Source organism: Nocardiopsis sp. NRRL B-16309, assembly GCF_001279585.1.
Classification (GTDB): Bacteria; Actinomycetota; Actinomycetes; order Streptosporangiales; family Streptosporangiaceae; genus Nocardiopsis.
In genome coordinates this window covers 114,103-171,773 of record NZ_LGEC01000126.1, presented here as the reverse complement: position 1 = coordinate 171,773, position 57,671 = coordinate 114,103, and the positions used below count along the sequence as shown (strand labels likewise).

Genomic DNA, 57,671 nt, shown 5'->3' with positions numbered 1-57,671 from the left:
AGTGGATGATGACGACGGAGATCGCTTCTCTGACGCGATCCGGCTCCTGTTGCTGATCGCGGCAGTGTCCGGACCTCTGAACGAACCAGAGAAACTGAACGCACCGCGAGACGCTGTTGCCGTACTGCGCGCAGAGGGACGCCTGCAGAAGCTGGACTTCTGGCTGCGCAACCCGGACTACCTGGCCCATGAGCTCCTCAACGACTATGAGCGTGAGGAGGAGCCCATCAACCTCGAGCTGGCATCCAGCATCTTGGATTCGGATGAGCCGGAGATCTGCTCCATCCCCATGCTGCGCTACTTGTTCGGGGCGTTTGAATACATCGACCAGGCAATGAGCATCCTGGCAGCTCCACGACTGGTACTGGTCGTACCCAGACGCACCGCGAATCGGGTGCTCCAGGACAATTACTACCTCACGGCCAAGGGGCGCGCGGTTGCAGACCAGGCCACGAAGCAATTCCCGGTCCTGGCTTGGTACACGGAGCGTGCGCACCTCGTCCAGGCGCTGGCCGAGGCCACCGGGCACACCGTCCTGGCTCTGCGTAAAAGGCAGTACCTGCAGCGTGACTATGCCCAGACACCACTAAACGAGCCCATCCCATCGATAGCCAACCACGCCCGCGCACGTCTAGCTCGGCTGCGGGCTGAAGCAGAGGAGGACGTCGCGTGAGCTCTGAGGCCTTGCCAATACCATCCGACGATGAGCTGTACGAAGAGATCGCCGCTCGAGTAGCGACTGCGGACGCTGAAAGAGTCCGCGGCGTTCTGTCGGCTCGTGGCATTCACCTTACTAGTCCTCTGCCCGCACGACGGCAACTGATCGTTCACCGGCTGTACTGCGAAGGTAACAAGACCGGCACGGACGATAATGACGGTGCTTTCACCGTGGATATGACAATGGGTCCGGGACCATGGGCTATCGCCAGCACTTTGAACAACGCCGGAAAGTCGAGCATTCTCTGGGCGTTGAGCTACGCTCTACGCGGGGACGGCTTCGATGACTTCCGTCGGCCGGAGACGGTGGGCTGGTTCACTTACGTACGCGCGGACATCGAAGTCGCCGGCGTGGCCGTTTCCATCCGCTTGACCTTCGAAAAGCCAGGCCGCCCCAGCTGTCGTCTCCTCAGCGGCGACACTGTCGAACACGTCATTGCCCTCGATAGCCGACAAGAAACTGGACCTGGCGTACGGATAGCGGCTGCGGCGGAGCCTGGCGGCGTCAAGAACCTTATCGACCGCTTCATGCTCGATCGTTTGGGGCTGAGGCCCTTGTCCCTCTGGGCGGCTGAGCCCGGTGCTCCGAAGGACGCCGACGGTAACCGCGACAGTGCAGAGCAGGTACACGGCTGGGCAAGCTACTTCTACGCCATAGCACTGAACTCAGGAAACTCCACTGTTCTGCTGGGGCCGACGGCATACAATCAGCTTCCTGTGAAGCTGATGCAACTATTTCTCGACGTCCCCTACGCGTCCGAACTGAATCAGATCAAGACAGTCCGCAAAAAAGAAAACCAGGAGAACAATCGCACACAGCGCCGAGCCCGAGAGGATGCCCAAGCCCGGGAACAACAGATCGAACCATTGCGCCAGGCTCTTGAGGCAGCGAAAGAAAGGGTCTCAACGTTGGAAACGGGTCAGCCCGACCTGGCGAACCTGCTCTCCGCTGTTGACGTCGTCTCGCACAAGCTAGCCCATGAGCAGGCGACCCTCCAGGAGGCCGAGGAAAATCACGCCCTTGCACGCAAATCACGTTTGAAAGACGAAAGGACACTTCGCCAGAATCAGCAAAGCAGCGCAGCTCGGTTACTACTAGGAGCACTTGATCCAGAATCTTGTCCACGCTGTGACCATGCCATCGATGATAACCGGCGTAGCGCGGAAGAGAAGGAGCATCGGTGCTCCGTATGCGCGAACCCCCTGCCAGAGGTACCGGACGATCCAGATGCACGAGTTGCACTGATCAGCCGTTTGGAAGAGCGGGTGCGAGCCTCCCGTGCAGCAGAAACCACAGCTCGCCAAGCTGCCGAGGCAGCCGCTAATAAACGTGACATCAGCAGCATCGCGTACGACCAGGCAAACACAGTACTTGCCACAGCACGTTCAAGCGCCTGGTATTCCATCTTCGAATCTGCCAAGGAGGAAGTCCATCAATTGCACGGGGCTTTGGCAGTCGCGATGGGCAATGCACTGGGACTACCAGGCGTGGTCAGTGACTATGTCACAGCGACAACAAACCAGCCTGAAATCGAAGAGGACACTGATGACAGTGATGCCGTCCTCGATGCAGCCGACGAGGTGTTGTCACAGGTGGTCTCCGACCACAGCAACGTCCTATTCTCCGAGTTGAACAGCGAGATCGTCAGCACCGCTCGCGCCTTGGGCGTGGCTAATTTGTCCAGTGTCGACCTTCGCCTGAATGGGAACTTGAACGCTCGCAAGACAGGCGCCAAACACCCTTTCAAATCGTTCAGCCCAACTGACCGTCTAAGGGTGCGTATCGCGGCCGTTGTCGGGATGATCAAGATCGGACGTAAACGCGGGATCATGTCTCATCCGGGTCTACTTCTAATCGACGCGCCCACAGCCGAGGAACTCTCCCGTGAAAACGCGCGCCAAGCAATCAAGACACTCTACGAGACGGCGGCAAATGACCTCGGTATCCAGATCATAATCACATCGATCGATGACGCTGTATGGGAGTTTTTCCCTGAGAATCGTACCGTGACCGGTCCAGACAAGCTCCAGCTCTTCTGAGCCTAAGCATGGGGCTTCGGCGATGGCAGGAGGCAAGGCATCATGCACGTGATTGACGAGCGCCTAGTGCAGTGGGCTGCGCATGCCTCCCGCCCCCAGTTGCGCGCTGGCCCGACAGTGGACGACTTGGGAGGCATCGACGCAGTAATCTCCGCCTCGGAACATCTCGCTCAAGGTCCCTTCCTGCATCACCTCATCCAGGTGACTGCACATCAACTCGACGCCTTGGGCGACGAATCGTGCCAGCCGCTGTACGAAGGTGTCCTAAGCGGCATCCGAGAGAATAGCAACCATGCTGCTTTTGCCAGCGCTACCGATGCCCTCACTCACCACCCCGCTTTGGCATCTGCGCTCGGCCATCCATTAACTCGATCTCTACTATCTAGACTTCGAGAAGCCCTGGATGCCGACGACGACCTTGCCGTGGCACTGATCGGGGTGGAAGCCGCAGACTGCTTGGTCCAGCTCACCTTAGCTGGTATTACCAGCGCTGCCCGCCTCTTAGGCACCATGGACGAAGCGACCGAGGACCTAGACGCACTTCCGGAGGCCATGGCCATCCGCCTACCCCGCCTTCTTGGTGTACTCGACGCCCATCACCCTGGTGCTGGCCTCCGTGGAGCCCTGGAACGCTGTCTGATGCTTGACCACACCTGTCGTGATGCGGCTTTTGAGCTTGCCCTAGGAGATCTGCGCCAAGCTCTGGAACAAAACCAGTACGCTCCCATGGTCGAACAGCTCCGCAAGACTCAGAATCGGCTTGCCGAACTGATCACTCTTGACCCCGATCGTTTGGATGCTCATCTCTATCACACCGCTATCGAAGCTGTACTCGGCCTCTCCGCACCTGATGCCCCAACGCGCGTCCGCACTGCTGCATCCGCCCTGCGCGAAGTTCTTCATCGATACCGGTCTTGGCGATATCGCACCCATACTCCGGCCTGGGCAAAGACACGCCAAAACGACGTAATCGCCTGGTCAGAACTCACGGTCGTGCTGGACGGCGCTGCCGCCTACCTTGACCAAGATGACCCCTGGTACGCCGGTGGCCAAAGTATTCTCACCGCTCTGCTCCGTGCGTACACTGCGCACAACACGGTCACCGTGCTCAAGAGTCCTACTGCGGCTGCTGCCGCAGAAACCTTAGTAGCGCCTATTATCGAGGACGCCTTCCTCCAGGTCGAGCATCGGCAGCGATTTCTTCAGCACGCTTTGACTCACGATGAGGAGATCCGTGATGATCCAGCGGCTCAGCAACTCCACGCCGCTCTCCTCCATCGTACTAAGACCAACGGTTGCCCAAGTGGCCAGCAGGCGGATGATCAGGGAAAAGTGCGACGCTGGCATCAGCTAGCACATCAACTCAAAGACGATTTCGCTGTTTTCGTTGACCAGACCCCTGATCATCTCCTCGACAGACTAGAACTTAGTTTGCGCACTCACGATGATGTCCTCAACAATATATCTGATCCCAAGTATGGGCGCCTTAGAGCACGCATCCTCAGGGAACTAGAAAAATCTCGAGACTGGATTCCTGGAATCGCTGACGAGTTCACCGCCCTCGTAGAAACTACGATAAGATTCTCATATTTGTGCTATGACATCGGCCGGAAAATGGGTGGATCCTACACCGAGTATCTCCGCAGTAGAGATAAAGACGGAAAAAAGCAAAAAGTAGACGAAGCCCTCTTCCACCAGCACTACCGTGAAGTGTTGCAGTTTTCCGCGCTTTTTGGAGTCGTCAATTCAGAAGTTATTGATAAGGCAGGAGGGAGAGTCGACATTCTCGCCTCATTTGGGGCCGTGCAATTCAACGTAGAATGCAAGATAGAGGAAGACAACGCTAGCGAAACTGCACTGCGTGAATACGTCTCCCAGGCCACAGAATACCAAAACACCAACGCTGGCTTCGCCATTCTTCTCGCGCTCGACAAAACCGTCGCTTCCGAAGGAGCCGTCAACTTATTCGACAGCATCTGGGTGGAATCTGTCCTGCGCCCAGGGGAAAAAGAGCCGTGCCTCGTTGTCATTTTTAGGATTCCAGGAGGGCGCGAGAATCCGAATACACTACACCCGCACCCAATTTGACAATAGAAAATCAAAAACACAAAGCAAAGAATCAAATGTTCTTAGCGATCAATGGGTGTGGGTTTCAACGCGAAGTCCGTGTATTGCTCCTGGTCCCACGACGGGCTGAGCAGGTTGGACCAGATCCGTGCCCGCGGTCCCTGATCGACTAGGTCGGGCATCGTCGCGCATCCGATCGCAAACCCCGCCCGAGGCACCATCAGATACTGCGAAGTCCGGACATAGGCCTCCAGATCGATCCGACGGTTGGCCAGGCGTCGTTCGTTGGCTCCGTCCAGAACCACCAGCACCCGGGGAAAACGCGGGTAGCGCTCCTGCCACGCCGGGCGTGCCGGCCCGTCCGCCGCGCTCCTGCGTTTGCGCAGGAGGTGGTGGTCGAAGTAGCGGGCGTAGGCCACCAGTTTGGCCGCCAGCCGGTGTGCGGGCATGGTGGCGCGGTCCACCTCCACCAGGAACTGGATCTGCCTGCGAACACCGCGGGGTTCGACAACGATGTAGTGCAGCAGGGCGTCGCTGATCACGTGGGTGTCGGCGAACCTGCCGTTGGCCTTGGTGTAGCGGTGGGCCACCTCCGGGATCCAGTACAGGGGTTCGAAGTCGTCGCCCAGGAGGCGGGCGTGTTCGAGGAAGGCCAGGCCCGTCTCGACCACCGCCAGCATGTGCTCGGCGAGTGGTCCCGCGGCGCGTTCGGGGCTCATCCGGTAGGGGCGCACCGGTACCTGGTCGGTGTCCTGCACCGCGTGTGCCCCTGCGGGGGTGAGGAACCAGCGGTACGGTCGGCGGCCCGGGGGCACCACCCGGTCGGCCAGACCTTGTGTTCGCAGTTGGTGCAGGACGTGGAGCATGTACCGGCGCGAGGTGGTGTCCGGGGTGAGCATGCTGGCCAGTTGGTGGCTGGTGGCCAGGCGGTGCTGGTAAAGCACCGCCTGGGCGTGTTGGGCCAGGGCGCTGGCCTCGATGGTGCGGATCGGCAAACCCTCATCCTCCTCGGTGTGGGGAAAGAAATCGCGCCATAAGAGGAAGCCCGTCGGAGGCAAGCATGTGACACATCACGACTGCGCGAGCCAGCCCTTGGGGAGAGCGGCGTGTTTGTCCGGGAGGGAGAGAACTCCCCCGTTTCGCATCACCACAAGGCCCGGAAGGGATACCCGCGACACCAAGAGCTCAGGAAGATCCTGACCAGCGCTTTCCAGGTCAATCCTGAGGCGTTTTCTTTCTCCATGCGACCCTTTTCCCCGGGGTGACCCTTCCAAGGCCCCAGCGCTCGCCTGAGGGCCTTGGCGGCCCACGGGGGCGGGCGCGCCAGCCATGCATCTGCCCTCCTGGCCCGGCCGGGCACCGGTTCAGGCACGCAGCATGTACGGGTGTTCTCAGCTCAAGGTGGATAGGCGAGCAGGTGAGCGGAGTTCAGGCAGGGGAGTGAGAGTCAGCGAGGCTGGAGGGGCCATCACGGTCGTGGGGGACCGGGCGGAAGGTAGGTCACCGTGGCCTGGAACGTTGGAAAGCACCGCAGGTAGACAGGGAGGGTACGATCCAGGCGGAGCAGAGGAAGACAGGAGGCATAAGATGGAAGATGCTTCTCTCTTGTCTAGGGAAGAGAGAAGATGTCGGAGTTTGCCGACGACGCTCCATCTCCTGCTGCGTCAGGCTTTTACGCGTCCGGCCGTCTCGGAAAGGCCGAACCCGTTCATGTAGTGATACATGTAGCGCCCGGTCAATCATGGGGTCAACCATTGTTCGAACCCTTAGGTCAACCCTGCTGACGGCGTTGACTTCTTGGCGTCTACTCCCCACGGCATTGCTGCCCGCAGGGCTACTCGGTCAGGGCGCAGCGAGGTGACCGTTCACGTCCTCCTGCGCCCGGGGGCCGACTGACGCAGGCTTCGGCAACCTCGGGAGAAGGCCCCGACGAGAGCGGTCCAGAGCCGCTCCGGTGACATGGTCCAGACGGACCAGTGCGCGCGAGAGGTGGCACGCCTTGAACAGGCTCTCGGGCCATGCCTGTACGGCCGCGAACGCCCGGCGTTCGAAGAACGCCCCGCGCCTGGCCGTCGAACCATACTGCTGCGCGGTCGTGTCCATGGGTGTACCGGACTGGCCGTGCTCGCGTACCACCATGGGCCGACCTCGTACCACTGCGTTCCACCGCCCGTCGGCAAGGACACCAGTTCTGGTCACAGCGGTTTGCCGACAGAATCCGCAAACCGCGTCGGCAAGCCCCGGCCACAGGTGGGACGGGTCGGCAAGCCCGCCTGCGTCACCGCTTCACGGAGTTGCCGACTTCCCGTATACAGCTCCGATGCCCTGCCCGCCTTTGTGGGACAGAGCGGCCCGCACTGGTCCGCTCAGAGCCAGGCGCCCATGGGGTCGATGACGAAGAACCAGCCCTTGGCTAACCCGACTGCTAGCCATGGCGTCCGTTGTTTCGTTCCGGGGGGGCGATGGAGGCTTTGGCAGTACCAGCACGAGACACGCACCACGGGACTCGGCCACGCTCTCACGGCGCTGGGGCTCCGAGGTCGGTCACTGGTGAGCTGATGTGGCATACGCGGACCGGATGGGTACGCGCGTAGACCGACAGGGCCAGGGATAGTTTCGGTTCCATGGCGTGGCCGGGGCGGTACGACCACAGGAAGTCGAGGAACGACCGGTCGGTACGAGCCCGTCCTTCCAAGAGCACAAGCGAGTCCGGACCGTGCTCGCGTTCGAGGTCACGTGCCGTGCACTCGTCCGGCTTCTCCACCAGGTCCACCATGAACCCGCGGTCGCAGACGATCACTCCGCGGCTCGGAGCCTCCGTTCGGTTGTACGGACGCACGATCACCGACGTACCTCCGTCCGTGTCACGCAGCCTCAACAACGGGTCGTCTTCGGGGTAGAGGTTGTCGGCGTAGGCGACATAGAGCTCGTGGGGATGGTCGAGCATGGCGTCAGCGTTGAGGACTGAGGTGATGTCGCTGTATGGACCTTGCTGCGCCGTGAACCTCAGGTCGAGGTCAGGCCAGCGTGGACCACGAGGAAGAGGCCGTTCAGCTGCTCGGGCGTACCCCTGGGGATCGACCAGAGCCCGGCTGGCCCAGGCATGTATGAAGTGCTCGTAGTAGGGATGGTGGACCATCGCGGCCCGCACACACCCCATTTGTGCGATCTCGTCCAGGACATGAACTATTCCTGGAATTCCCTGCACCGGGTAGAACTCCTTGGGGAGGTAGCGAGACCATTCTGCTCGCCGTGTTCCCAGACCACCGGCAGCGATCACCACCTCTGTTCGGCCTTGGTTCTCGATCAGCTCCATGGTTCCATTCCGTTCGCTAGAGTGCGGGTATGGATACGCGAGTGACGGGCCTCCTCGTGGAGGACGGAAAAGTACTGCTTCTGGACCAGGACACCGATGGCCCTCGCAGGTGGAGCCTGCCCGGCGGGCGAGTTGAGGAGGGCGAGCAGCTCGGCGACGCTCTGGTGCGCGAGATGCACGAGGAGACCGGCGTCGAGGTCGAGGTGGGACGTCTGTTGTACCTGTGTGACCACATCGTCCCGGAAAAGAATTTGCACGTCGTACACATCACCTTCGAAGTTCGCCGCCTGGGTGGATCTCTGGGTGAGATAACGGAAGGACTCGATTCCCGTCCGATCCGAGGCGTGGAATTCGTGAAAACGGGGGACCTTCCCCACCTCGGATTCAGTGAGCGTTTCGTCCAGTTGATCGAGGACGGGTTCCCCGGAGCCGGTTCCTACATGGGACCGAAGTCAGCGATCGGGCTGTGACAGGACGCTGATCACCCGCTGGTCGTGTTCGCTCAAGCAGCGGTCAGTCCGACCGAGACCTTCCATCCACCTGCGCAGGCGATCCGCGATCTCCTCCAGCGGGAGACCCGGACCGGTCGTCCGGTCTCGGACCAGGCGAACACCGACCCCGCGTGAGGCTCCGAGCAGGTGTCGGGAGCGAGATCGACTCACCTCCTCTCGGCTGCTCGGGGTGTTCCACGCCGCTCCGTGGAGATAGCGCGTCACCGGTGCCCACGACGGCTCGCTGCCCGGCCCGTTGGCACACCAGACCTGGAGATTGCCGACCCGGTGGTGCACCGCGTCCGCACCGGAGCCGGGCTCGGCGACCGGGGTCACGTCTCCCACCGAGTAGGCGGCGTTGCTCGCCTGTACGCCTTCGGTGAGGATGTCCATCTCCTCCCGGGTGGGCAGTCGTGCCCCTACGGAGAGGGCATAGGCAGCCGCACCGATCCAGGTGACCCAGTAGGCCGGGTGGTGCTCGAAGCCAGGACTGACACGCCAACCTTCCTTGGCTGAATGCAGCCGGCCACCGCGTTCGTGCGGCATCACGATCGCGAGAAGGTGTACACCGGCCGTCGTGTTATCCAACTCGGCGGCGGTAAGGCCGTTGAGCAGCCCGCACATCTCGGCGTTCGTCACCAGGACATTGCGCCAACGGAGCTCGTCCGGCGTGGCCGCGACATAGGCGGGACTGGGAGGAGATGTCAGCAGCGGGACGGGCGTTCGCGGACTCCTGGATCCGCGAGTCGGAGGATCGTCGCGTCGGTAACGGTCCGCCCCCGCCAGCCAACGGGTGGCACGGTCGGCGGCTGACGGCGTCAACAGGTCGCGCAACAAGGCCGCGTTGCGTTCGGTCTCCGCGTTGACGAGTTCGACCTCATCTGGACTCAGCCCCACGACAAGCTCGTGCTTGGTGCGGTTGGTGGCGAAGGTGCCGTCCACCACGGGTTGGTTGGCTTCGAACCCGGGGGACACCGTTCGTCTGGCTTCGGGCACAAGCCGCACGACCGGACTCATGGCGGCGTCTCGATCGAGCACAGCGGATTCGTAGGAAATGTGTCCGTGTTCGCGTTCGGACAGGGCCTCCGCGAGCAAGCCCGTGTTCAAGGCGATGAGGCGGGTCAGAGCGACAGGCGCGACAGGGCTGTCGTCGGGAACCAGTCTGGCCCACTGGTTGCGTGCAGGATCGTGAGTCATGGCGGCGATTCGTCGGTAGATATCGCCATACCTCCAGCGGCGCCACAGGTCTCCTCGACTGAACGAGCTGGCCACCCCCAACGGGGAGCGGGAAAGCACGAGCACTGGCGACTCGGGGAAGAGCCCCAGGAATCTGTCGGTCGTGAAGTAGAGGTTGGTCTCCTTGATCACGTGCGGCCCGCCCTGGTGCTTGCCTCGAACAAACGCCTTCAACCAGTGCACCGCGATCGGGGAGAGCAACGCGATCGTGTGATCGCTCGGAGCGGGGGACAGGGGAGAGTAGGGATGTTCCGGCCCCAACTGTTGCCGGAGGGGCTCGTTGTGTTGGATCGTCGCGTGTCGCAGCGCGTCCATAGTCCAGTTGGATCCCACACGTTCCGACGTACCGAGCAGGAGTATCGGCGAGCGGTCAGGTGCCACGGGAACGTCCTCCAGAGGGAAGAGGCGATCACCGCGTCGCGGTGATGGTGTTCTTGCAGTACTTGCAGGTGGCCGTAGCGGTACGGCCATGGCGGATCGGGGGTTGGTCCGGGATGTAGTCGTGCCCTTGCGGGCTGGTACACGGGGTTGCGCCGTCCATGACCGCGCTCCTGTCCAGGCGCTCTGTGGCGGGCGCGAAACTCGGGGGTGGTGACACGTTCCCGTGCGCTGAGACGAGTGCGTCAGTGGAGCCGCGCGTACGCGGCCGCGTGCCGTGCCCGCGAAGCCTGGGAATACTCCGGGGCCGACGGATCAGTCCATGGCCGCGCGGATGACGGCTTGGAGCTGTGCGACGACGTCGCCGTCAGCCACGGGTCTGGGAGATGCGATCAAGGCCAGTCCAACCGTGTCCGCGAGGTTGGAGAGGGTCTGCACTTCGGTTGACTCAGGATCGAGGGTGTCAAAAGCGAAGTCGCAGGGATCACTCACCACTGGTCTCCAAGTGTTCGAGGGGCGACTTCCATACGAGGGGAAGCGGGTGAGGGTCTGGTCGGTGTCCGCGCGCCACGCGGGTGGCGGGCCCCTGGGTGGCGCCCCACAGCGGTTCGCCCTCCAACGTGGAACCGAGGTACCGCACGTGGGTGCGGTGCTCATGAGCCCACGTGGTCAGCGTCTGCATGTCGGCGAGTTCATGGATGTCGCAGACCGTTGTGGGTGCCATCACGCCACCGCCTCCCGGGGGCGGATGAGCGAAACGGGCCCTGTGACGACGGAGGGCCAGGCGGAACCCGGATCGGCATAGCGGCGCACACGGCGCGACCGGTGACGCCGGACGGTGTAGGCGGCAATGTCGACGGTCAGCCACACGGTCGACAGGATCAGGTCCACGCGGCGGAACATTGCTCCGTTGGAGTGCGATCGGCGCGCCAAGGCAGTGCCGAACGACGCCACGTCCTCCACCCGCGCCGTGTGGCGGGATCCCTGATCCACTGCTAGGGCAAGTGTCTTCCCTGTAGCGTTGAGCATCGAAAGTGTCATGTCAGTTCACTCTCTGTGGCCATCCTTAGGTACAGCCATGATGCAACGGAACTTGCCATGACACAAGCGGAAAACTGGAAATTGCCATGATTCGAAGTGTCTAGACTGCGGGACATGCGACGCGACCACAGCCCCACCGTCCGGCTACGCCGACTCGCCACAGAGTTGCGCAGGGCACGGGAGGCAACCGGAAAGTCCCTGGCTGAAGCAGCGAAGGCCCTCGGCTGGGGCTCCCCGAAGCTGTCCAAGATCGAGAACGCAGAGCGGCGCCTGAATGCCACCGATCTCGACAGCCTTCTAGACCTGCACGGCGTGGCCGACCCCGAGAGCCGGTCCGAGCTTCACCAGCTTCTGAAGGACTCCAAGGAACGCGGCTGGTGGTCCCGCGCGCCGTACCGTGGCGTGTTCACGGACTCGCTTCCGGACTTCGAGGCCGAGGCATCGGTGATCAGGACCTATGAGTGCCAGGTGATCCCCGGCCTCCTTCAACATCCGGACTACGCCGAGAGCGTGTTCCGTGGTGGTCAAGTCCGTGATGGCGATGCCGTGCGCCGCAACGTTGACGCGAGAATCCAGCGGCAGAACATCCTCAACCGCTTCGACCCTCCCCGCTACTGGGCGATCATCGACGAGGCCGCCCTTCGGCGCCCGACCCGTGATCCCGAAGCGATGCGCGCCCAGCTTCGCCACCTGGTACACATGGCCGCTCGCCTCAACATCACCATCAACGTGCTCCCGTTCTCAGCCGGCCACCACGCCGGGATGAACGGTTCGTTCGTCCTGCTGGACTTCCCGCATCCCCTGGATCCCTCTCTGGCTTACGCGGAGACCTACGCCGCTAGCATGTTCCTAGAGCAACCGGACGAAATCGAGCGGTACGACGTCGCGTTCGGCCTGATCAGCAACGCTGCCCTCAGCGCCGCCGAGTCCGTTGACTTCCTTGAACAGCTCATAGCCGAGTCAGAGGACCGAGATGCAGAGCCCGCAGAACTGGCGCAAGAGTAGCTACAGCGGCGACCGAAACAACTGCGTCGAGGTCGCCGACGTGCCCAGCGGTGCCGCGGTACGCGACTCGCAGAACCCCGGCCTCGGACACCTGAGGTTCGGGCTCACCGAATGGGCGGCGTTCCTCAGCAGCGCCGAGATGCACCGCCGCTGACGCGCCATGAACACACATGCGGCCCCCGGTCGATGACCGGGGGCCGTCGCATGCCCAAGACCGACCCGAACGGATCGACGCAAACCGACCGCCTGGCGACGGGCCGGAGATGCTCTGTCCCATTTGGCCAGAGGGTCGCCACGGATCTTGCATCACACCCGGCGCAGCACTTCTGCCCTGATCACACCATGCACAACCCAACCGCGCGACTAGGGCAGCGATGGATTGCTACACCACGAAGGCAAAAGCTGCAAGCGCTCCGAGGAACAGGCCCAACCCTGTAAGAAGGGATACCCCCCACGGTTGCTCAGATTCCCGAGCGACTAAAACGCCGAAGACTGAAGCCAAGAGGGAAAGCAGGAAGAGAACGAGGTAATTAAGCATGACGAAGCCTTCTAAAATCGGTTAAGAGCGTGCCAACACGAAGACGCAGCCTTCAGTCGGGCGGTGTCGGTCTCAACCACGAAGGCCGGGTGTCGGGTCGGCGCGTCATGCTTGGGCCAGTTCCGTGTGGGCTCACGAAACCGACCACATGCCAGCATAGAACGCGGGGCCGTCTGTGTCCCCCGTTCTGCCCATTTCCCCGAAAAATTTTGAGTCCATCGCGTCCTCGACAGCCGGAGTCAACACGTGGCACAGACCGATCAGATCCTGGAAGGCACTCGCGATTCCGTTGCTTTGGCTGGCCTACGCCGTTAGCGCACGCCGGCACAGCGCCCACCAGAGACACCGACAGATGTCCTGCCATCACTTGTCCAGCCCGAAGAACTCCACAGCCTTCCGCTGGACCTGGGCGAGTCGCTTGGAAATCGGACTGTGGTTGGCGTAGCCGAGTTTCTCGGCGATCTCGTGCTGGCGGAATCCGCTACTGAGCAAGACGACGACCTCCCGCTGCTTCTCGTTCAGGAGTGCGAGGAAGTCGCTGGTGACGAGCTTGCCCAAGACATCGCTCTCAGGGCCCTGCACCGGGATGGTGTCGGTCAACTCCACGAAGCGGACCTGCACCTTGCTTCGTTTGCGGTAGAGCTTACGCTCGAAGTCTTCACGGGCGTACGACCACCGGTTGGAGAAGTCATCCTCGACCCGGTGGGAACGCACGGCGTCCAGGATGTCTCTCAAGTGGCCGGTTGCATCAGCTGCTTCTACCGTGGCGGCCACCATCTCTACAGCCTCCTCCCTCCCTGTCCACACGGAGCCGCCTTGGCGCGGATTTCCTGTAACGGCACCCGGAAGAAAACTCCCGTCCTCAAGAGGAACCGGACCGACCGTCTTACCCTCATCGACCTCTGGGAACTGCCCAAGAGTGTCCTGGATGACTTTCGTGACCGGCGGGATCCAGTAGTTGAGGTTGTGCGATAGCACCCGAATCGGATCATCGCCGGAGAACGCTTGCATCGGTGAGCCAGAGTTGATGTTCGGCCAGACCGACCATGCCCATGCTTTCGCCAGGCGCTGTTCGAAGTCCGCAGGCAGAAAGCGGTCAGCATCGCTGTGGTCTGCCAGGAACGGCCACTGGCCTCGGCGCAAGAGGGGCAAACCAAAGCGATCCAAGGTGGCCTTCGGCAACAGGTGAAGCAGCGGTGCATACTCGAAGTACCGAGACCGGGTATGCGGGACAAGGATCGTGTTGATGTCGCCAAGTTCGGCGATCTTGGCGATCGGCTCGGGGAGGTCGTCGCCGCTGAAGAACCTTCGGCGGAACTGGCCTGCTTCCCAGAGGACATTCCACTTGCTGACTTGGACGACCAATTCCGCGGAGGCATGAACCATCGGGATGGTGACATAGTCGGGAAGCTGGGGTTCCAAAGGGCGGACCACACCAGTGAACATCATCAGTCCCGCCGAGATGTTGTAGAGGGAGGGATGTGTCTCAGGCGTGGCCTCGTCCGCAGGCAGGAAGAAGTCCTCTCGCTGCCATGCCTCGATCTCGGCCTCCGTCGGCCCCTGTTCCTCGTTCTTCATAGCCCGGTCCGGTGCGTCGTGTGTCCGTGTCATACCTACATCACGACAGTTCGAAGCGCTTTCGTTCCGGGTCGGACGGCGAAGCTACAACTTTCTCGAACCAGCGAAGGCGCTCGGGGCCGACAACGATGTCACAAGCTGTGGCTGTGGAGGCTTACTCCCCTTGACGACGAAGCCAACGCGCGGGAGAGCAGTGACCGAGGAGAGCAAGGCCTTCACGATCCGAGAGCTGTACGACCTGCCGGCGGCGGTGGACCTGATGACGGCCGCCCGTGCCCTGCACATGGGTCGGACGATGGCCTACGAACTTGCGAGGCGCGGTGAGTTCCCCTGCCGGCTGCTCCGCTACGGCGGAACCTACCGGGTAGTCACCGCAGAGCTCCTGGAGCTGCTGGGCGTGCCGCTACCGGCCAGGGGAGCGTCGGCTAGAGTCGAGTCGACATAGCGATTCGATCTGTTGTCGACTTGGCGTCCGGCCGGTGCCGCTCAGTGCCGGGGGAGTGCGGGCTCTGACAGGGGATGCCGTGGGGTCCCACGGTCAGATGACGGTCAAAAGAGGAAGAGCCCTGCTCTCCGAGGTGGAGAACAAGGCTCTGAACTGCACAAACTGTGTGGGCGTACCAGGACTTGAACCTGGGGCCTCATCCTTATCAGGGATGCGCTCTAACCGACTGAGCTATACGCCCTCGTTCCGGGAGGAACTCTACCGCATCCTGAGAACCGGAGCGAACCGATTCACCTGGGCGGGAAGGGGCTCCCGCACTGGGCGACCCGCTTCGCCTCCGATCGTATCCGGTCACCGGGAGTACTCCGAACGGGTCCCGACTCAGCCCGCGCGGTAGGCGTCCGCGTCCGCCTCCCTGAGGTCCAGGCCGAGTCCCGGGCGGTCGGGGTCCGGGTACAGCACGCCGTCGACCGGCGGGTCCGCGCCCTCGAAGAAGAGCGTCTCGATCCGGACGTGGTCGTGGAACCACTCCACGTGCCGCAGGTTGGGCAGCGGCAGGACCGCGTGGCGGTGCAGGTAGGGCGCGCAGTGCGCCGACACCTCCAATCCGTGCGCGGCGGCCACGGTCGCCGCGCGCAGGAACTCCAGGAGGCCGCCGCACCGGGTGATGTCCACCTGGAGGCAGTCCACCGCCCCCGCCGCGCACATCCGCTGGAAGTAGGTGAGGTCGATCCCGTACTCTCCCGCCGCCACGTCCGCAGGGACCCCGCCCCGCACGCGCCGGAGACCGTCCAGGTCGTCGGACGAGACGGGCTCCTCCAGCCAGCGCACGTCCAGGTCGGCCAGCGCGCCCGCGAGCCTGATCGCCTGCTTGTCGGAGTAGGCGCCGTTCGCGTCGGCGAAGAGCTCCGCGTCCGGGCCGATCACCTCGCGCGCGATCGAGAGCCGTTCCAGGTCCCGGCGCTCCCGGGCGCCCCAGTCCTCGCCGATCTTGATCTTGACCCGGGGGAAGCCCTGCTCGTGGACCCAGTGGGAGAGCTGCGCGCGCATCACGTCGTCGGTGTAGCTGGTCAGCCCACCGCTGCCGTAGAGCGGCGCGCCCGTCCGGCTCGCGCCGAGCAGGCGGTACAGGGGCAGTCCGAGCACCCTGGCCTTGAGGTCCCACAGCGCGGTCTCCACGGCCGACACCGCGTAGCCGACCGCGCCCGGGCGGCCCGCGTTGCGCACCGAGCGGATCATCGCCTCCAGCGCGGCGGGCACGTCCAGGACCGGCCGTCCCCGGACCTGGTCGGCGAGCTGGTCCCGGACGACGGACGCGCACGCGGGCGGCCCGTAGGTCCAGCCGAGCCCTTCCAGCCCGCCTCCGCGCACACGGACGAGCACCATGGTGGTCGAGTCCCACGCGAGCGTGCCGTCCGCCGAGGGCCGGTCGGTGGGCACGGTGTAGACGGCCGCCTCCACGTCGGTGACCCGCGGATCCGTCGCGGCGCTCATGTCCGGCCCACCTGGCGGCCGACCCGCACGGCCTCCTCGGCCAGGGCCTCGGCGTCGTAGTCGGGCACCGTGCGCGGCGCGGCGAACCTCGTGGCCGCACGTTCCGGACGCTCCTCGGGCAGTTGTCCGCGCTGGGCCAGGTCCAGCGCCTCGGCCAGGTGCACGGCCTGGCGCCCGACCCCGGACTGCTCGATCTGGGTCCGACAGCTGAACCCGTCCGCCAGCAGCAGGGCGCGGGAGTCCGCCGCGCGGACCGCGGGGAGCAGGCCCTGTTCGGCCACGGACATCGACACGGCGTAGTGGCCGTCCTCGAAGCCGAAGTCGCCGGCCAGCCCGCAGCACCCCGCGTCGAGGACGTCCACCTCGGCGCCGGTGCGCTCCAGCAGCCGGGCGTCCTCGTCGAAGCCCAGGACGGCGTGCTGGTGGCAGTGCGGCTGGGCGACGGCGACCCGGTCCAGGCGCGGCGGCTCCCAGTCGGGCGCGTACTCGTGCAGGAACTCGGCGAGGGTGTGGACGTTGTCCCGCAGCCCGGTGGCGAGGTCGTCGTCGGGGAACAGCTCGACCGCGTCGGAGCGCAGCACCGCCGTGCACGAGGGTTCCAGTCCCACGATCGGCGTCCCGGCGCGGATGTCGTCCCGCAGCAGGCGCAGGGTCCGCCGCAGCACCCGGCGCGCCACCCCGAGCTGCCCGGTGGAGATCCAGGTCAGCCCACAGCACGGTGTGCGCGGAGGGACCCGGACGCGGAACCCCGCGGACTCCAGGACCCGGACCGCGGCGGCGCCGATCGCGGGATGGAAGTTCTCGGTGAACGTGTCGGGCCACAGTACGACCTCGCCGCGTTCGCCCCCGCGGCTCCCGCGCCGGCGCAGGGCGTCGCTGAAGCGCCGGGGGGCGATCGCCGGAACCGGGCGCTCCCGTGCCAGCCCGGCGAGGCGCTTGCCGATACCGGTCAGCAGCGGCCAGGCGCTGAGGACGTTGGCCGCCTCCGGTGCCAGCGATCCGGCCCTGGCCCACAGCGGCAGCCATCCCAGCGCGTAGTGCGAGGCCGGGCGCACCCGGCCCTCGTAGCGGTGGGCGAGGAACTCGGCCTTGTAGGTCGCCATGTCGACGTTCACCGGGCAGTCGGTCTTGCAGCCCTTGCACGCCAGGCACAGGTCCAGGGCGCCCTCCACCCGGTCGGAGCGCCACCCGTCCTCGACCAGGTCGCCGCGCAGCATCTCGGAGAGCAGCCGGGCGCGTCCACGGGTGGAGTGCTCCTCCTCCCCGGTGACGCGGTAGCTCGGGCACATGACCCCGCCGGACTCCGTGCGGCACTTGCCCACGCCCACGCAGCGCTGAACGGCCCGGTCGAAGGAGCGGTCGTCGTGCGGGTAGCCGAAGTAGGTGTCGGGTTCGAAGGGCCGGCGGGCCGGGCCCAGGCGCAGGTCCGCGTCGAGCGGGCTGGGCCGCCCGCCGCCGGGAGGCACGAGCCGGCCCGGGTTCATCCGGTCGTCGGGGTCGAAGATCCGCTTCATCTCGGCGAACGCGGGCATCAGCTCGGAGCCGAACATCCGGGGCCAGAACTCGGCGCGGGACTGACCGTCGCCGTGCTCGCCCGAGAGCGACCCCCCGTAGCCGACCACCAGGTCGGCGGCCCGTTCGGCGAAGCGGCGGTAGGCGTCCACGCCCTCGGGCGACTTCAGGTCGAAGGGGACCCGCGTGTGCAGGCACCCGTGGCCGAAGTGTCCGTAGAACGACGACCGGTACGCGTAGTCGAACTCCTCCATCAGCGCGTGCAGGTCCCGCAGGTAGTCGCCGAAGTGTTCCGGCGCCACCGCGGAGTCCTCCCAGCCCGGCCAGGTGTCGGCCTCGCCCGGGACGCGGGCCGTGGCTCCCAGCCCGGCCTCGCGCGCCTGCCACATGCGGGCCTGGTCACCGGGGTCGTCGACCACGAGCACGTCCCCGCGCCGCACGGCCTTCGACGTGTGCGTGAACTCCCTGGCGCGTTCGGCGGCCTCCTCGCGGTCGGCGCCGCCGAACTGGACCATCAGCCATCCGGCGCCCTCGGGCATCCGCCGCACCGCCTCGGGGTGCAGCTGTTTGCGGACCTCGTAGTCGATGAGCTTGTCGTCCAGCCCCTCCAGAGCGTACGGATCGTACTCCAGGACCTCGGGAACGGCGTCGGCCGCCGCGAAGACGTCCTCGAACCCGCACACCACGAGCGCCGAGGCCTGCGGGTGCTCGACCAGGCGCACCTCCGCGCGCAGCACCGTCGCCAGGGTGCCCTCCGAGCCCGTGAGCGCCGCGGCGACGTCGAACCCCTGTTCCGGCAGCAGGGAGTCCAGGTTGTAGCCCGAGACGCGCCGGGGGATGTCGGGGAAGCGCCGCCGGATCGCCAGGGCGTACTCGTCCCGCAGCGCGCGCAGTTCGCGGTGGATCTCGGCGCGGCGACCGCCCTCCGCCAGGATCCGCTCGTACTCCTCGTCCGAGGTGGGGCCCACCCACATCCGGCACCCGTCGTAGGTCAGCACCTCCAGCCGGAGGATGTTGTCCACGGTCTTGCCGTAGGCCTGCGCGCTGGCTCCGCAGGAGTTGTTGCCGATCATCCCGCCGAGCGTGCACTGGCCGTGGGTGGAGGGGCGCGGGCCGAAACCCAGGCCGCGTTCGGCCTCGCCCGCGCGGGCGTTGAGCGCGTCCAGGACCACGCCCGGCTCCACCAGCGCCGTGCGCGCCTCGGGATCGACGTCGAGGATGCCGTCGCAGTACTTGGACCAGTCGAGCACGACCGCGTGGTTGACGGTCTGCCCGGCCAGGCTCGTGCCCCCGCCCCTGGAGAGCACCGGGGCGCCGTGCTCGCGGCACACGGCCACCGCCTCGGCCCCGTCCTCCACGGTGGCCGGGGCGACCACGCAGATCGGGACCCGGCGGTAGTTGGAGGCGTCCGTCGAGTACGCGGCCAGTGTGCCCGCGTCGAACCGCACCTCGCCGTCCACCCGTGCCTCCAGGTCCCGGAACAGGGAGCCGGTGTCCGCCCCCGCGCCGTCCCGGGGGAGCCGATCCGGTTCCGTGGCCATGTGAGTTCCCCCTCCGACCGGTGTGCGCTGCCGGGCCCGGGCCATCCCGCCGCGGGCGCCCTATGCGCCCCACTAACCGCCAGCCCCGGGCACAAACGTTCCTGTGTTCGGGCACGACACGCGCGGTCACGGATTCGGCGGGAGGACGTGTGCGTCCACGCGGGCTGGGTAGTCGCGGCCACAGAGGGCTCCCGCGGCGCGGGCACGGCGCGCGGGAGAAGAGCGCGACGAGACGGGGGATCCCGACGGCCGGTCCTCGGCCCCCGGGAGAGGAAGCACCATGGCCGAGTTGGTCTCTGACCACGTACTGGCACGCCTGCGGGAGTGGGAGATCGAGCACGTCTTCTCCTACTCGGGAGACGGCATCAACGGGCTGCTCGGCGCGTGGGGGCGCGCCGAGAACCAGCCCAAGTTCATCCAGTCCCGGCACGAGGAGCTGGCGGCGTTCGAGGCCACCGGCTACGCCAAGTTCTCCGGTCGCGTCGGCGTCTGCGCGGCCACGTCCGGGCCGGGCGCCATCCACCTGCTCAACGGCCTCTACGACGCGAAGCTCGACCACGTCCCCGTGGTCGCGATCATCGGGCAGACCAACCGCAGCGCGATGGGCGGCGCCTACCAGCAGGAAGTCGACCTGATGTCGCTGTACAAGGACGTCGCCGGCGACTACCTGCACATGGTCACGGTCCCCGAGCAGCTGCCCAACGTGCTGGACCGGGCGATCCGCACGGCGATCACGCGGCGGACCGTCACCGCGGTCATCATCCCGTCCGACGTGCAGGAGCTGGAGTACTCGCCGCCGACGCACGACTTCAAGATGGTGCCCTCCAGCCTCGGCGTCTCGCGCGCCCAGGTCCTGCCCTCCGCGGAGGGGCTGGCCCAGGCCGCGGAGATCCTCAATGCCGGGGAGCGGGTCGCCATCCTGGCCGGGCAGGGGGCGCGCGGCGCCCACCGGGAACTCACCGAGATCGCCGACGTCCTCGGCGCCGGCGTGGCCAAGGCCCTCCTGGGCAAGGACGTGCTCTCCGACGAGCCGACCTTCGTCACCGGCGCCATCGGCCTGCTCGGGACCCGGCCGTCCTACGAGCTGATGCGCGACTGCGACACCCTGCTGGTGGTGGGCTCCAACCTGCCCTACAGCCAGTTCCTGCCGGAGTACGACCAGGCGCGGGCGGTGCAGATCGACATCGACCCGACGATGCTCGGCATGCGGTACCCGTTCGAGTGCAACCTCGTCGGAGACGCCACCGAGTCGCTGCGGATGCTGCTGCCGCTGCTCGAACGCAAGACGGACCGGTCCTGGCGCGAGAAGATCGAGGACAACGTCGAGCGGTGGTGGCAGGTCCTCGAACAGCGGGCGCACGTCGAGGCGGATCCGGTCAACCCCGAACTCGTCTGCCACGAGCTGTCGCCGCTGCTGCCCGACGACGTGATCGTCACGTCGGACTCGGGGTCGGCGGCGAACTGGTACGCCCGGCACCTGCGCTTCCGCCAGGGCATGCGCGGGTCGCTCTCCGGCACGCTCGCCACGATGTGCCCGGGCGCGCCCTACGCCACGGGTGCGAAGTTCGCGCACCCCGACCGCCCGGTGATCGCGCTGGTGGGCGACGGGGCGATGCAGATGAGCGGGCTCAACGAGCTGATCACGATGTCCCACTACGCGAAGGAGTGGGACGACCCGCGGGTGATCGTGGCCGTGTTCAACAACGGCGACCTCAACCAGGTCACCTGGGAGCTGCGGGCGATGGGCGGAACGCCGCAGTTCATCCCCTCGCAGCGGATCCCCGACCTGTCCTACGCCGGGTTCGCCGAGAACCTGGGCATGCAGGGCATCCGGATCGACGCCCCGGAGGGGGTGGGCGACGCCTGGCGCCGGGCCCTGGCGGCCGACCGGCCCACGCTGCTGGAGTTCGTCACCGACCCGGCCATCCCGCCCATTCCGCCGCACGCCACGCTCGACCAGATGGAGAGCACGGCCCAGGCGCTGGCCAAGGGCGACCCGGAGGCGTGGTCGGTGCTGACGCAGGGGATCAAGTCCAAGGCCCAGGACTTCCTCCCGGGCAAGCGCTGACCGCAAGGCACTGACCGGACCGACCGCGAACGGACCGACCGGAAGCAGTGGGAGCCGGCCCCGTGAGGGGGCCGGCTCCCGCCGTGTCCGTACGGAGTACCGCTACTCCGCCTCGGAGAGGGTCACGTCCACGCCGCCGACGAGGTCGGCGACCAGGTTGTAGAGCATCGCGGCCACGGTCGACAGGGCGGTGATGAGCACGATGTTGAGCGCCCCCACCACTCCGGTGTAGCCGAGCACGCGTCCGGGCGAGAACCAGGCGGCCGGGTTGAGCCCCAGCTCGTCCTCGGATCCGTCGCCCTCCAGGAGCGCGTTGATCATGTTGGTCAGCTCGTCGAACACGCCCAGCATCGACAGCGTCACGTAGATCACGGTGATCGCGACGAACAGGACGATGAAGGCCACCAGGGAGACGACGAAGCTGAACTTCATCACCGACCAGGGCTCCACTCTGGAGACCGTCAGGTGCGCCTTGCGGCTGGACAGGGTCGCTTTCACGGCATTGTTCCCCTGGGGGGCCGTGTCCTTCGGATCCGTCACTGGTGCCTCTCCCGCCTCCGTGCGATCCGCCACCGACTCATGTACAGCATCCTCCTCGGCCCCGCCCCGCTCCGGCTCCGGGGGCGCCACGGCGGCCGCGGACCCGTCCCCCTCGATCGCCTCGGCGATCCGGGGCTCCTTGGTGCCCCCGGACTCCTCGGCCCCTTCGGCGGCCCCGGAGCCCCGGGTGTCCTCGGAGTCCTCGGTGTCCTTGGTTCCCCGGACGTCCCCTGACCCGTCGGCGGCCCCGGCGGTCTCCGCCCCGGCCTCCTCCGCGTCGGTCTCCTCGGCCTCGTCCTCCGTGGCGGTCCGCGCCGGCTCCCCGGCCCTGGCGGTGTCCGGCTCCTCGGACTCCTCCACCGCCGTGTCGGTGCCGGGCTCCGTCGTGTCGACGGCGCCCGTCTCCGACGCGTCCGTCTCCGGGGCGTCCGAGTCGGATGCGTTCGTCGTGGTGTTCCGCTGGTTCTCAGACATAGAAACGTTACCGCTGGACTTTCTTTGGGACCGGTGAACAGGACAAGAGGTGTCCCGCGGGGCCGCGATGTGCCCCGCGGGACGTACCAGGCTTATCGCGAAGTCTAGGCCTCGGAGTTCTGCGCCTCGGCTGCCTCGTCACCCGTGTCGGCCGCTTCGGCCACTTCGGCCTCCACCGCCTCCGCGGCCTCGGCGTTGCGCGCCACGGCCACGATCTTGTTGCCCTTGTCGAGGTTCATCAGGCGCACGCCCATCGTGGTGCGGCCCGACTGCTTGACCTCCTCGGCTCCGGTGCGGATGACTCCGCCCGCGGACGTGATCGCGAAGACCTCGTCCACCTCCGGGTCGACCATCAGCGCGCCGACCAGCTTGCCCCTGGCCTCCACCACCTTGGCCGTCAGCACGCCCTTGCCGCCCCGGTTCTGCACCGGGTACTGCTCGGACGGGGTGCGCTTGGCGTACCCGTTCTCCGTGGTGACCAGGACGTCCGTGGACCCGTCGCCGGGCCGGATGACGTCCATGCTCAGGAGGTAGTCGCCCTCCAGGAAGCGCATGCCGATCACACCGCTGGTGGCGCGGCCCATCGGACGCAGCGACTCGTCCGAGGCGGAGAAGCGGATCGCCTGGGCGTCGCTGGAGATCAGCAGGAGGTCGTCGTCGGGGAAGACCAGCCGCGCGGCGATCAGCTCGTCGTCCTCGCGGAGGTTGATCGCGATGATGCCGGCCGCGCGGGCGGAGTCGAAGTCCTCCAGCCGCGACTTCTTCACCAGGCCCTCACGGGTGGCGAGGACCATGTACGGCGCGGCCTCGTAGTCGCGCAGCGCCATGATCTGGGCGATCTCCTCGCCCGGCTGGAACGGCAGCAGGTTGGCCACGTGCTGGCCGCGCGCGTCCCTGGCGGCCTCCGGCAGCTCGTAGGCCTTCGTCCGGTACACCCGCCCCTGGTTCGTGAAGCACAGGATCCAGTGGTGGGTGGTGGTGACGAAGAAGTGCTGGACGATGTCGTCCTGCTTGAGCTGCGCGCCCCGCACGCCCTTGCCGCCGCGCTTCTGCGCCCGGTAGTTGTCGATCCGGGTGCGCTTGGCGTAACCGCCGCGGGAGATCGTGACGACCACGTCCTCCTCGGCGATGAAGTCCTCCATCCGCATGTCACCCTCGAACGGGATGATGTGCGTGCGGCGCTCGTCGCCGTACTTCTCGACGATCTCGCCGAGTTCCGCGCGGATGATGGAGCGCTGGCGCACGTCCGAGGCGAGGATGTCGTTGTAGTCGGCGATCTGCGCCATGAGCTCGTCGTACTCGGCGGTCAGCGCGTTGCGCTCCAGGGCCGCCAGCTTGCGCAGCTGCATGTCGAGGATGGCCCGGGCCTGGATGTCGTCGATCTCCAGCAGCCCCATCAGGCCAGTGCGCGCCTCGTCGGCGGAGGCGCTGGCCCGGATCAGGCTGATGACCTCCTCGATCCGGTCCATGGCCTTGAGCAGCGCGCGCAGGATGTGCGCCCGCTCCTCGGCCTTGCGCAGCAGGTACTGGGTGCGCCGGACGATGACCTCGACCTGGTGCTTGACCCAGTGCCGGATCATCTGGTCCAGGCGCAGGGTCCGCGGCACGCCGTCCACCAGCGCGAGCATGTTCGCGCCGAAGGTGTCCTGGAGCTGGGTGTGCTTGTAGAGGTTGTTCAGCACCACCTTGGCGACGGCGTCGCGCTTGAGCACGATCACCAGGCGCTGGCCGGTGCGGCCGCTGCTCTCGTCCCGGACGTCGGCGATACCGGTGATCTTGCCGTCCTTGACCAGGTCGGCGATCTTCTCGGCGAGGTTGTCCGGGTTGACCTGGTAGGGCAGCTCGGTGACGACCAGGATCTGGCGGCCCCGGCTGTCCTCCTCCACCTCGACCACGGCGCGCATGGTGATGGAGCCGCGGCCGGTCCGGTACGCCTCCTCGATCCCGCGCTTGCCCACGATGAGGCCGCGGGTCGGGAAGTCCGGGCCCTTGATGCGGGCCATGAGCTCGTCGAGGAGCTGCTCGTCCTCGGTCTCCGGGTTCTCCAGGTACCAGTAGACGCCCTCGGCGACCTCGCGCAGGTTGTGCGGCGGGATGTTCGTGGCCATGCCGACCGCGATGCCCGACGAGCCGTTGACCAGCAGGTTCGGGAAGCGGGCCGGGAGCACGACGGGCTCGGAGGAGCGGCCGTCGTAGTTGGGCCGGAAGTCGACGGTCTCCTTGTCGATGTCCCGGAGCATCTCCATCGCCAGCGGCGCCAGCTTGCACTCGGTGTAGCGCATGGCGGCCGCGGGGTCGTTGCCCGGGGACCCGAAGTTGCCGTTCGGGTCGACCAGCGGCATCCGCATCGACCACGACTGCGCCAGGCGGACGAGGGTGTCGTAGATGGCGCTGTCACCGTGCGGGTGGTAGTTGCCCATCACGTCGCCGACGACGCGGGCGCACTTGAAGTACCCGCGGTCGGGGCGGTAGCCGCCGTCGTACATCGCGTACAGGACGCGCTGGTGGACGGGCTTGAGGCCGTCTCGGACGTCGGGGAGGGCACGGCCGACGATGACGGACATCGCGTAGTCGAGATAGCTGCGCTGCATCTCGACCTGGATGTCGACGGGTTCGATCCGGTCGGTCACACGGGCCGGCGTCTCCGCTGCGGACTCCGTACCCTCAGGGACGTCCGGGTTGTTCGCATCCGTCACGGATGTCGATCCCTTCTCAGTAGTTCACTGCCCGGGGCCACCGGGCCTGCCTGCGGTACGGGGGACTAGATGTCCAGGAAGCGGACGTCCTTGGCGTTGCGCTGGATGAAGGAGCGCCGCGACTCGACGTCCTCGCCCATGAGCACGCTGAACATGTCGTCCGCCTGGGCCGCGTCCTCCAGGCTCACCTGGAGCAGGACGCGCCGGTCGGGGTCCATCGTGGTGTCCCACAGCTCGTTGGCGTTCATCTCGCCCAGACCCTTGAACCGCTGCACCATGTCGCGCGGGCGCGGGTCCCGCTTGCCCGCGGCGATCCCGGCCTCGATCAGCCGGTCCCGCTCGGCGTCGGAGAAGGCGTAGTCGGCGTCGCTGCCCTTCTGGTCCCACTTGATCTTGTACAGCGGCGGGGCGGCCAGGTACACGTTCCCGGCCTCCACCAGCGGCTTCATGAAGCGGAAGAGCAGCGTGAGCAGCAGGGTCCGGATGTGCTGACCGTCGACGTCGGCGTCGGCCATGAGGATGACCTTGTGGTACCGCAGCTTGTCGGCGTCGAACTCCTCGTGGATCCCGGTGCCCAGGGCGGTGATGATCGCCTGGACCTCGTTGTTCTTGAGGATGCGGTCGATGCGCGACTTCTCCACGTTCAGGATCTTGCCGCGGATGGGCAGGATCGCCTGGTTGTGGGGGTTGCGCCCGCCCTTGGCCGAGCCGCCCGCCGAGTCGCCCTCGACGATGTAGACCTCGCACTCCTCCGGGTTGGTCGACTGGCAGTCGGACAGCTTGCCGGGGAGGGAGGTGGACTCCAGGAGGGTCTTGCGGCGGGTGAGGTCGCGGGCCTGGCGGGCGGCGACGCGGGCGCGTGCGGCCTGGCTGGCCTTGGACACGATGTCCTTGGCCTCGCCCGGGTTGCGCTCGAACCAGTCGCGCAGGTGCTCGTTGGTGACCTTCTGGACGAAGGACTTGGCCTCGGTGTTGCCCAGCTTGGTCTTGGTCTGGCCCTCGAACTGCGGGTCGGCCAGCTTCACCGAGATGATCGCGGTCAGGCCCTCGCGGATGTCGTCACCGGTGAGGTTCTCCTCCCGCTCGCGCAACAGCTTCTGGTCCCGGGCGTAGCGGTTGACCAGCGTGGTGAGCGCGGAGCGGAACCCCTCCTCGTGCGTGCCGCCCTCCGCCGTGTTGATGGTGTTGGCGAAGGTGTGCACCGACGAGGTGTACGACTGGTTCCACTGCATGGCGATCTCCACCGAGATGCCGTCGCCCTCCTCCTCGAACGAGATGATCGAGGCGTGGGCCGGCTCCTTCTTGGCGTTGATGTGCCGGACGTAGTCGGACAGGCCCTCGTCGTAGTGGAAGGTGTTGACGGTCGGGCCGCCGTCGGTGTGCTCGGGCCGCTCGTCGCGGATGGTGATGGACAGCCCCTTGTTGAGGAAGGCCATCTCCTGCATCCGGCGCGCGAGGGTCTCGAACGTGAAGACCGTGGTCTCGAAGATGGAGCCGTCGGGCCAGAAGGTGATCTGGGTACCGGTCTCGTCGGTCGCCTCCCCCTTGATGAGCTCGCCGGTGGGGGCGGTCATCTCGTAGTGCTGGCGCCAGACGTGGCCGTCCTTGCGGATCTCCACGTCCAGGGCCGTGGACAGGGCGTTGACGACGGAGACGCCGACACCGTGCAGACCACCGGAGACCGCGTAGGACTTGCCGTCGAACTTGCCGCCGGCGTGCAGCGTGGTGAGGACGACCTCGACGGCCGGGCGCTTCTCCACGGGATGCAGGTCGGTGGGGATACCGCGGCCGTTGTCGGCCACCCGTACCCCGCCGTCGGCCAGCAAGGTCACCTCGATGGCGTCGGCGTGACCCGCCAGCGCCTCGTCGACGGAGTTGTCCACCACCTCGTACACCAGGTGGTGCAGGCCCCGCTCTCCGGTGGAACCGATGTACATCCCGGGGCGCTTGCGTACTGCCTCAAGCCCCTCCAGGACCGTGATTGATCGAGCGTCGTAGGCCAAGTGGGTACACCCTCCTGCTGGGGACGCCTGCCGACCGTGGCCGCGGCAACGGTCAACCCGCGGGCCGGTGACCAAGGGTGTCGACATGCCGTCACACCTGGGGGATCACCGCTCGCCGCGCGGGCCGTCCGCCCACCCTCTCCTGGGGGCGTGGTACCGGCTACAGGCGTCTGAAGAACCGTCCCCATGATACCCCGCGCGGTGCGACAAAGTGGCATTGGCGGCCCTGTGCCGCTCCAGATCGAACGTTCAGGGCGGGAGTCGAGTCCCTACACGCGGGACGCCCCTTGAGCAAGTCCCGGCGCGGTTCAGTGGCGTTGAGCCCCCGCACGCGTCCCGGCGGAGCACCCGGGGGAGGGAATCGGTCGGCGCGGGCCGACGGCCCCGTCACCCCTGTACCCCTGCTCACCTGCGGAAACCACCGCCACAAGCGGGACGGAAGTACACGGACGGGCATATTCGGCCGGTTATCGACGCCGGGAACCGGGTCCCTTGACCGTGACCGCGACGACCGTCCCCTCGCCCAACTCCTCGTTGAGCCGGCGCATGAGATCCCGCACCATCGCGCGTGCGTGGGCGGCCATGGTCGGCGAATCGGCTACGACGACGAGTTCTCCGTCCGAAAAGCTCTCCGGACGGAGGTGCTCGGCGTTGAACGCGCCCACGATGTCCGCCCACCGGCCGAACACCCCGCCGATCGCGACCTGTTCCTGCCAGCCGTGGTCGATCAGCCACGTGCGGACCGCGTCCCCGAACAGCTGGGGCTCGTTGCGTGACCGGAACCGGCCACGCCGCCGGGCGCGCGGTGCCCCGCGGGGGACCGCCCCGCGTTCGCGGGCCTCGGCGCGGGCCCGCGCCAGGGCCTGCCGGGCGAGGTCGGCGCCGGACGCCGCGGGCGGGGCGGGGTCCCCGGACGCGGGACCGGGGGAGGGGGGAGGAGAGGACGCGCCCGGCTCGGCCGCACCGGGGCGCACCGCGTCGGGGGAGGCGCCGGGCGCGGTTCTGTCCACAGGCTGTGGGCGGACCCGGCCGGCGGCCGGCCCGGGCCCGGGTCCGAACGCCCCCTGGCCGGATCGTGGATCCACAGGCTGTGGACGGGCCTCACTCACTCTCGACGCTCCCCTCGCGTACCCCGAAGCGCGCGCCGTCGAGTTCCCGGGGGATGTCGTCCGGCACCGCCGCGGTCACCAGCACCTGCTCGGCGTCGCGGACCCGCTCGGCCAGACGCCGGCGCCGCTCGGTGTCCAGCTCGGCGAACACGTCGTCGAGGATGAGGACGGGGTCGTCGCCGTCGGCCCGCAGGAGCTCGAAGGCGGCCAGCTTCAGCGACAGCGCGAAGGACCACGACTCGCCCTGGCTCGCGTACCCCTTCGCGGGCAGCTCGCCCAGGCTCAGCAGCAGGTCGTCGCGGTGCGGGCCGACCAGGCTGACCCCGCGCTGGAGTTCGCGCTCCCGCGCCCCGGCCATGGCCGCGCGCAGTGCGTCCACAAGCTGTGGACGGTCGGCGGGGAGCTCGACCCCCTCCTCCGCCCAGGAGGGGCGGTAGGCGGGCACGGCCGGGCCGCCGGAGTCGGTCAGCCCCGCGTAGGCCTGGTCGACCAGCGGGCGCAGCGCGGCGACCAGGTCCAGGCGCGCCGCGAGGAGTTCGGCCCCCACCCGCGCCAGGTGGTCGTCCCACACCTCCAGGGTGCTGAGGTCCGGGTCCGGCCCGCCGCGTCTGAAGAACTGCGCCGAGGCCGACTTCAGCAGCGCGTTGCGCTGTTTGAGCACCCGGTCGTAGTCGGAGCGCACGCCCGCCATTCGCGGCGCCCGCGCCACGAGCAGGTCGTCCAGGAACCGGCGCCGCTCACCGGGGTCGCCCTTGACCAGGGCCAGATCCTCGGGAGCGAACAGCACGGTGCGGAGCACGCCCAGCACCTCGCGGGGCCGGCTGACGGGCGACTGGTTGAGGCGGGCGCGGTTGGCACGGCCGGGATTGAGCTCCAGGTCGACGACCATCGAGCGCTCGTCGCGCACGACCTTGGCCCGGACGATCGCCCGCGGCGCGCCCCGGCGGACCAGCGGGGTGTCCGAGGAGACGCGGTGACTGCTCAGCGCGGCGACGTAGCCGACGGCCTCGACGAGGTTGGTCTTGCCCTGGCCGTTGGCGCCGACGAAGACGCTCACGCCCGGCCCCATCTCCACCAGCGCGGAGGTGTAGGACCGGAAGTCGGCCAGTTGCAGGTGGGAGACGTACATCCGGCCTTCCTCTGTGTCGCTGGCTCGCTTCGCTCGCTTGGTCGGGCGCCCGCGTGGCCGGGAACCGGGTCGAAGGGGACGCGGGGGCCGCTCCGGTGTGTGCGCCCGTGCCCGCCACGGTCCTCAGCGGACGCCTGCGGCACGGTCCCTTCCTACGCACCCGCCTCGGGATCCTCCAGGACCCCGGCGGCACCCGTCCCGCGCCCGTTGGCGGTTCCCGGGACGGATCCCCGCCGCGGGTCAGCTCCGGGTACGGGGCCGATCCCGCGGGCGCGGCGCCGCCTGTGCGCACGCGCCCCGCGAGGGCCCCTGGACCCTAGTCGCGGGAGGGCGTGCGCGGGTCCGGGTCGGACTTGGTGACCGCGTGTCCGCCGAACTGGTTGCGCAGGGCGGCGACGACCTTCATCGCGGGGCTGTCGTCCTGCCGCGAGGCGAAGCGGGCGAACAGCGCGGCGGTCATCGCCGGGGCCGGCACGGCGTGGTCGACGGCGGCCTGGACGGTCCAGCGGCCCTCACCGGAGTCCTCCGCGTAGCCGCGCAGCTCGGAGAGGTCGGGGTCCTCCTCCAGGGCCCGGCTCAGCAGGTCGAGCAGCCAGGAGCGCACGACCGTGCCCTCGCGCCAGCTCTCGAAGGTGCCCGGGACGTCGTCCACGATGCCGGAGGCGGTCATGAGCTCGAAGCCCTCGGCGAAGGACTGCATCATGCCGTACTCGATGCCGTTGTGGACCATCTTCACGAAGTGCCCGGCACCGACCGCCCCGGCGTGCACGAAGCCGCCGCCCTCGTCGGGGGTCAGGGAGTCGAAGACCGGACGCGCGCGCTCGACCTCCTCCGCCCGGCCGCCGACCATGATGCCGTAGCCGTTCTGCCGGCCCCAGACACCGCCGCTGACGCCGACGTCGAGGTAGCCGATGCCCTTGGCGGCGAGGTCGTCGGCGCGCGTGCGGTCGTCCACGTAGTGGGAGTTGCCGCCCTCGATGACGAGGTCGCCCTCCTGGAGGAGGTCGCGCAGCTCGTTGATGGTGGTGACCGTGGGGTCGCCCGAGGGGACCATGACCCACACGACGCGGGGCGCGGCCAGCCGCGAGACCAGGTCCTGGAGCGTGTCGACGTCCCGCTCCGGCGACATCACGTCGAAGCCGACGACGTCGTGGCCCTTCTCCCGGAGCCGGGCGGCCATGTTGCCGCCCATCTTCCCGAGCCCGATCATTCCGAGTTGCATGTGTTCGCTCCCCTTCGCCACCTGTGGACATGTGGACGCCGGTCGGCCCGGGCGGTGTGCTCGGGGCGGCGGCGGACGCCAGTCAATCGAACCCGTCGCGGATCAGCCGGACAGGCGCACCGGCATGATCAGGTAGCGGTACTGGGCGGGCGCGCCCTCCTCGGCCGGCTTGCCCGTGAGGATCGCGGGCTTGGTCGAGGTGGTGAAGTGCAGGCGGGCCACGTCGGTGCCGATGGCGCCGAGCCCGTCCAGCAGGAACCCGGAGTTGAACGCGATCTGGATGTCCTCGCCGTCCAGGTCGGCCTCCAGGACCTCGACGGCCTGGGCGTCCTCGCCGGTACCGGCCTCCAGGACCAGGCGGCCCTGGGAGAACGCCAGCCGCAGCGGCGTGTTGCGCTCGGCGACCAGGGAGACGCGCTTGACCGCCTCGACGAACTCGGAGCGGCTCACCTCGGCGACGGTGTTGAAGCTGTCCGGCAGCAGCGCGCGGTACTTGGGGAACTCCCCGTCCAGCAGGCGGGAGGTGGTGCGGCGGCCGCCGCCCTCGAAGCCGATCATGCCCTCGCCGCCGTCGCCGCTGGAGAGCGCCACGGAGACCTCGGCGCCCGAGGTGAGGGACTTGGCGGTGTCGTGGAGGGTCTTGGCCGGGACCAGCGCGACCGCCGACAGCTCGGGGTTCTCCGGCTTCCAGGTCAGCTCGCGCACGGCCAGGCGGTAGCGGTCGGTGGAGGCGAGGGTGATGGTCTCGCCCTCGATCTCGACCCGGACGCCGGTCAGCATCGGCAGGGTGTCGTCGCGGCCGGCGGCCACCGCCACCTGGCTCACCGCGGCGGCGAAGGCGTCGCTGCCGACCGTCCCGCTCACACCGGGCATCTCCGGAAGAGTGGGGTAGTCCTCGACCGGCATGGTGGTGAGCGTGAACTTGGCGCTACCGCAGCTGACGACGACCTTGGGGCCGTCGGTGGCGACCTCCACGACCTGTGGAGGCAGGTTGCGGGTGATCTCGGCCAGCAGCTTGCCGGGGACCAGGACCTGGCCCGGCTCGTCCACATCGACGTCGACCGCGGCCTGGGTGGAGACCTCGTAGTCGAAACCGGCCAGGCGGACCTGCTGCCTGCCGTCGAACTCTCCTGCGTCGAGCAGGACGCCGACGAGCACCGGGACCGAGGGGCGCGTCGGGAGTGTGCGCGCGGTCCAGGCGACTGCGTCGGCCAGTACGTCGCGTTCGACCCGGAACTTCACTTTCCGACTCACTTTCCGCACGACCGGCGGACCGGTCGCAGCCTCAACGTTGCAGCTCGTGGTGTCTGAAGGGGTGGTCCGAGGTCTCCGGAGTCGGCGGGTGGGCGTCGTCCACAGGGTGTGTGCGGACTCCGGTCGGTGCCACCGGGGAGGGCCCTCGGATCCCGTTGGGGTCACCGCTCCGATCGGGCGGCGCAGGACAGGGGCGAGACCACACGTTACCCGGATTCCTCCGCTGCCGCTGACATCTCGGGAGGGCGCCGCCGTCGCTGCCGACTCATCGCTTTGTCCACAGTTTTTCCGCGGAGCGGTTGAGAAGCCACATCTGGGCTAATGAAGGTGCGTCGTAGTAGTAGGGCCTGTGGATAGTGTGGATAACCCTTGTTTTACCAGGTCAACACCGGAATTTTTATCCACAGAGCCTGTGGACGACCCTGTGCGTAACTCGGGGTGCCTGTGGACGGCCAGAGGGGCCCACAGCTTGTCCACACTCCGTCCACAGCCGCGTCCACAGGTTTTCCCCAGGTTCTCCACAGGCGCAGCGGCTGGAGCCCTCCGGGCGTTCATCGGTCCGTCCACAGAACCGACTCGGTTACCCACAACTTCGGCGCCCTTGTCCACAGGTTGTCCACATGCTTATCCACAGAATTCGAGCCCTTCCTGTGGATAACTCGGCCAAGAAACCTGGAAACTTTTTTCGGGGCCGCCGCGCAGAGCACGCGAACCGGGGCAAAGAGGCCGTGCACAGCTTTGTCCACAGGCGCGCGTCCGGCGTGTGTACGACGCCGCAGGTGAGAACGGTGGCCAGGGGGCGGCACCCGGATGTGGGCAGGGCAACAGCGCGGCCCACACGGGGCCGCACGGCGGTGTAGGAGGAGGTCGGGGCGGCGCGGCCGGAGCCGTGCGCGGCGCCGGGAGGGTCGTCCCGGCACGTACCGGAACCGCCGCTCGCGCGCCGGTTGTCCCCACAACCTGTGGATAACTCTCCGGACACGACTCGGGGCGGCCCACAGCCCGTGCGCCGCCCCGCCCGTCCCACCGCCCACGCCCTGGCCCTAGGGCTGGTCCTTGATGCGGCTGGTGAGTTCGTGCACCTGGTTGTAGATGGACCGGCGCTCGGCCATGAGGGCGCGCACCTTGCGGTCGGCGTGCATCACGGTCGTGTGGTCCCGGCCGCCGAACTGCTGCCCGATCTTGGGCAGGGAGAGGTCGGTGAGCTCCCGGCAGAGGTACATGGCGATCTGCCGGGCGGTCACCAGCACGCGCGACCGCGAGGTCCCGCAGAGGTCCTCCACGCTCAGCCCGAAGTACGCGGCCGTCTGGGACATGATCGACCCGGCCGTGATCTCGGGGACCTCGGTGCTGGGCACGAGGTCGCGCAGGACCTGCCCGGTCAGGTCCAGGTCCACCGACTGGCGGTTGAGGCTGGCGAACGCGGTGACGCGGATGAGCGCGCCCTCCAGTTCGCGGATGTTGGTGGAGATCTTGCTGGCGATGAACTCCAGGACCTCCGGCGGCGCCGCCAGGCCCTCCTGCGCGGCCTTCTTACGCAGGATCGCGATCCGCGTCTCCAGCTCGGGCGGCTGGACGTCGGTCAGCAGGCCCCACTCGAACCGGCTGCGCATCCGGTCCTCCAGCGTCGTCAGCTGCTTGGGCGGCCGGTCGCTGGAGATGACGATCTGCTTGTCGGAGTTGTGGAGCGTGTTGAAGGTGTGGAAGAACTCCTCCTGCGTCTGCTCCTTGTTCTCCAGGAACTGGATGTCGTCCACCAGGAGGACGTCGATGTCCCGGTACCGGCGGCGGAAGCCGTCCGCCTTGCCGTCCCGGATCGAGTTGATGAACTCGTTGGTGAACTCCTCGGAGCTGACGTAGCGCACCCGGGACCCCTCGTAGAGGCGGTGCGTGTAGTGCCCGATGGCGTGCAGGAGGTGGGTCTTGCCCAGCCCGGAACCGCCGTGGATGAACAGCGGGTTGTAGGCCTTGGCCGGCGCCTCGGCGGCCGCGACCGAGGCCGCGTGGGCGAAGCGGTTGCTGGAGCCTATGACGAAGGTGTCGAACGTGTACTTGGGATTGAGGCGCGCGTGCTCCCCGGGCGGGATCTCGGGCGAGCGGCCCGGGGGCGTGGGGGGCGGCTCGGCGGCCTCGGGCCTGGGCGGCGGCCCCTCGTCGTGGCGGGTGTCCTCGGCGGGGGCCGGCGCGGGCTCCTCCGCCGGGTGCTCCTCGCCCGTCGGCGCGGGGTCGTGGCGCGGGGTCTCCCACCGGTTGGGCCGGTCCCAGGCGGCTCCGTCCCGGCTCTCCTGCTGCCAGGTGGCGCGCGGCTGGTCCCACTGGGGCTCGGGTGCCGCGGGCGGGGCCGTGGGACCGGCCACCGTCCAGGGGCCGGGGGCCCGCGGCTCGTCGTACCCGGACGGGTGCGCCCGCGCGGGGCGGGAGGTGTCCTCACCCGCGCGGTCCGGTCCCAGCAGGTCGCTGCCGTCGCGCTCGGCCGGAGCGCCGGCGCGGGAGGAGGGCTGGGACGGGGCGGGCGCGTGCGCCTGGTCTGGGTAGCCGTTCGGAGCCTGGGGGAAGAGGTGCGCGTCCTGGTCCCGGGGCTGCTGCCCGCGGTCCTGCTCCGGACGCGCCCGCTCGTGGTGCCCTCTCTCCTCGCGCGGCCCGTCCTGGTGCTCCCGCTCCTCGGGCCGCGGGTGCCCCGGCTCGTGGCGGACCTGCTCCTGGGGCACGGGCCGCCGCGGAGCCGGGCGGTAGGGCTCGGACTCCGGGCGGGCGTGCTGGCCCTGGGGCGCGGGCGGCTCGTAGCCGCGCGGGCGGCCGTGGTCCTCGGGGGCGAAGGGGGCCGGCGGAACGGGCGTGGGGGGAGGCGTCTGCACCGCGGTCGGGTCGACGGTCACCGCCACGCGGACGTCCCGGCCCAGGTGGGCGGACAGCGCCTGGCTGATCACCAGGTACAGGCGGGTCTCCAGCACCTTCTTGGTGAACTCGTTGGGCGCCGCGATCAGCGCGGTGTCCTCGATCATCCCCAGGGGACGCGTCTGCGGAAGCCAGGCGCGCTGGTGCGCGGGAAGGGCGTCGTTGTCGATCCCGTCCAGCACACTGGGCCAGACCATTGCGAGGTTGACCTGTGCGTCAGCCAAGGTGACCTGCCACGGTTGTCGTCCCTTCGGTGCGGGTCTGTTCGGAGCGGGCGGAGGGGACCGGTGTCGTCGCGCGTGGGGGTGAGCTCTCCATTGTCCTCCCTCCTCAGGGGTGCCGGGGCAGTGAAGCTGTGCACAGGCGGGGTTCCAGGGTCCCACGAACCTGTGGATAACTTGTCCTCGTCGGGCCGGTGTCCACAGGTATCGGCCGTTGTCCACACGTTGTACACAGGTTTATCCACAGGATGGCAGACCTGCTCGGGCGGCGCAGGGTTATCCACAATTCCCTGTTCAGAGCCTGTGTAGAGCCGAGGTGGACTTGGCCGGCCGGTCGACGGCGCCAGGTTATCCACAGGTTGTGGTCATCCACAGGCCACAGGGTCGGCCCCGCTGTGGAAAACCCGCCCGGCGGGCGCCGTGCGGTCGGTCGTCCGGCGGGCCGCGGAGGCGGGTGACGTGGGCCGATTTGACCTCACCCGCGTCGCGTCGTATCTTCTTTATGCTTATGCCGATGATCTGCCAGCGCCCATGTCCGCATGACGGCGCGGCCACGGCACATGCACTCTGAGGCCCCGCTTATCCTGGGGGTCTGTCGTAGTACTTTCCTGACACGCCCCTGGAGCCTGTAGTGAGCAAGCGTACGTACCAGCCGAACAACCGGCGTCGCGCGAAGGTCCACGGCTTCCGGCTGCGCATGCGTACGCGCGCCGGTCGCGCCATCATCGCCTCGCGGCGCCGCAAGGGACGCTCGGCGCTGACCGTGAGCCACTAGGCCACGCCCAGCACCAAGACCTCAGGGACCGGTCCGGCCTTCTCGCCGGCCGGTCCCTTTTTCGTGTGACACGTGGGAGCCGACGCCGGAGGGAGTACCGATGCTGTCGTCGAGGAACCGGATGCGCCGCGGCTCCGAGTTCTCCACCGTCATGCGCTCGGGCCGGCGCGCCTCCCGCGACGCCATCGGCCTGGTCTACCTCGCGCCGCGCCCGGACGCGGTGGACGCGGATCCGCCCCGCGTCGGTTTTGTCGTCGGCAAGTCCGTCGGCGTCGCCGTCGTACGCAACAGGGTGCAGCGCCGTCTGCGGCACGTGATGCGGGCAAGGGTCGGCGCGCTGCCTGACGGTAGCCTGCTGGTAGTACGTGCCAAGCCCTCCGCCGCCACCGCGCGGCAGTCCGAGCTGGCCGCGCAGATCGACGGCGCGCTCGCCGCGGCCACCCGGCCCCGGCGCGGCCGCGACGGTCGACGCGGCCGGGACGCTCGCCGGGACCGCGGTGGCCGTCACGACCACCGCGCCCGGGGCACCGGTGCGTCCAGCAGCGAGACAGTGGTGGACCGCCGTCCCGACAGGGACGGGGAACGGTAGGCGAGCCGATGACCGAGCACAGACCGACGGCGTTCGCGCGCGTGCTGATCCTGCCCATTCGGGGCTACCAACGCTTCATCAGTCCGCTCTTCCCCCCGGTCTGCCGTTTCTACCCTTCGTGCAGCGCGTACGCCGTCGAGGCGCTGCGTGTGCACGGAGCCGCACGCGGGCTGTGGCTGGGAATCCGCCGCATCGCCCGCTGTCACCCCTTCCATCCCGGGGGACTCGATCCGGTACCGCCGCCCAAGGGGCGTCCGGGCCGGGAGACCGAGGAGTCGGCGGGCGGTACCGGCCACACCGGCACCGCTCCCGGGGACCAGTAGCCGAACCGAATCACATAGGAGTTGGCCGGTGCTCGACTGGCTTTACAACATCGTCGGCCACGTGTTGGCCTGGATCCACACGGGTCTGTCCCTCACCGGCCTGGACCCTGACAGCGGGTGGGCGTGGGGCCTGTCCATCGTGCTGCTCACAGTACTGATGCGGCTCCTGATGGTTCCGCTGTTCGTCAAGCAGATGAACACGCAGCGGAAGATGCAGGACATCCAACCGAAGATCATGAAGCTTCGGGAGCGCTACAAGCACGACAAGCAGCGCTTGCAGCAGGAGTCCATGAAGATCTACCAGGAGAGCGGCACCAACCCCATCATGGGTTGCCTTCCGCTCCTCCTGCAGATGCCGGTCTTCTTCGCGCTGTTCAGCGTGCTGCGCAGCGTCGCCGAGGGCAACGCGCGGTACGGCTTCGACCAGGAGCTGGCCGACAGCGCGCGGCAGGCGCTGATCTTCCAGGCGCCGATCGCGGCCCAGTTCAACAGCTCCTCCGAGGAGCTGCTGGCCCTGGGGTCCACCGACCCGATCATGGCCAAGGTCCTCATCGCGTTCGCCTGCGTGATCATGGGCTTCACGACGTTCCTCACCATGCGGCAGAGCATCAAGCGCAGCACGGCGCAGATGCCCGACAACCCCATGATGCAGACGCAGAAGATCATGATGTACCTGGCGCCGGCCTTCGGACTCTTCGGTCTGGCGATGCCCGTCGGTGTGCTCCTCTACTGGGTGACCTCCAACGTGTGGACCATGGTGCAGCAGCACTTCCTCTACCGGAACCAGCCGCTTCCGGGGGAGGAGACGGCGGACGCCAAGAGCGGCGCCAAGGGCCAGTCCAACGGTTCGGCCAAGGGCATGCTCGGCCGAAAGAAGGGCGCAGAATCCACGCCGGAGCCGAAGGAACAGCCTAAGATCGAGCGTAAGCAGCCCAAGAAGAAGTCGCGCTCCAAGCGCGGCGGGAGCGGGTCGAACTAGTCGGTCTCCGCTCGGGGCTGCCGAGTGCGCAGGCGACAAGGCCCCTGAGGCGTGCGACGGCCAGGGCGTGAGTGGACAGAGGAGATTCGCTGTGGGACGGGAAGAGAGCGGTGGAGTAGCGGTGGCTGACGCGCCTGAGGCCGAGTTCGACGTCGAGGCCCTGGAGAACGAGGGCGACATCGCCGCGGACTACATCGAGGGACTCCTCGACATCGCGGACTTCGACGGCGACATCGACATGGACGTGGAGGGCGACCGCGCGCTCGTGTCGGTCGTCGGGGCCACCCTGGACGAGCTGATCGGCGAGAACGGTGAGGTCCTGGAGGCGCTCCAGGAGCTGACCCGGCTGGCCGTCCACCGGGCGACCGGTGAGCGCAGCCGCCTGATGCTCGACATCGGCGGCTACCGCGAGGGGCGCCGCAAGGTGCTCTTCAAGATCGGTTCCGAGGCCGCGGCGAAGGTCAAGGAGACCGGCGAGACCGAGCCGCTGGAGCCCATGACCCCGTTCGAGCGCAAGGTCGTGCACGACGCGGTCGCCGCCGCGGGTCTGCGGAGCGAGTCCGAGGGCGAGGAGCCCAACCGCTACGTGGTCGTGCACCCCGCCGACTAGTCGGGGGCGGGATTCCCGTCCTCCGCGGCGCCCGGCGACGAACCGGCGCACGGCGGAGGTTCGGCGGGGCAGGACAGGACGCACTCCCGGAGGGGGTGGCGATGTTTCACGTGAAACATCGCCACCCCCTCTCGCTGTGTCCGGCCCCTGTGCGCGGTTCGGGCCGGCCGACCGTTCTTCGCCGCGACGCCGCTGCTGTCCGGCCCTCTGTGCGCGATTCGGGTAGCGGCCTCCAAAAAGCCATGGCGGTGCGCGGTGTCGACTTGGTGGCGGACAGAGTCGACATGGCGGTTCGCGAGGTCGACATGACGCCAGGGGGAGTCGACAAAGCGGCAGGCGGAGTCGACAAGGCGCCAGAGGTGGTCGACAAGTCCACCGCGCGGGTCGGCGGGGATCGCGGCGACTTCGCGCCCTGTGGGCACGGCGGTGGTGTTCGCCGATGTTTCACGTGAAACCTTGGTGACACCCGCGCATAGGATCATGGGGGCGCGTATCGTGCTCTGGCGATCGAAGTAAACGATGGACGAGTTCCGACAGGTGGTGACTGATGTCCTCGGGGTCTGAGGAGACCGCTCCGACCGCTCCGACCGATCAGGCGGAGACGGTGTTCGGGGACTCCTTGCCGAAGGCGCGGCGCTTCGCCGAACTCCTCGCGGACGACGGTGTCCGGCGCGGCCTCATCGGCCCGCGCGAGGTTCCGCGGCTGTGGGAGCGGCATCTCCTCAACTGCGCCGTCGTGGAGGAGTTGATCCCGGAGGGCGCCCACGTGGTCGACGTCGGTTCCGGGGCCGGACTGCCCGGGCTGGTGCTCGGACTCCTGCGTCCCGACATCCGGATGGTGCTCCTGGAGCCCCTCCTGCGACGGACGGTCTTCCTCAACGAGGCGGTCGAGCTGTTGGAGCTGCCGAACGTGGAGGTGCGCCGGGGGAGGGCCGAGGAGGTGCGCGGCGACCTGCTCGCGGACTTCGTGACCGCCCGCGCGGTCGCCCCGCTGCCCCGGCTCGCGGGGTGGGCGCTACCGCTCCTGCGCAGGGGCGGCAGCCTCCTCGCGCTCAAGGGCGAGCAGGCCGAGGCCGAGCTCGCGGCCGCGGAGAAAGACGTGTCGAAACTGCGCCCTTGCGTCTGCGACGTCATTCGGGTCGGCCACGGTAGGGTCGAACCCGCTACCACGGTCGTTCGCGTCACGGTGACATCCGAGGGTGGTCCGCCGCCGCGAGGCGGAAAGAAGAAGCGCGGACGGAAGAGGTGAACTCATTCGTGTCCCAGAATCCAGCCGATGTTTCACGTGAAACATCCTCCTATGGCGACCTGCTCGATGTTTCACGTGAAACAGACGGCGTCCCCGACACTCCGCTCGCTCACGCGGCCCAGGCCGCGATGCCCAGGCGTGGCTCCGGGGCCTTCTGGCCCCGCCCCAAGTCCTGTCGCGTGATCAGCGTCTCGAACCAGAAGGGCGGCGTCGGCAAGACCACGACGACCGTCAACATCGCGGCCGCACTGGCGATGAACGGGCAGCGCGTCCTCGTCATCGACCTCGACCCCCAGGGGAACGCCTCCACGGCCCTGGGCATGGAGCGCAATCCCGACATCAGCTCCATCTACCACTGCCTGGTCGAGGACGAGGAGATCCGCAACCTCGCCAAGCCGGTTCCGAACATCGAGAACCTGTGGTGCGTTCCCGCCAACATCCACCTCTCGGGCGCCGAGATCGAACTGGTCTCCCTCGTCGCGCGCGAGTCCCGTCTCAAGCGCGCCCTGGCCGCCTACGACACCTCCGAGCTCGACTACATCCTCATCGACTGCCCTCCCTCGCTCGGACTGCTCACGGTCAACGCGATGGTGGCGTGCGACGAGGTCATGATCCCGATCCAGTGCGAGTACTACGCGCTGGAGGGCCTGGGGCAGCTGCTGAACAACGTGAAGCTCGTCCAGGCCCACCTGAACCCGGGGCTGGCGGTCAGTACCATCCTGCTGACGATGTACGACGGCCGCACCAACCTGTCACAGCAGGTGGTCGACGAGGTGCGCTCCAACTTCGGCGACCTGGTCCTGGAGACCCTGGTGCCGCGCAGTATCCGTGTGTCGGAGGCGCCCAGCTACGACGAGTCGGTGATGACCTACTCCCCGACCTCCACGGGCGCGATCGCCTATCTGGAGGCCGCGCGGGAGATCGCGCACCGGGCGGACGCGGTCGACGGCTGAAGCAGGTCCGGTGACCCCGGACGGAGTTCTTTCGAGAAGTGTGGAAGGAGTTGCCGGTGAGCCAACAGCGGCGCGGACTGGGCAGGGGGCTGGGGGCCATCATCCCCCAGGGGCCGACAGCTTCCGCGGTGCCGGAGAGTGACGCGCCCCCCGCACCCGAGGTGGTTGAGGAGGCCGTGCCCGTCGGGCTGTCGGACGGCACGTACCTGGAGGAGGTGGCGGTCGGCGCGATCACGCGCAACCCCCGCCAGCCCCGTCACCACTTCGACGACCAGGCGCTGGAGGAGCTGCGCGACTCCATCAGGGAGGTCGGGCTGCTCCAGCCCGTCGTGGTCCGCAAGATCGAGGACGGCGACGAGCCGCGGTACGAGCTCATCATGGGGGAGCGGCGCTGGCGCGCCAGCAAGGACGCCGGGCTGGAGCGGATCCCGGCGATCGTCCGCAGCACGAGCGACGACGCCCTCCTGCTGGACGCCCTTTTGGAGAACCTGCACCGGCAGGAGCTCAACCCCCTGGAGGAGGCGGCCGCCTACCAGCAGCTGCTGGACGACTTCGGGGCGACCCACGACGTCCTGGCGCAGCGGGTCGGCCGTTCGCGGCCCCACATCACCAACACCCTGCGCCTGCTGAACCTGCCGCCGAAGGTGCAGTCGCGCGTGGCGGCGAAGGTGCTGAGCGCGGGGCACGCGCGGGCACTGCTGCGGGTGGAGGACCCCGAGCTCCAGGACCGCCTGGCGGCCCGCGTGGTGCAGGAGGGCCTGTCCGTGCGGTCCCTGGAGGAGGTCATCTCCCTCAGGGAGGAGCCCGAGGCCGAGCGGCGGCCGCGCGCGGCCAAGGCGGCGAGGGAGCCCAACCCGCCGCAGGTCGAGGAGTGGGCGACCCGCTTCGCCGACCGCCTGGACACCACCGTGAAGGTGGACATGGGCAAGAAGAAGGGCAAGATCGTCGTGGAGTTCGCGACGCCGGAGGACCTCGAGCGGATCATCGCCCAGATCGGTTGATCGCCTTGTCGACACGTCCACGTGTCGACGGATCGCCCGGCGGGCGCGCGCGGCGACGGCACGCGGATCGGCGGGCGCACGGACGCACGGACGCGGACCGGCGGGCCCACGGCGAACGGGCGCGGGAGCGTCGACGGTCGGCGGGCACACGCGAGGGCCGATGTTTCACGTGAAACATCGGCCCTGTGGTCGCCCTCGGCGGCCTGGGAGGGGGCGACCCGACCGGGTGGAGGCGGAGCACGTGAAAGGCCCCCAGACGTGGATCTGGGGGCCTTCCGTGCGCTCTGGCGGTCCTCGTTACAGGAACTCGGCCAGGTCCTTCTCCAGGACGCGCTTCGGCTTGGCGCCGATGATCTGCTTGACGACCTCGCCGTCCTTGTAGACGTTCATCGTCGGCAGGGACATGACGTTGTAGTCGCGCGGGGTGTTCGGGTTCTGGTCCGTGTTCAGCTTGACGATCTCGATCTTGTCGCCGTACTCCTCCGCCAGCTTGTCCAGGACCGGGGCCATCTGCTTGCAGGGGCCGCACCAGTCGGCCCAGAAGTCGACGAGGACCGGCTTGTCGCTGGCCAGGACGTCATCCTTGAAGGTGGCGTCGGTGACGTGCTTGACGGTGGACATTGTTCTCCTTGGTTCGGCGAGACCGTTGCGTCGGGGAAAGCTCGGGGTGTGTCCCTTGGTGCGCTCGACCGCTGCGGCCCCGGTGCGTGGCGGGAGCGCGCCGGGTCGGTTAGTTGCCCATGTCGGCGAGGTAGCGCTCGGCGTCCAGCGCGGCGGAGCACCCGGTGCCGGCGGCCGTGATCGCCTGGCGGTACTGGTGGTCCACGACGTCGCCCGCCGCGAACACGCCCGCGCGGTTGGTGCGGGTGGAGGGGGCGTCGACGCGGACGTAGCCCTCGTCGTCCAGTTCGATCTGCTTGTTGAACAGCTCGACCCGCGGGTCGTGGCCGATCGCGACGAACAGGCCGGTGACGTCCAGCGTGCTCGTCTCGTTGGTCTTGTTGTTGAACACCTTGAGGCCCGTGACGCGCTCCTTCCCGAGCACCTCCTTCACCTCGGTGTTCCACAGGAACGAGATCTTGTCGTTGGCCAGCGCGCGCTCGGCCATGATGCGGCTGGCGCGCAGCTCGTCCCGGCGGTGGATGACCGTGACCGACTTGGCGAACCGCGTGAGGAAGAGGGCCTCCTCCATGGCGGTGTCGCCGCCGCCCGCGACCGCGATGTCCTGGTCGCGGAAGAAGAAGCCGTCGCACGTGGCGCACCAGGAGGTGCCGCGGCCGGACAGCTCCTTCTCGCCCGGGATGCCGAGCTCGCGGTAGCCCGATCCGGTGGCCAGGATGACGGTGTGCGCGAGGAAGGTCTCACCGCCGGCCGTGACCTCCTTCACCGGCTTGGTGAGGTCGACGTCGGTGACGTCCTCGGGGACGAGTTCGGCGCCGAAGCGCTCGGCCTGCTTGCGCAGGTTGTCCATGAGGTCCGGCCCCATGATGCCGTCGGGGAAGCCGGGGAAGTTCTCGACATCGGTGGTGTTCATGAGCGCACCACCGGCGGTGATGGAGCCCTCGAACACCAGGGGGCGCAGCTCGGCGCGCGCGGCGTAGACGGCCGCGGTGTACCCGGCTGGCCCGGATCCGATGATGATGACATTGCGGACGTCACTCACGCTCGTAGGCCCTTCGCACAGTCGCTGTCCTGGTCACCCGGTGTGACCTCGGGGGAAATCTGGTTAGCACAACCGATGGTAGGCGCACCGCATTCCCTTTCGGACATCCGCCCAGCGTACGGGGGCGGGGTATGCGCGGGCGCGGGGCCCGGGCCCGGGAGCCGCCGGGGCCCGGAGCCGACCGGGGCCGCGAGCGCGGTCGCACCGCACCCGCGGGTACGGGCGGGGCTGTCGACACGCCGGTATCGCCACAGGTCGACACACCGATACGCCGACAGGTCGACAGGTCGACAGGTCGACGGTCAGCGGGCGTCGACGGTCGTCTCGGCCAGGACGCTGCGCGTGATGTCGTCCTCCTGGACGCAGCGCGGGTCGAGGACGTACACGTCCACCCGGTCGTCGTCCGCGGGGGCGTACAGCACCCACGCGCGCTCGGCGCCGGTGCCGTAGAAGGCGTCGTCCACCAGCGTGACCCGGGTGCCGAGGGCCTCGTCGAGCCGTGCCGCGCACTCCTCGGCGCCCACCAGGTCCGAGCCCGCGTCGTCGGACAGGGCCTCCGGGCCGCCGTCCTCGTTCGCGTCGGTCCCGGCGGTCGTCTCCAGCACGCCGCCGGCCTGCTCGGCCAGGTCCGCGTCGGTGTAGACCGTCTCGCTGGCCAGCACCTCCGGTCGGTAGGACTGCCCCATGTCCTGGGGCGCCTCCTCCTCGGAGGCCTCCATGGGCGCCGAGGCGCTTCCGGTGTTCTCCGTGGAGGAGCGGAGGACCTCGGTGACGACCGCCGCGCCGCCACCGACGACGAAGACCGCCGCGGCGGCCGCGACCAGCAGCTGCGGCAGGCCGAACGAGCGCCGGCGGCGCGTGATCGGCGTCACCGGGGCGAGGTCGGAGGCCCCGTCGTCGGATGAGCCGTGACCGGGAGCGGTGCGGGCGTCGGACCCGGCGTCGGCGTCGGCGTCGGACTCGTCGGTCCCGGAGTCGGCGGCACCCTCCGCCCGCTCGTGTGCGGCCTCGGCGAGACGCCGGTCGATGAGGTCGGACACGTCCCCCGGAAGCTCCGGAACCGGGGTCCCGGCGAGGACGCGGGTCACCCCGGCGAGCTCGTCCAGGGTCGCCGCACAGGTGGCGCAGGAATCGGTATGGGCGGCGACCGTGCGCATCTCGTCGGAATCCAGCAGATCCTCGGCGAAGAGCGCGAGTGCCTCCACGTCAGGGTGGGACGTCACGATGGGGTGGCACCTCCTCTCCCAGATGTGACGTCTCGCGGCGGCTGAGGGTTCCTTAGATGAGCAAGGGAGGGAAGAAGTTTCGCGCGACCCCGCGCACATCGGCTCTTGACCGTGCCCGATGCCACGTCGAGGATCTGCGCGGCCTCCTCGACCCGGTAGCCGAGCATGTCGACCAGGGTGAGGGCCAACCGCTGTTCGAGGGGGAGCAGGTCCAGGGCGGCGTGGACGTCCAGGCGCGTCTCGGTCCGCGCGGCGTGGTCGGGGCTCCCGCCGGCGCGGCCGAGCCGCTCGTTGGACAGCACGTCCAGGGCCTCGTCCTCGGTCGGGGTGGCCGGACGGACCTTTCTGCGGCGCAGGCGGTCGTGGCACGCGTTGACCACGATGCGGTGCAGCCAGGTGCTCACCTGCGACTCGCCGCGGAACCGGTCCGCGGCGCGGAACGCGGACAGGAAGGCGTCCTGCAGGGCGTCGGAGGCCTCCTCACGATCGCCCATCATCCGGATGGAGACAGCCCAGAGGCGCTCCCGGTGCCGACGGACCAGGACCGCGAAGGCCTGGTCGTCGCCCTGGGAGTGCCTTGTCAGGAGTTCCCGGTCAGGAAGCTCGTGGACCGCGTCCATCAGTGCTGATCACATACTCCACTCGTGGCCGTTCCACCCGGCTAGGCGCCGAGCACCTCGACCTCGTAGATCGTCCCACGCCACTCGCCGCCGTCCTCCGGCAGCTCCGTGAACCAGATGACGACGTACTGGCCGCTCCGACCACCCTCGACGGGGATGGTCTGCGTGCCGTTGACGGTGCCCTCCCAGGCGACGGGGAGGTGCTCGTCCAGCGTGGTCTGGTCGGTCACGGCGTCACTGTCGCCGATGCGGACCTGCACGCCGTGGTCGGCCTCCGGCAGGGTCAGCTCGACCGCGTGCACCTCCTCGCTGCCACCGAGGTCCAGCTTGAGGCCCACACCCTCCTTCTGCATCTCCAGCGGGTCCTTGTAGCCCTCGCTGCTCCAGTCGGTGCTCGGATCACCGTCGTGGGCGTACTGCGCGTTGTCGCCGTGCTCGGAGTCGTCGCCGTCCGGCATGGGGTCGAACCCGTCGGAGCCGGTGATCTCGAGGGGTACGAGCTCCTCGGAGTCCTGGGCGTCGTCGGCGGAGTCCGCGCTGGGGTCGACCGGGGTCTCGTCCTGGGCGCGCAGGCTCGCGCCGATGGTCCACGCGCCGGCGACCACGCCGACGAACACCACCACCGCGAGCACCCCGATGAGGAAGCGCTTGGGCGAGGCCTCGGACCGGGAGGCGCGGCGGTCCATCCGCGAGGGCTCCGGGCGCTCGGACCGCGCGGCGGCCGTGGTCGAACCCCGCATGGAGCGGCGCGACCCCGACCCGGCGGCGTCGAACTCACCGGTGCGCCGGGAGGTGCCGTTCTCCGGCGGGGGCGCCGACTCGGCGGGGGCGACGGGGAGGGGGATGAGCCGCGGGACCTCGGCCAGGGCCGCGCACAGCTCGGCGGGGGAGGTGATCGGCGGTCCGGGCACCATCTGCCCCGCCAGCTGCGGCAGGGCCGCGCGGGTCGTGATGGTGGCCAGCGGCTCGGGCAGGCCCGGGCGGACCTGCCCCGGGGGATAGGTGCCGGCGGGGCCCTGGGGGGCGGCGGGCAGGCCGGACTGCGGGCCGCCGGGCCAGTGCCCGGTCAGGCCCGCGTACAGCAGGGCGCCCAGCCCCTGGGCGTCGATGGCGGAGGCGTTGCCTGCGCCCGTGCCCATGAGGGCGGCGTCGACGCCGATGCCGATCACCTTGACCGCTCCGCCGCTGCTCCACATGAGCTTGTCGGGGGCCAGGCACAGATGGGTGAGGCCGCCGGCGTGGGCGGCCGCGATGGCCTCGGCGGCCTCGGCCACGAGGCCGGCGGCGCGCTCGGGCGCCATCGGCCCCTGGGCGAGGAGTTCGGCCAGGGAAGAGCCGACCACCCACTCCTCGACGACGTAGGGGACGGGTCCGGTGTCGTCGGCGTCGAAGACCTGGGTGACGCGGGCGTCGGGAATGCGACTGGTGGCGCGGGCGGCGCGGACGACCTCGGACGTACGGGGGAATCCCTCGGCGAAGGTCCACACCGCGACGGGGCGGGCCAGTGTCTCGTCGGTGGCCTTCCAGCGGGTCGCTCCGCCGGTCTCGCTCACCACGTGGTCGAGACGGTAGCGGTTGGCCAGCTTGGCCCCGGGCTCGATCAGAAAGGTGCTCATGATGGGAGTGACGGGCGCCGGTGCCGTGGCGTCGCGGACGTCCGCGGGCTCCACCGTGGGGCGGAGCGGTAGCGGGGTGCGCGGGCCCTCGGCCCTACTTGCTGTCCCCAGCCTCCCTTCGGGCAGCTCGGATGATCAGATCTCTGGCGGTGAAGCGGTGCGAGTCCATGCTAGGACGCGTGAACAGCCTGTTTGGAGGACACGGGATACCTTTCCACCCTCTGGTCGATACCGGTACGCGGCTACCCAACGTCACCCGTGACTGGTGATCAGCGCCGTCGCAGCCGGGACTTGAGCAAATCGAGGAATGATGTGACTTCCGTCACATTGAGGAGCTTTGCGGTAACCACGAACAGTACGCCACCGACGACACCACCGGCGGCGATGGACGCGAGGGCGGGCCACAGGTCGCCGGGCAGGCCCCGGAACACGTAGATCATGGCCACACCGAACAGGGCCGAGGGAACGGTCGCGATGTGGATCTTGGCGAGCGTGACGAGCGTCTGGCGCCCCTCCATCCCGTTGAGGCGCCTGGCCAGCATGCGCCACATGATGACCGAACCCACGATGTAGTACAGGCCGTAGGGCACCGGCAGCCACACCACGATGTGCTGGGGCTCCATCCAGAACAGCAGGCTGACCGCGGTGACCGCGTGGGCGATCTCCGAGGGGATCGACACCAGCGCGGGCGAGCGGGTGTCGCCCAGCGCGTAGAACACGCGCATCTGCAGCTGGAAGAGCGTGAACGGGATGAGCATCACGCAGAAGACCATGAGGATGCGGCCGATCGCCGCGGCGTCCTCGGTGCTCGTACTGCCCTGCGCGTAGATCATCACACAGAACGGGACGGCGAAGACGATCATCGCCACCGAGATGGGGATGATCAGCACCGACGACAGCCTGAAGCCGTGGGAGAAGTCACGGCGCACCTGGTCCTTGCGGCCCGCTGCCACGTGCTCGCTCATCCGCGGCAGCAACGCCGTGATCACCGACACCGCGATGATCGCGTACGGCAGCTGGAAGAGCATGGACGCGAACTTGTAGGCAGCGATACCCGCACCGGTCTCGTAGCCGAGCTCGGCCGCCATCGACCCGGCACGGGTCGCCACGTTGGTCGAGACGAGCGCGCCCACCTGCGCGACGACGATGTAGAGCATCATCCACGAGGCGGCGCCGGCCGCCTCGCCCAGGCCGGAGCCGCGCAGGTCCATGCGCGGCCGCCAGCGGAAGCCCGCCGCGGCCAGGGCCCACACCAGCACGGCCGCCTGCACGACCTGGCCCAGGGCCGTGCCCAGGCCCAGGAGCATCAGCTCGCCGCTGGTGATGGTCTCCACCGTGCGGCCCGGCCCGGCCAGGGCCAGGAACCACAGGCAGATCCCGATGATGACGACGTTGTTCAGCACCGGCGCCCACATCGGCGCGCCGAACCTGTTGCGCGCGTTGAGCATCGCGCTCGCCAGGCCGCTGGCGCCGATGAAGAAGATCTGCAGCACCAGGAAGCGGGCGAGGATGACCGAGACCTCGAACTGGCTGCCCGAGAACCCGCCCGCGTAGATCCGGATGAACCACTCCGCGAGGCCGACCGCCACGAGGGTGATGACGAACAGGGCCAGCAGCATCAGCGTGACCAGGCGCTGCTCGGTCTTGTCGCCGCCGTCGGCGTCCAGCTTGCGCCGCTTGACGATGAAGGGCACGAACACGCTGGCCAGCAACCCGCCGATCAGCAGGTCGTAGATCATGTACGGGACCATGCCGGCGGTCTGGTACGCGTCGCCGAGCAGCTGGGTGCCGATCGCCGCGGCCAGGATGATCGTCCGGACGAAGCCCGTCACGCGCGAGGCGATCGTGCCGACCGCCATGATCGCGCTCGACCTGGCGATGTTGCCGGGGCCGGTGTGGGAGCTGCCGCCGACCTCGTCGCCGTCCTCCAGACCGGCGCGGTCGGCGGTGCCCAGGTCGCCGATCTCGCTCGGGTCCCGGACCGTGGTCAGACCGGTCTCGGCGGGGATCTCCGGATCGTGCCGCTCGTAGTCGTCGAGCACGTCCTCCGGCATCAGCAGGCGCGTGCGGTGCCGTTCGTGGGACCGCGACCCGGGGATGGCGTCATCCACGGGCGGGCTCGACTCAGTGGGGTGGTCGCTCGACACCGTCGGGCTGTCCTTCTCTCAGAACGGTCGTCTTCGGGGGAACTCCCGGCGGGGGCGGAGCCGGGAGGGACGGTACTGCGTCATCGACGCAGCCGACCGCGGATCAGTTCCACGGCGGCGGTGAGCTCCGGGACACGCAGCAGGCGCGCGCATCCGAGGAAGAGCAGCGCGCCGACCGTGCAGCCGACGGCGGGGGCACCGATGTAGCTGGCCAGTCCGGGCCCGACATGGGTGTCGAAGAGCCAGGACACACCGAGGCCGGCCGCGATGCTCGGAACGACGGCCGCGTGCAGGCGCAACAATGTGCCAATGACGTGCTTGCCGTCAAGCCCCCCGAGGCGTCGGCTCAGCACGTTCCCGGCGATGACGACGCCGGTCAGGAAGGAGAACATGAAGCCGGCCGCCACGCCCACGACGACCTGCTCCGGGGGCAGGAGCAGGTAGGCGACCAGGGCCAGGCCGCTGTGAACAGCCAGGTTGGCGATGGCGATCAGGGACGGCGTGCGGGTGTCGCCCATGGCGAAGAACACACGCAGCATGAGCTGGAAGACCGTGAAGGGGACCAGCCCCAGGGCCATGACCGCGAGGATCTGGCCGATGTTGGCCGCGTCGGCCACCGAGATCGACCCGCGCGCGAAGGCCAGCACGGAGATCGGGACCGCGTACATCGCGATCGCGAAGGCCATCGGCACCAGGACGAACGCCGAGATCCGCAGGGTGCGGGAGAAGTCCGAGCGGACCGAGGTCCAGTCCTCGTCCTCGGCGTGGGCGCTCATCCGGGGCAGGAGCACGGTGATGAGCGAGACGGCGATGATCGCGTACGGCAGCTGGAAGAGCTGGTAGGCGAGGTTGTAGGCGGTGATGCCCGCACCGACCTCGCGCCCCTGCTCGATCCCGGCCACGTTGGCGGCGTTGGCGATGTTGGTGGTGATCCACAGGCCCGCCTGGGTGAGCAGGGTGTAGAGCATCATCCAGCCGGCGGTGCGCAGGGCCTCGCCCAGGCCGCTGCCGCGCAGGTCCAGCCGGGGGCGCCACCGGTAGCCGGACCGGGCGAGGGCGACGAAGAGTACGACGGCCTGCAGCGCCATGCCCGCGGCGGTGCCCGCGCCCAGCAGGGTCAGGTAGGAGTGGTCCACCGGGGGCTCCTGGCCGGGGCCCGCCGCCCACAGGAACATCCCGCCGACGCCCATGATGACCAGGTTGTTGAGCACCGGGGCCCAGACCGCCGCGCCGAACTTCCCGCGGGTGTTGAGCATGGCGCTGAGCAGCCCGCTCATGCCCACGAAGAAGATCTGGGTCATGAGGTAGCGCGCCAGGAACACCGAGTCGTCGAACTGCGCGTCGGTGAACCGTGACCCGTACATCAGGATCAGGAACTCGGCGGCCAGGACGGCCACCGTCGTGAGCAGCAGCAGTGCCAGCAGCGTGGTGGTGAACAGCCGGTCCTCGGTCGCCTTGCCGTGGTCGGCGTCGCGCTTGCGGCGCTTGACCAGGAACGGCACGATGACGCTCGCCATCAGGCCGCCGATGAGCAGGTCGTTGAGGATGAACGGGATCGTGTGCGCGGTGTTGTAGGCGTCACCGAGCAGGTGGGTGCCGATGGCCGCGCCGAGCACGATGGTGCGGGCGAAGCCGGTGATCCGGGAGGCCATGGTGCCGACCGCCATGACGGCGCTGGAGCGCATCATCCCGCCGTCGGAGCCCGACCCCGATCCGCCGCCCGGTCCGTCGGTCGGCCCGTCGCCGGAACCGCCGTCGGGCCGAACCGCGTCCGGCTCGGGCAGCTCGCCCTCCTCATAGGAGGCCGTGGGGCCGCCGGTCGGCCGGATCGGGTTCTCGCCGGGCAGCGGTCCCTCGGCGTCGCGGTACGGGTACTGGGGGGAGCGGTCGGCGGGGTGTCCGCCGCCGTTCGGGGAGTCGGTGACCACCGTGGATCAGGCTTCCTTTCGTCCGACTGGGGAAGGTCCGGCCGGGACTCCGCGGTGCGGGGCCCGGGGCGGGGGGTGCGCCGCGGCGCGCGTCGGCATGGCGACGTGCGGACGTGTCGACATGGCGTCCTGTCGGTCAGGCGACATGTCGGCGCATCGCTCGGCGGGGGCTCACCGGCCGGGGCCGTCCGGTGTCCGGGGGTGCCCGGTCCCGCTCGTGTCGGGCTCCGTCGCCTCCTCGGCGGCGTCCGCCCCGGAGGAACGCCCGGTGCCATCGTCCCCTGTGTCCGGCGGTGCCCCGTCCACAGGGTCCGCGGCCGCGTCACCGGAGTCCGTGGTCCCGGCCGCCTCGGCGCCGTCCGCGGCTTCGTTCGTGCGGTCGTCCGCGGGAGCGTCCGTGTGGCCGTCCGCGGTCGTCGCCTCGTCCGTGCGGCCGTCCGCGGGCGCGTCCCCGTTCGCTTCGTCCGCGCTCCGGTCCGCGGCCGCGCCGCCGTCCGGGGCTTCGTCCGCGCCCGCGGCTTCGTTCTCGGCCCCGTCAGCGGTCGCGCTCTTGTCAGCGCCCCCGTCAGCGCCTTCGGCCGCGGCCCCGTCGGCCTCCTCGGCGGACCGGGAGGCCTGGCGGCGGGTCCACTTGCGCAGGGCCCGGGGCGCCAGGGCCACGACGAGGATGAGCAGACCGATACCGCTGATCAGCAGGGCCTGCGTGCCCAGTCCGGTGGCGTTGACCGGGATCAGGATGTCCTGGGAGCTGATCGGCTCGCCCTCGGTGTTCTGCAGGCTCACGTACAGCTCCGTGCGGCCGTTGATCCGGGCCGACAGCGGGACGTAGACCGTGGTCTTGGCCCCCGGCGCGATCTCGAAGCGCTGCGTGTACTCGCCGATGGCCAGCCGTTCGGCGTTGGCCGAGTACACCGAGAGGTGGACGTAGACCGTCTCCTCCTCCAGGTCGTTGGCCACCAGGATCCCGGTGATGCCGGTCGGGGAGGCCAGGGTGACCGGCTCGCCGGGGATGATGCGCACGTCCTCGCGGTGCTCCTGGATCGTGCCCAGGACGAGGGAGCGGGCCACACCGGCGGGGGCCCCGCGGTCCCGCCAGTACGTCGACTCCAGCCGCAGGACCGCGGGGCGGAAGGGATCGGAGCCCCCGACCAGGACGCTGTTGAACAGCCGTACGTCCTGGTTCACGTCCTGGATCTGGCTCAGGTAGGTGGAGCTCAGCTCCTCCTCGGCGTCGGGGTAGGTGAGGCCGCGGCGGGTGTCCTCGCGCTCGGACTCGTCCGCCAGCTCCACGTCGTCCAGCCGTTCGGGGGACAGCCAGGGCAGCTCCTCGGAGGCCTCCAGCACACCCGACGCGAAAGCGGGGTCCGGGTCCCACCGCGCCTCCGGAGAGGCGACGACCACCCGGTCGTCGCCCGCGTTCTCGCCCGCGATCATCGCGGTCTCGGCCGCGAAGCGCTGCAGCGCGAGCGCGGTCTCGCCCGGCCCGCCGGTCGGTGCGGACAGCACGTCGGTGAGGCCGTCGTCGGCGACCAGGCCGACCCGCTCCACACCCTCCGCGTCGCCCTCCACGGGCGGCAGCGGGGCCTGGGCGGTCGGGGTGGTGGAGAGCCAGCCCGCCGCGGGCAGGGTCGGCTCGCGCAGGACGAAGCGCTCGGCGCCGGCCTCGGCCAGCAGTGTGTAGACGGCCTCGTCCATCACTCCGCCGGGCGGGACGGCGTAGGCGCCGTCGGCCTCCATCGCCAGTGCGCGCAGGACCGCCTCCCGGCCGACCCGGACGGCGGCCTCGGCGTCGGCGCCCATGTCGTTGTGGACCAGCGCGGCCAGGTCGGCCGAGGCGTAGGGCGTGGCCACGACGGTGTCCTGGGCCAGCACCCGGCGGGCCTCGCGCAACCACACCTGGGCGGACTGGTCGGCCTCGAACCGCTCGACGTCCGGGTCGGTGCCGGCCGGGACGTCCTCCAGCTCCTGCACGACCGAGTACTCATCGGAGGCCGCCCGCACGATGTCGTCCAGCGTGCCGGGATCGACGGCCCAGGTGATCGGGACGCCCTCGGTGCGGGTCGGCTCCTCCTCATCCTCCTCGTCCGCGGCGTCCCCGTCCCCGGTCTCCTCCTGGTCGCCGTCCTCGCCCTCCGCGGTCTCCTCGGCGTCCTCCCCGTCGGTCGGCTCCTCGGAGGGCAGGCCCTCCGCGGTCTCCTCGGCCGTGGGGTCGTCCGGAACCGGTGTCTCCTCCTGGTCCTCGCCCAGACCGAGGAGTTCGACCAGGTCGTCCTCTCCGGGGTCGAAGGACAGGTCGGTCTGCGCGCCGGCGGCCAGCAGACGGCTCAGGCGGCCGTCCGCGTCGACCTCCTCGGAGACGCGGTCGCTCAGGAAGGTGTCGTCGTCCGCGCGCTGCGGGTCCGTGACGAGCGGCCACACCCACGCGATGTCGACGGAGGGGACGTCGTCCCCGCCCGTGAAGGGGAGGAAGGTGTACTGCGCGCCCACGACCCCGCCGTCGCCGTCGACGGCCTCGATGACCATCGGGTAGACGCCGTAGCCCGACAGGCCGAGCTCGTCGACGGGGGTGCTGAGGGAGTAGTCGCCGTCCGCGCCCGGTTCCAGCGCGCCGACACCGTCCTCCTCCGGGCCCTCCGCGTTCGGCTGCCAGCCCGAGCCCGAGGCGAACTCGTCCAGCTCGTCCCGGCCGCTGAAGGGGTGGCGCGAGTAGCGCAGGCGCACGGTGACGTCGTCCAGCTCGGCGTCGGTGGTGTTGGTCACCCGGCCGGTCACGCGCAGGGTGCTGTCGTCGTCGACCGCGTCGGGAGTGATGCGCTCGACGACGAGCGGCTCGGCGGTGTCCTCGGCCCGGGGTTCGGTCCTGACGGAGGACAGCGCGGCCGGGATCGGGAACAGCGCGGCGGTCATGGCCGTGACCGCGGCGGCGGAGACAATTCGACGCAACGCTTGACCGGTTTCCTGATTCGGGTCCAGATGGCCGTCCCGCCGGGCGTACGCGCATGGGGCGGAGACGGTCGGAGCACCCGCACGGCGCGCTCGGCGGACGCGGGCCGGGTGGACGCGAGGAGACGGAGGCGCCCTACCACTGCCCCCGAAGATACCGTGTCCCCGGTACCCGGACGCTGGCCCGGCGCGCGCGGCGTCGCGGGGGTGCTCCACCCTCTCACCGAACACCCTCCGCCCACCAGTGCCGACGCGGTCCGCGGGACGAGTCGGCGGGAGAAGGCGGGGTCCTCGCGCGTGATCGCCTAATCTGCGTGGTGTGCCGAACACAGAGTTTTCGAGTGAGACCGAGACCGCCACGCAGGAGGAATCGGGGGCGACGCGCCCCGCGGGGACACTGACGGGCGAGCAGAGAGCGGCGGTCACCGCACTGCTCGACGCCGTGCGCCCCGTCTCCGACGAACTCGGCGAACGCTTCGCCGCGCACGACCAGCAGCTCGCCGTCGTCGGCGGGCCGGTGCGCGACGCGCTCCTCGGCAGGGCCTCCAACGATGTGGACCTCACCACGGACGCCGTCCCCCAGCGCATCCTCGAACTGGTCGACGGCTGGGCCGACTCGGTGTGGACCGTCGGCATCGAGTTCGGCACGGTCGGGCTGCGCAAGAAGAACCTCCAGGTGGAGGTCACCACCTACCGCAGCGAGTCCTACTCCCCGAAGTCGCGCAAGCCGGACGTGCACTACGGCGACAACATCCACGACGACCTGCTGCGCCGCGACTTCACGGTGAACGCGATGGCCGTGCGCCTGCCCAGCCAGGAGTTCGTCGACCCCTTCGGCGGGCTCGCCGACCTGGCCGAGGGCGTCCTGCGCACGCCCGGGCGGCCGGAGGACTCCTTCAGCGACGACCCGCTGCGCATCATGCGGGCCGTCCGCTTCGCCGCCCAGCTCGGCTTCGAGCTGGCCCCGGAGGTGGCCGAGGCCGCCCGCGACATGGCCGAGCGGCTGTCCATCGTCTCGGCCGAACGGGTCCGCGACGAGCTGGTCAAGCTCCTGCTCAGCTCGGACCCGCGCCGGGGCATCGAGCTCATGGTGGACCTGGGGATCGCCCCCTACGTCCTGCCGGAGATCCCCAAGCTGCGCCTGGAGATCGACGAGCACCACCGGCACAAGGACGTCTACGAGCACTCGCTCATCGTCCTGGACCAGGCGATCGAGCTGGAGCGCGCCCGCGGGCACGCGCCGGACCTGGTCCTGCGCCTGGCCGCGCTGCTGCACGACGTCGGCAAGCCCAAGACCAGGGCCTTCGAGGGTCCCGGCCGGGTGACCTTCCACCACCACGAGGTGGTGGGCGCCTCCATGAGCCGCAAGCGGCTCAGCGCGCTGCGCTTCCCCAAGGACGTCATCGCCGACGTCAGCACCCTGGTCGCCCTGCACCTGCGCTTCCACGGCTACGGCAAGGGCGAGTGGACCGACTCCGCGGTGCGCCGGTACGCCCGCGACGCGGGGTCGCAGCTGGAGCGCCTGCACATCCTCACCCGCGCCGACTGCACCACCCGCAACCGGCGCAAGGCGGCGGCCCTGGCGCGCGCCTACGACGACATCGAGCGGCGCATCGAGAAGCTCGCCGAGCAGGAGGAGCTCGACCGGATCCGCCCGGACCTGGACGGCAACGAGATCCAGCGGATCCTCGACGTCAAGCCGGGGCCGGTCATCGGCCGGGCCTACCGGTACATGCTGGAGCTCCGGCTGGAGAACGGGCCGATGAGCAAGGAGGACGCGACCGAGGCCCTGCGGGCCTGGGCCGCGGAGCACCTGTGACGGTGTGTTCGGGCGGTCAGCGCCCGGGTTTGACGGCGGTCACGGCCATCGCCATGCCGAACACGCGCAGCGGCGTGCCCTCCAGGGAGTCCGAGACCTGCTGGAGGGCGCGCCCGCGGCGGTCGAACGGCGGCATCAGGTAGTCGATGGCACGCACGCTCAGGCCGGTGGCGCGCAGCGCGCGGCCCAGCTCCTGGGTGGTGAAGGCGCGTGCGTCCGACATCCGGTCGTGCAGCGGACGCACCCAGGGCAGGAACGGGGCGGTGAGCGCCGACCGGCGCCGGGTGCCCCACAGGACGCCGTGCGTCTCGAAGGGGAACCAGCGATTGGGCGTGGTGAAGGAGAACGCGCCGCCGGGCTTGAGCACGCGGTGGATCTCGCGCAGGCTCCCCTCCAGGTCGTCGAGGTGCTCCAGGACCTCGAAGGCCGTCACCCGGTCGAAGGTGTGCGCGTCGAAGGCCAGGCTGTCCGCGTTCATCTTGTGCAGGCCGATCCGGTCGGCGAGGTCGGTCCCGGCGATGCGGTCGCCGAACGAGGCGAGGCGCTCGGGTTCCACGTCGATCGCGTCCACGCGGACGAATCCCGGTGCGAGTTCGGCCGTGTAGGTGCCGTCTCCGCAGCCGACGTCCAGGAGCCGGTCGCCGTAGGGCGGCAGCTGCTGGGCGACGGCCCCCACGCGCTTGGACACCCCGCGCGGGCCGAACGCGCTGGACGGGTTCCCCAGTCCGAAACCGACGGTCATGGTGCACCTTCCTGACGATGAGTCCTGCCGGGGACACTACAGCAGGTGATCATCCGATCACGTAAGGATGGCCGTCCGGGTCGATGTGTCGACCTGTCGCCGTGTCGCCGTTCGGCGGCTCAACAGGCACAGCCCGGCACGCCGACCGGTCCCACCAGCGGGTCGACCGGACCCCGGGCCACACCGGCGTCGGTCTCGACCGCGAGCCCCTCCCGCACCCAGTACTCCATGCCGCCCACCATCTCCTTGACCGCGTAGCCCAGCAGGGCGAAGGCCAGGGCACCGCGCGCCGCTCCGTCACAGCCCGGACCCCAGCAGTAGGTCACCACGGTCAGCGCGGGGTCGACCAGGCCGGACGCCTCCTCGGTGATCCCCGGGTGCGGGAGGTGCACCGCGCCCGGCACGCGGCCCTGCTCCCACGAGCGGGTGTCCCGGGTGTCGACCAGGACGAGGCCGGGCTCGTCCAGCGCCATCGAGGCGTGGACGTCGGCGACGTCGGTGTACAGGGCCAGGCGCGCCGCGAAGTGCACGGCGGCTTCGGCGGGGGAGAGGGCGGGAACGCGAACGGCGGGGCTGTCGAAGGCGTGTGTCGTCATGTCGACCAATCTAGGAGCCGACACCCGCCGTGGGCAGAGAGCTTCCACGGTCTTCAGTGTCGATGGCCGGGGAAGTAGCGGTATACCTGGTGCATGACCGATGAATCCCTGGACGAGACCGATCTGCGCCTCCTTCGGGCCCTGCAGGACGACGGGCGCGCCACCTACGCCGAACTCGCCCGGCAGGTCGACATGTCGCCCAGCGCGGTGACCGAGCGGGTGCGGCGCCTGGAGGAGACGGGGGTGATCACCGGCTACTCCGCCTCCGTGGCCCCGGAGCGGCTCGGGTTCACCGTGCTGGCCTTCGTCCGGCTCGCCTACCCCACCGGCCACTACAAGCCCTTCCACGACCTACTGGCGAGCACGCCGGAGATCACCGAGGCCCACCACGTCACCGGCGAGGACTGCTTCCTGCTCAAGGTGCTCGCCCGCGACATGCGACACCTGGAGTCGGTGGTGGGCCGGGCCGCCGCCCTGGGGTCGGTCACCACCAACGTCGTCTACTCCAGCCCGCTCGACGGCAGGCCCCCGACGGAGGCGTTCGGGGCGGGTGCGGGACACTGACCGGATGACGACCACCACCTGGTATCTGGAGTCGACCGCGCCGTCGGACCTGGTCCCGGCGCGCGAGCCCGTGGCCGGACGGGACGTGCGCTTCGTCCGGTGCGGCATCCCCAGTCCGGACTTCAGCCGCTTCCTCTACGAGCGCGTCGGCGGGGACTGGCAGTGGACCGACCGCCTCCCGTGGTCGCACGAGCGATGGCGCGCGTGGGTGGAGCGCCCCGGAAGCGAGACCTGGGTCCTGTACGAGCACGGCACCCCCGCGGGCTTCGCCGAACTCGACGCCCAGCCTGACGGCGACGTCGAGATCGCCTACTTCGG

General features: G+C 68.8%; 46 protein-coding genes and 1 tRNA gene (1 of these 47 running past the window's edge). 19 read left to right on the top strand and 28 right to left on the bottom strand.

The genetic code is table 11. The annotated features are described in order from the left end of the window. The first annotated feature begins 1 nt into the window (after position 1). From ADL05_RS27550 to ADL05_RS30920, 3 genes are all read left to right on the top strand, one after another. Complete coding sequence (locus tag ADL05_RS27550; RefSeq protein ID WP_053619932.1) at positions 2–673, top strand: hypothetical protein; 672 nt, start codon at positions 2–4, stop codon at positions 671–673. Next, positions 670–2,757 (top strand): ATP-binding protein, encoded by a 2,088-nt coding sequence (locus ADL05_RS30925; RefSeq protein ID WP_156366078.1) that lies wholly within the window; start codon positions 670–672, stop codon positions 2,755–2,757. The genes ADL05_RS27550 and ADL05_RS30925 overlap by 4 nt, the downstream gene beginning before the upstream one ends. A gap of 126 nt (positions 2,758–2,883) precedes the next feature. Then, a complete protein-coding gene (locus tag ADL05_RS30920; protein ID WP_156366077.1) occupies positions 2,884–4,845 on the top strand; it encodes a hypothetical protein in 1,962 nt (653 codons plus the stop codon). 41 nt (positions 4,846–4,886) lie between these two features. Here ADL05_RS30920 and ADL05_RS27525 read toward each other — a convergent pair whose 3' ends face one another. Together ADL05_RS27525 and ADL05_RS27515 are read right to left on the bottom strand one after the other, a co-directional pair. Beyond that, the gene (locus ADL05_RS27525) at positions 4,887–5,819 is read right to left on the bottom strand and encodes a replication-relaxation family protein (RefSeq protein ID WP_053619927.1); all 933 of its coding nucleotides are present in this window, start codon (positions 5,817–5,819) and stop codon (positions 4,887–4,889) included. 1,523 nt (positions 5,820–7,342) lie between these two features. Next, positions 7,343–8,140, bottom strand: a complete 798-nt coding sequence (locus tag ADL05_RS27515) for a transcriptional regulator (RefSeq protein WP_231640924.1) — start codon at positions 8,138–8,140, stop codon at positions 7,343–7,345. A 29-nt stretch (positions 8,141–8,169) separates the two neighbouring features. Here ADL05_RS27515 and ADL05_RS27510 point away from each other — a divergent pair, with 29 nt between their 5' ends. Then, positions 8,170–8,610: an NUDIX domain-containing protein gene (locus ADL05_RS27510; protein WP_231640923.1), complete on the top strand. Its 441-nt coding sequence runs from the start codon at positions 8,170–8,172 to the stop codon at positions 8,608–8,610. On the opposite strand, the gene ADL05_RS27505 is transcribed toward ADL05_RS27510, so the two are convergent. From ADL05_RS27505 to ADL05_RS30910, 4 genes are all read right to left on the bottom strand, one after another. Beyond that, complete coding sequence (locus ADL05_RS27505; protein ID WP_231640922.1) at positions 8,593–10,182, bottom strand: hypothetical protein; 1,590 nt, start codon at positions 10,180–10,182, stop codon at positions 8,593–8,595. The genes ADL05_RS27510 and ADL05_RS27505 overlap by 18 nt on opposite strands. Before the next feature lie 378 nt (positions 10,183–10,560). Beyond that, positions 10,561–10,737, bottom strand: coding sequence for a hypothetical protein (locus tag ADL05_RS30915; protein WP_156366076.1), 177 nt, complete (start codon positions 10,735–10,737; stop codon positions 10,561–10,563). Further along, positions 10,730–10,969 carry a hypothetical protein gene (locus ADL05_RS30165; protein WP_082376942.1) on the bottom strand — a complete coding sequence of 80 codons (240 nt, stop codon included), beginning with the start codon at positions 10,967–10,969 and terminating at the stop codon, positions 10,730–10,732. Before ADL05_RS30165 ends, ADL05_RS30915 begins: the two co-directional genes overlap by 8 nt. Then, positions 10,969–11,286 carry a hypothetical protein gene (locus ADL05_RS30910; RefSeq protein ID WP_156366075.1) on the bottom strand — a complete coding sequence of 106 codons (318 nt, stop codon included), beginning with the start codon at positions 11,284–11,286 and terminating at the stop codon, positions 10,969–10,971. Before ADL05_RS30910 ends, ADL05_RS30165 begins: the two co-directional genes overlap by 1 nt. Before the next feature lie 114 nt (positions 11,287–11,400). On the opposite strand from ADL05_RS30910, the gene ADL05_RS27490 reads away from it, so the two are divergent. Both ADL05_RS27490 and ADL05_RS27485 read left to right on the top strand, forming a co-directional pair. Beyond that, positions 11,401–12,291 carry a helix-turn-helix transcriptional regulator gene (locus tag ADL05_RS27490; RefSeq protein WP_053619920.1) on the top strand — a complete coding sequence of 297 codons (891 nt, stop codon included), beginning with the start codon at positions 11,401–11,403 and terminating at the stop codon, positions 12,289–12,291. Then, entirely contained in the window at positions 12,260–12,445 is a 186-nt protein-coding gene (locus ADL05_RS27485) for a DUF397 domain-containing protein (RefSeq protein ID WP_053619919.1), read from the top strand. The genes ADL05_RS27490 and ADL05_RS27485 overlap by 32 nt, the downstream gene beginning before the upstream one ends. Before the next feature lie 747 nt (positions 12,446–13,192). Here ADL05_RS27485 and ADL05_RS27480 read toward each other — a convergent pair. Then, complete coding sequence (locus tag ADL05_RS27480; protein ID WP_197285951.1) at positions 13,193–14,407, bottom strand: sigma-70 family RNA polymerase sigma factor; 1,215 nt, start codon at positions 14,405–14,407, stop codon at positions 13,193–13,195. Positions 14,408–14,600: 193 nt separating this feature from the next. Between ADL05_RS27480 and ADL05_RS27475 the strand changes: the two genes are divergently transcribed. Further along, positions 14,601–14,852 carry a helix-turn-helix domain-containing protein gene (locus tag ADL05_RS27475; RefSeq protein WP_082376935.1) on the top strand — a complete coding sequence of 84 codons (252 nt, stop codon included), beginning with the start codon at positions 14,601–14,603 and terminating at the stop codon, positions 14,850–14,852. 167 nt (positions 14,853–15,019) lie between these two features. On the opposite strand, the gene ADL05_RS27470 is transcribed toward ADL05_RS27475, so the two are convergent. The 3 genes from ADL05_RS27470 to ADL05_RS27460 form a co-directional block, all read right to left on the bottom strand. Then, positions 15,020–15,093 (bottom strand) — tRNA-Ile (locus ADL05_RS27470). Between the two features lie 140 nt (positions 15,094–15,233). Beyond that, complete coding sequence (locus ADL05_RS27465; RefSeq protein WP_053619916.1) at positions 15,234–16,346, bottom strand: enolase C-terminal domain-like protein; 1,113 nt, start codon at positions 16,344–16,346, stop codon at positions 15,234–15,236. Then, positions 16,343–19,399 (bottom strand): FAD-binding and (Fe-S)-binding domain-containing protein, encoded by a 3,057-nt coding sequence (locus ADL05_RS27460; RefSeq protein ID WP_053619915.1) that lies wholly within the window; start codon positions 19,397–19,399, stop codon positions 16,343–16,345. Before ADL05_RS27460 ends, ADL05_RS27465 begins: the two co-directional genes overlap by 4 nt. 280 nt (positions 19,400–19,679) lie before the next feature. Here ADL05_RS27460 and ADL05_RS27455 point away from each other — a divergent pair, with 280 nt between their 5' ends. Further along, the gene (locus tag ADL05_RS27455) at positions 19,680–21,467 is read left to right on the top strand and encodes a thiamine pyrophosphate-requiring protein (protein WP_053619914.1); all 1,788 of its coding nucleotides are present in this window, start codon (positions 19,680–19,682) and stop codon (positions 21,465–21,467) included. A 102-nt stretch (positions 21,468–21,569) separates the two neighbouring features. Here the strand turns inward: ADL05_RS27455 and ADL05_RS27450 are convergent, their stop codons facing one another. From ADL05_RS27450 to dnaA, 8 genes are all read right to left on the bottom strand, one after another. Next, positions 21,570–22,481, bottom strand: a complete 912-nt coding sequence (locus ADL05_RS27450) for a DUF3566 domain-containing protein (protein ID WP_053619913.1) — start codon at positions 22,479–22,481, stop codon at positions 21,570–21,572. A gap of 104 nt (positions 22,482–22,585) precedes the next feature. Then, positions 22,586–25,177 carry a DNA gyrase subunit A gene (gene gyrA / locus ADL05_RS27445; RefSeq protein ID WP_053619912.1) on the bottom strand — a complete coding sequence of 864 codons (2,592 nt, stop codon included), beginning with the start codon at positions 25,175–25,177 and terminating at the stop codon, positions 22,586–22,588. Positions 25,178–25,242: 65 nt separating this feature from the next. Next, positions 25,243–27,180, bottom strand: coding sequence for a DNA topoisomerase (ATP-hydrolyzing) subunit B (gene gyrB / locus ADL05_RS27440; RefSeq protein ID WP_082376933.1), 1,938 nt, complete (start codon positions 27,178–27,180; stop codon positions 25,243–25,245). Positions 27,181–27,647: 467 nt separating this feature from the next. Next, positions 27,648–28,040, bottom strand: a complete 393-nt coding sequence (locus ADL05_RS27435) for a DUF721 domain-containing protein (RefSeq protein ID WP_053619956.1) — start codon at positions 28,038–28,040, stop codon at positions 27,648–27,650. A gap of 241 nt (positions 28,041–28,281) precedes the next feature. Next, positions 28,282–29,418: a DNA replication/repair protein RecF gene (gene recF, locus ADL05_RS27430; protein WP_053619910.1), complete on the bottom strand. Its 1,137-nt coding sequence runs from the start codon at positions 29,416–29,418 to the stop codon at positions 28,282–28,284. A gap of 316 nt (positions 29,419–29,734) precedes the next feature. Beyond that, on the bottom strand, positions 29,735–30,640 hold the full coding sequence (gene gnd, locus ADL05_RS27425) for a phosphogluconate dehydrogenase (NAD(+)-dependent, decarboxylating) (RefSeq protein WP_053619909.1): 906 nt from the start codon (positions 30,638–30,640) through the stop codon (positions 29,735–29,737). A 102-nt stretch (positions 30,641–30,742) separates the two neighbouring features. Beyond that, entirely contained in the window at positions 30,743–31,882 is a 1,140-nt protein-coding gene (dnaN, locus tag ADL05_RS27420; protein ID WP_053619908.1) for a DNA polymerase III subunit beta, read from the bottom strand. Between the two features lie 1,055 nt (positions 31,883–32,937). Further along, on the bottom strand, positions 32,938–34,986 hold the full coding sequence (gene dnaA, locus ADL05_RS27415) for a chromosomal replication initiator protein DnaA (RefSeq protein ID WP_053619907.1): 2,049 nt from the start codon (positions 34,984–34,986) through the stop codon (positions 32,938–32,940). 655 nt (positions 34,987–35,641) lie between these two features. Between dnaA and rpmH the strand changes: the two genes are divergently transcribed. The 8 genes from rpmH to ADL05_RS27375 all read left to right on the top strand — a co-directional run bounded on the left by rpmH (position 35,642) and on the right by ADL05_RS27375 (position 41,489). After that, positions 35,642–35,785, top strand: a complete 144-nt coding sequence (gene rpmH / locus ADL05_RS27410) for a 50S ribosomal protein L34 (protein ID WP_028647916.1) — start codon at positions 35,642–35,644, stop codon at positions 35,783–35,785. Positions 35,786–35,885: 100 nt separating this feature from the next. Then, complete coding sequence (rnpA, locus tag ADL05_RS27405) at positions 35,886–36,374, top strand: ribonuclease P protein component (RefSeq protein ID WP_053619906.1); 489 nt, start codon at positions 35,886–35,888, stop codon at positions 36,372–36,374. A gap of 8 nt (positions 36,375–36,382) precedes the next feature. Then, the gene (gene yidD, locus ADL05_RS27400; RefSeq protein WP_053619905.1) at positions 36,383–36,697 is read left to right on the top strand and encodes a membrane protein insertion efficiency factor YidD; all 315 of its coding nucleotides are present in this window, start codon (positions 36,383–36,385) and stop codon (positions 36,695–36,697) included. A 28-nt stretch (positions 36,698–36,725) separates the two neighbouring features. Next, on the top strand, positions 36,726–37,676 hold the full coding sequence (yidC, locus tag ADL05_RS27395) for a membrane protein insertase YidC (protein WP_053619904.1): 951 nt from the start codon (positions 36,726–36,728) through the stop codon (positions 37,674–37,676). 121 nt (positions 37,677–37,797) lie between these two features. Continuing rightward, entirely contained in the window at positions 37,798–38,286 is a 489-nt protein-coding gene (locus ADL05_RS27390) for a R3H domain-containing nucleic acid-binding protein (protein ID WP_053619903.1), read from the top strand. Between the two features lie 547 nt (positions 38,287–38,833). Beyond that, positions 38,834–39,535 (top strand): 16S rRNA (guanine(527)-N(7))-methyltransferase RsmG, encoded by a 702-nt coding sequence (gene rsmG, locus ADL05_RS27385; protein WP_053619902.1) that lies wholly within the window; start codon positions 38,834–38,836, stop codon positions 39,533–39,535. Between the two features lie 128 nt (positions 39,536–39,663). Further along, positions 39,664–40,488 (top strand): ParA family protein, encoded by an 825-nt coding sequence (locus ADL05_RS27380; protein ID WP_053619901.1) that lies wholly within the window; start codon positions 39,664–39,666, stop codon positions 40,486–40,488. A 56-nt stretch (positions 40,489–40,544) separates the two neighbouring features. Next, on the top strand, positions 40,545–41,489 hold the full coding sequence (locus ADL05_RS27375) for a ParB/RepB/Spo0J family partition protein (RefSeq protein ID WP_053619900.1): 945 nt from the start codon (positions 40,545–40,547) through the stop codon (positions 41,487–41,489). A gap of 297 nt (positions 41,490–41,786) precedes the next feature. Here the strand turns inward: ADL05_RS27375 and trxA are convergent, their stop codons facing one another. The 8 genes from trxA to ADL05_RS27335 all read right to left on the bottom strand — a co-directional run bounded on the left by trxA (position 41,787) and on the right by ADL05_RS27335 (position 53,848). Continuing rightward, complete coding sequence (gene trxA / locus ADL05_RS27370) at positions 41,787–42,110, bottom strand: thioredoxin (protein WP_053619899.1); 324 nt, start codon at positions 42,108–42,110, stop codon at positions 41,787–41,789. 109 nt (positions 42,111–42,219) lie between these two features. After that, a complete protein-coding gene (gene trxB / locus ADL05_RS27365; RefSeq protein WP_053619898.1) occupies positions 42,220–43,152 on the bottom strand; it encodes a thioredoxin-disulfide reductase in 933 nt (310 codons plus the stop codon). Positions 43,153–43,454: 302 nt separating this feature from the next. Then, the gene (locus ADL05_RS31395) at positions 43,455–44,375 is read right to left on the bottom strand and encodes an anti-sigma factor (protein WP_231640921.1); all 921 of its coding nucleotides are present in this window, start codon (positions 44,373–44,375) and stop codon (positions 43,455–43,457) included. Continuing rightward, entirely contained in the window at positions 44,372–44,998 is a 627-nt protein-coding gene (gene sigM, locus ADL05_RS27355) for an RNA polymerase sigma factor SigM (protein ID WP_053619896.1), read from the bottom strand. Before sigM ends, ADL05_RS31395 begins: the two co-directional genes overlap by 4 nt. Before the next feature lie 41 nt (positions 44,999–45,039). Beyond that, positions 45,040–46,614 carry a protein kinase family protein gene (locus ADL05_RS27350; RefSeq protein WP_053619955.1) on the bottom strand — a complete coding sequence of 525 codons (1,575 nt, stop codon included), beginning with the start codon at positions 46,612–46,614 and terminating at the stop codon, positions 45,040–45,042. A gap of 269 nt (positions 46,615–46,883) precedes the next feature. Then, on the bottom strand, positions 46,884–48,668 hold the full coding sequence (gene murJ / locus ADL05_RS27345; RefSeq protein ID WP_197285954.1) for a murein biosynthesis integral membrane protein MurJ: 1,785 nt from the start codon (positions 48,666–48,668) through the stop codon (positions 46,884–46,886). A 173-nt stretch (positions 48,669–48,841) separates the two neighbouring features. Beyond that, positions 48,842–50,689, bottom strand: coding sequence for a murein biosynthesis integral membrane protein MurJ (gene murJ, locus ADL05_RS27340; protein WP_053619895.1), 1,848 nt, complete (start codon positions 50,687–50,689; stop codon positions 48,842–48,844). A gap of 171 nt (positions 50,690–50,860) precedes the next feature. Then, the gene (locus ADL05_RS27335; protein ID WP_255351868.1) at positions 50,861–53,848 is read right to left on the bottom strand and encodes a DUF6049 family protein; all 2,988 of its coding nucleotides are present in this window, start codon (positions 53,846–53,848) and stop codon (positions 50,861–50,863) included. Positions 53,849–53,951: 103 nt separating this feature from the next. Here ADL05_RS27335 and ADL05_RS27330 point away from each other — a divergent pair, with 103 nt between their 5' ends. Then, positions 53,952–55,451: a CCA tRNA nucleotidyltransferase gene (locus tag ADL05_RS27330; protein WP_053619894.1), complete on the top strand. Its 1,500-nt coding sequence runs from the start codon at positions 53,952–53,954 to the stop codon at positions 55,449–55,451. Positions 55,452–55,467: 16 nt separating this feature from the next. On the opposite strand, the gene ADL05_RS27325 is transcribed toward ADL05_RS27330, so the two are convergent. Together ADL05_RS27325 and ADL05_RS27320 are read right to left on the bottom strand one after the other, a co-directional pair. Beyond that, complete coding sequence (locus ADL05_RS27325) at positions 55,468–56,193, bottom strand: bifunctional 2-polyprenyl-6-hydroxyphenol methylase/3-demethylubiquinol 3-O-methyltransferase UbiG (protein ID WP_053619893.1); 726 nt, start codon at positions 56,191–56,193, stop codon at positions 55,468–55,470. 119 nt (positions 56,194–56,312) lie between these two features. Next, positions 56,313–56,789 (bottom strand): rhodanese-like domain-containing protein, encoded by a 477-nt coding sequence (locus ADL05_RS27320; protein ID WP_053619953.1) that lies wholly within the window; start codon positions 56,787–56,789, stop codon positions 56,313–56,315. Between the two features lie 93 nt (positions 56,790–56,882). Here ADL05_RS27320 and ADL05_RS27315 point away from each other — a divergent pair, with 93 nt between their 5' ends. Next, complete coding sequence (locus ADL05_RS27315) at positions 56,883–57,353, top strand: Lrp/AsnC family transcriptional regulator (protein WP_053619892.1); 471 nt, start codon at positions 56,883–56,885, stop codon at positions 57,351–57,353. Between the two features lie 4 nt (positions 57,354–57,357). Next, a protein-coding gene (locus tag ADL05_RS27310) for a GNAT family N-acetyltransferase (protein ID WP_053619891.1) crosses the window boundary here: on the top strand, positions 57,358–57,671 show its 5' portion. The gene runs 208 nt beyond the window's last position; only the first 314 of its 522 coding nucleotides appear in the window; it begins with the start codon at positions 57,358–57,360; the stop codon falls past the right edge of the window.

Excerpts from the sequence above, each read along its gene's own strand:
- ADL05_RS27515 (WP_231640924.1), bottom strand. The coding sequence starts at position 8,140 with ATGGAGCTGATCGAGAACCAAGGCCGAACAGAGGTGGTGATCGCTGCC.
- ADL05_RS27510 (WP_231640923.1), top strand. The coding sequence starts at position 8,170 with ATGGATACGCGAGTGACGGGCCTCCTCGTGGAGGACGGAAAAGTACTG.
- ADL05_RS27505 (WP_231640922.1), bottom strand. The coding sequence starts at position 10,182 with ATGGACGCGCTGCGACACGCGACGATCCAACACAACGAGCCCCTCCGG.
- ADL05_RS30165 (WP_082376942.1), bottom strand. The coding sequence starts at position 10,969 with ATGGCACCCACAACGGTCTGCGACATCCATGAACTCGCCGACATGCAG.
- ADL05_RS30910 (WP_156366075.1), bottom strand. The coding sequence starts at position 11,286 with ATGACACTTTCGATGCTCAACGCTACAGGGAAGACACTTGCCCTAGCA.
- ADL05_RS27490 (WP_053619920.1), top strand. The coding sequence starts at position 11,401 with ATGCGACGCGACCACAGCCCCACCGTCCGGCTACGCCGACTCGCCACA.
- ADL05_RS27485 (WP_053619919.1), top strand. The coding sequence starts at position 12,260 with ATGCAGAGCCCGCAGAACTGGCGCAAGAGTAGCTACAGCGGCGACCGA.
- ADL05_RS27480 (WP_197285951.1), bottom strand. The coding sequence starts at position 14,407 with ATGAAGAACGAGGAACAGGGGCCGACGGAGGCCGAGATCGAGGCATGG.
- ADL05_RS27465 (WP_053619916.1), bottom strand. The coding sequence starts at position 16,346 with ATGAGCGCCGCGACGGATCCGCGGGTCACCGACGTGGAGGCGGCCGTC.
- ADL05_RS27460 (WP_053619915.1), bottom strand. The coding sequence starts at position 19,399 with ATGGCCACGGAACCGGATCGGCTCCCCCGGGACGGCGCGGGGGCGGAC.
- ADL05_RS27455 (WP_053619914.1), top strand. The coding sequence starts at position 19,680 with ATGGCCGAGTTGGTCTCTGACCACGTACTGGCACGCCTGCGGGAGTGG.
- ADL05_RS27450 (WP_053619913.1), bottom strand. The coding sequence starts at position 22,481 with ATGTCTGAGAACCAGCGGAACACCACGACGAACGCATCCGACTCGGAC.
- recF (WP_053619910.1), bottom strand. The coding sequence starts at position 29,418 with ATGTACGTCTCCCACCTGCAACTGGCCGACTTCCGGTCCTACACCTCC.
- gnd (WP_053619909.1), bottom strand. The coding sequence starts at position 30,640 with ATGCAACTCGGAATGATCGGGCTCGGGAAGATGGGCGGCAACATGGCC.
- dnaA (WP_053619907.1), bottom strand. The coding sequence starts at position 34,986 with ATGGTCTGGCCCAGTGTGCTGGACGGGATCGACAACGACGCCCTTCCC.
- rnpA (WP_053619906.1), top strand. The coding sequence starts at position 35,886 with ATGCTGTCGTCGAGGAACCGGATGCGCCGCGGCTCCGAGTTCTCCACC.
- yidD (WP_053619905.1), top strand. The coding sequence starts at position 36,383 with ATGACCGAGCACAGACCGACGGCGTTCGCGCGCGTGCTGATCCTGCCC.
- rsmG (WP_053619902.1), top strand. The coding sequence starts at position 38,834 with ATGTCCTCGGGGTCTGAGGAGACCGCTCCGACCGCTCCGACCGATCAG.
- ADL05_RS27380 (WP_053619901.1), top strand. The coding sequence starts at position 39,664 with ATGCCCAGGCGTGGCTCCGGGGCCTTCTGGCCCCGCCCCAAGTCCTGT.
- trxA (WP_053619899.1), bottom strand. The coding sequence starts at position 42,110 with ATGTCCACCGTCAAGCACGTCACCGACGCCACCTTCAAGGATGACGTC.
- sigM (WP_053619896.1), bottom strand. The coding sequence starts at position 44,998 with ATGGACGCGGTCCACGAGCTTCCTGACCGGGAACTCCTGACAAGGCAC.
- ADL05_RS27350 (WP_053619955.1), bottom strand. The coding sequence starts at position 46,614 with ATGAGCACCTTTCTGATCGAGCCCGGGGCCAAGCTGGCCAACCGCTAC.
- murJ (WP_197285954.1), bottom strand. The coding sequence starts at position 48,668 with ATGCCGGAGGACGTGCTCGACGACTACGAGCGGCACGATCCGGAGATC.
- ADL05_RS27325 (WP_053619893.1), bottom strand. The coding sequence starts at position 56,193 with ATGACCGTCGGTTTCGGACTGGGGAACCCGTCCAGCGCGTTCGGCCCG.
- ADL05_RS27320 (WP_053619953.1), bottom strand. The coding sequence starts at position 56,789 with ATGACGACACACGCCTTCGACAGCCCCGCCGTTCGCGTTCCCGCCCTC.
- ADL05_RS27315 (WP_053619892.1), top strand. The coding sequence starts at position 56,883 with ATGACCGATGAATCCCTGGACGAGACCGATCTGCGCCTCCTTCGGGCC.